The organism is Streptomyces filipinensis (assembly GCF_014649495.1).
GTDB lineage: Bacteria > Actinomycetota > Actinomycetes > Streptomycetales > Streptomycetaceae > Streptomyces > Streptomyces filipinensis.
This window is the reverse complement of the sequence record NZ_BMTD01000005.1, coordinates 342211-398101: the sequence shown is the minus strand read 5'-3', so window position 1 is coordinate 398101 and position 55891 is coordinate 342211. Positions and strand designations below refer to the sequence as shown.

Annotated in this window: 54 protein-coding genes and 7 pseudogenes; 33 read left to right on the top strand and 28 right to left on the bottom strand. The window is 70.8% G+C overall.

What is annotated here, in order from left to right; genetic code table 11:
* The first annotated feature begins 310 nt into the window (after positions 1-310).
* From IE244_RS15135 to IE244_RS15125, 3 genes are all read left to right on the top strand, one after another.
* On the top strand, positions 311-808 hold the full coding sequence (locus IE244_RS15135; RefSeq protein WP_308436265.1) for a transposase: 498 nt from the start codon (positions 311-313) through the stop codon (positions 806-808).
* A 117-nt stretch (positions 809-925) separates the two neighbouring features.
* Entirely contained in the window at positions 926-1438 is a 513-nt protein-coding gene (locus IE244_RS15130) for a hypothetical protein (RefSeq protein WP_191874093.1), read from the top strand.
* 90 nt (positions 1439-1528) lie between these two features.
* Complete coding sequence (locus tag IE244_RS15125) at positions 1529-2242, top strand: VOC family protein (protein WP_191874023.1); 714 nt, start codon at positions 1529-1531, stop codon at positions 2240-2242.
* A 179-nt stretch (positions 2243-2421) separates the two neighbouring features.
* Here IE244_RS15125 and IE244_RS15120 read toward each other — a convergent pair.
* Positions 2422-3218, bottom strand: a pseudogene (locus IE244_RS15120) (transposase family protein); the annotation flags it as partial.
* Between the two features lie 99 nt (positions 3219-3317).
* On the opposite strand from IE244_RS15120, the pseudogene IE244_RS15115 reads away from it, so the two are divergent.
* Positions 3318-4015: pseudogene (locus IE244_RS15115) on the top strand (transposase).
* 111 nt (positions 4016-4126) lie between these two features.
* Entirely contained in the window at positions 4127-5248 is a 1122-nt protein-coding gene (locus IE244_RS15110) for an IS630 family transposase (RefSeq protein WP_191874022.1), read from the top strand.
* A gap of 29 nt (positions 5249-5277) precedes the next feature.
* Here IE244_RS15110 and IE244_RS15105 read toward each other — a convergent pair whose 3' ends face one another.
* Positions 5278-6165: a TIGR03619 family F420-dependent LLM class oxidoreductase gene (locus tag IE244_RS15105; RefSeq protein WP_191874021.1), complete on the bottom strand. Its 888-nt coding sequence runs from the start codon at positions 6163-6165 to the stop codon at positions 5278-5280.
* Positions 6166-6675: 510 nt separating this feature from the next.
* Here IE244_RS15105 and IE244_RS15100 point away from each other — a divergent pair.
* The 3 genes and pseudogenes from IE244_RS15100 to IE244_RS15090 all read left to right on the top strand — a co-directional run.
* Positions 6676-7299, top strand: coding sequence for a LysE family translocator (locus IE244_RS15100; protein ID WP_229854121.1), 624 nt, complete (start codon positions 6676-6678; stop codon positions 7297-7299).
* A gap of 80 nt (positions 7300-7379) precedes the next feature.
* Positions 7380-8054 carry an HAD family hydrolase gene (locus tag IE244_RS15095; RefSeq protein ID WP_191874019.1) on the top strand — a complete coding sequence of 225 codons (675 nt, stop codon included), beginning with the start codon at positions 7380-7382 and terminating at the stop codon, positions 8052-8054.
* 128 nt (positions 8055-8182) lie between these two features.
* Positions 8183-8823: pseudogene (locus IE244_RS15090) on the top strand (IS5 family transposase); the annotation flags it as partial.
* Positions 8824-8986: 163 nt separating this feature from the next.
* Here the strand turns inward: IE244_RS15090 and IE244_RS15085 are convergent.
* Both IE244_RS15085 and IE244_RS15080 read right to left on the bottom strand, forming a co-directional pair.
* Positions 8987-9940 carry a hypothetical protein gene (locus tag IE244_RS15085; protein ID WP_191874018.1) on the bottom strand — a complete coding sequence of 318 codons (954 nt, stop codon included), beginning with the start codon at positions 9938-9940 and terminating at the stop codon, positions 8987-8989.
* A 1-nt stretch (position 9941) separates the two neighbouring features.
* Entirely contained in the window at positions 9942-10340 is a 399-nt protein-coding gene (locus IE244_RS15080; RefSeq protein WP_191874017.1) for a hypothetical protein, read from the bottom strand.
* 67 nt (positions 10341-10407) lie between these two features.
* Between IE244_RS15080 and IE244_RS42785 the strand changes: the two genes are divergently transcribed.
* A complete protein-coding gene (locus IE244_RS42785) occupies positions 10408-14424 on the top strand; it encodes a CHAT domain-containing protein (protein WP_191874016.1) in 4017 nt (1338 codons plus the stop codon).
* 148 nt (positions 14425-14572) lie between these two features.
* On the opposite strand, the pseudogene IE244_RS15070 reads toward IE244_RS42785, so the two are convergent.
* A pseudogene (locus IE244_RS15070) lies at positions 14573-15115 on the bottom strand (recombinase family protein); the annotation flags it as partial.
* A 366-nt stretch (positions 15116-15481) separates the two neighbouring features.
* Here IE244_RS15070 and IE244_RS15065 point away from each other — a divergent pair.
* From IE244_RS15065 to IE244_RS15055, 3 genes are all read left to right on the top strand, one after another.
* Positions 15482-15907, top strand: a complete 426-nt coding sequence (locus tag IE244_RS15065) for a pentapeptide repeat-containing protein (RefSeq protein ID WP_191874015.1) — start codon at positions 15482-15484, stop codon at positions 15905-15907.
* A gap of 64 nt (positions 15908-15971) precedes the next feature.
* Positions 15972-16208, top strand: a complete 237-nt coding sequence (locus IE244_RS15060; protein ID WP_191874014.1) for a hypothetical protein — start codon at positions 15972-15974, stop codon at positions 16206-16208.
* 35 nt (positions 16209-16243) lie between these two features.
* Positions 16244-16729 carry a hypothetical protein gene (locus IE244_RS15055; protein WP_191874013.1) on the top strand — a complete coding sequence of 162 codons (486 nt, stop codon included), beginning with the start codon at positions 16244-16246 and terminating at the stop codon, positions 16727-16729.
* A gap of 130 nt (positions 16730-16859) precedes the next feature.
* Here the strand turns inward: IE244_RS15055 and IE244_RS15050 are convergent, their stop codons facing one another.
* The gene (locus IE244_RS15050; RefSeq protein ID WP_191874012.1) at positions 16860-17096 is read right to left on the bottom strand and encodes a DUF8825 domain-containing protein; all 237 of its coding nucleotides are present in this window, start codon (positions 17094-17096) and stop codon (positions 16860-16862) included.
* Positions 17097-17275: 179 nt separating this feature from the next.
* Between IE244_RS15050 and IE244_RS15045 the strand changes: the two genes are divergently transcribed.
* Positions 17276-18568: a PP2C family protein-serine/threonine phosphatase gene (locus IE244_RS15045; protein ID WP_191874011.1), complete on the top strand. Its 1293-nt coding sequence runs from the start codon at positions 17276-17278 to the stop codon at positions 18566-18568.
* 205 nt (positions 18569-18773) lie between these two features.
* On the opposite strand, the pseudogene IE244_RS15040 reads toward IE244_RS15045, so the two are convergent.
* Positions 18774-19766 (bottom strand): annotated as a pseudogene (locus tag IE244_RS15040) (aminotransferase class I/II-fold pyridoxal phosphate-dependent enzyme); the annotation flags it as partial.
* Positions 19767-20297: 531 nt separating this feature from the next.
* On the opposite strand from IE244_RS15040, the gene IE244_RS15035 reads away from it, so the two are divergent.
* A complete protein-coding gene (locus IE244_RS15035) occupies positions 20298-20939 on the top strand; it encodes a hypothetical protein (protein ID WP_229854120.1) in 642 nt (213 codons plus the stop codon).
* A 154-nt stretch (positions 20940-21093) separates the two neighbouring features.
* A complete protein-coding gene (locus IE244_RS15030) occupies positions 21094-22077 on the top strand; it encodes a potassium channel family protein (protein ID WP_191874009.1) in 984 nt (327 codons plus the stop codon).
* Positions 22078-22504: 427 nt separating this feature from the next.
* Here the strand turns inward: IE244_RS15030 and ku are convergent, their stop codons facing one another.
* Complete coding sequence (ku, locus tag IE244_RS15025; protein ID WP_191874008.1) at positions 22505-23110, bottom strand: non-homologous end joining protein Ku; 606 nt, start codon at positions 23108-23110, stop codon at positions 22505-22507.
* Between the two features lie 78 nt (positions 23111-23188).
* On the bottom strand, positions 23189-23350 hold the full coding sequence (locus IE244_RS41975; protein ID WP_229854142.1) for a hypothetical protein: 162 nt from the start codon (positions 23348-23350) through the stop codon (positions 23189-23191).
* Between IE244_RS41975 and IE244_RS43155 the strand changes: the two genes are divergently transcribed.
* Both IE244_RS43155 and IE244_RS42780 read left to right on the top strand, forming a co-directional pair.
* Positions 23276-23638 (top strand): SpoIIE family protein phosphatase, encoded by a 363-nt coding sequence (locus IE244_RS43155; RefSeq protein ID WP_373305747.1) that lies wholly within the window; start codon positions 23276-23278, stop codon positions 23636-23638. The genes IE244_RS41975 and IE244_RS43155 overlap by 75 nt on opposite strands.
* Complete coding sequence (locus IE244_RS42780; RefSeq protein WP_191874006.1) at positions 23563-23760, top strand: SpoIIE family protein phosphatase; 198 nt, start codon at positions 23563-23565, stop codon at positions 23758-23760. The genes IE244_RS43155 and IE244_RS42780 overlap by 76 nt, the downstream gene beginning before the upstream one ends.
* A gap of 416 nt (positions 23761-24176) precedes the next feature.
* On the opposite strand, the gene IE244_RS15010 is transcribed toward IE244_RS42780, so the two are convergent.
* Together IE244_RS15010 and IE244_RS15005 are read right to left on the bottom strand one after the other, a co-directional pair.
* On the bottom strand, positions 24177-26522 hold the full coding sequence (locus tag IE244_RS15010) for an ABC transporter permease (RefSeq protein ID WP_191874005.1): 2346 nt from the start codon (positions 26520-26522) through the stop codon (positions 24177-24179).
* Positions 26519-27262 carry an ABC transporter ATP-binding protein gene (locus IE244_RS15005; RefSeq protein WP_191874004.1) on the bottom strand — a complete coding sequence of 248 codons (744 nt, stop codon included), beginning with the start codon at positions 27260-27262 and terminating at the stop codon, positions 26519-26521. The genes IE244_RS15010 and IE244_RS15005 overlap by 4 nt, the downstream gene beginning before the upstream one ends.
* A gap of 129 nt (positions 27263-27391) precedes the next feature.
* Here IE244_RS15005 and IE244_RS15000 point away from each other — a divergent pair, with 129 nt between their 5' ends.
* The 3 genes from IE244_RS15000 (at position 27392) to IE244_RS14990 (ending at position 30854) form a co-directional block, all read left to right on the top strand.
* Positions 27392-28270 (top strand): sensor histidine kinase, encoded by an 879-nt coding sequence (locus IE244_RS15000; RefSeq protein ID WP_191874003.1) that lies wholly within the window; start codon positions 27392-27394, stop codon positions 28268-28270.
* Positions 28271-28314: 44 nt separating this feature from the next.
* Positions 28315-29079 (top strand): response regulator transcription factor, encoded by a 765-nt coding sequence (locus tag IE244_RS14995; protein ID WP_191874086.1) that lies wholly within the window; start codon positions 28315-28317, stop codon positions 29077-29079.
* A 464-nt stretch (positions 29080-29543) separates the two neighbouring features.
* Positions 29544-30854: a hypothetical protein gene (locus tag IE244_RS14990; RefSeq protein WP_191874002.1), complete on the top strand. Its 1311-nt coding sequence runs from the start codon at positions 29544-29546 to the stop codon at positions 30852-30854.
* Positions 30855-32218: 1364 nt separating this feature from the next.
* On the opposite strand, the gene IE244_RS14985 is transcribed toward IE244_RS14990, so the two are convergent.
* Positions 32219-32383 carry a hypothetical protein gene (locus IE244_RS14985; RefSeq protein ID WP_191874092.1) on the bottom strand — a complete coding sequence of 55 codons (165 nt, stop codon included), beginning with the start codon at positions 32381-32383 and terminating at the stop codon, positions 32219-32221.
* Positions 32384-32437: 54 nt separating this feature from the next.
* Between IE244_RS14985 and IE244_RS41970 the strand changes: the two genes are divergently transcribed.
* From IE244_RS41970 to IE244_RS41960, 3 genes are all read left to right on the top strand, one after another.
* Entirely contained in the window at positions 32438-32899 is a 462-nt protein-coding gene (locus IE244_RS41970) for a hypothetical protein (protein ID WP_229854119.1), read from the top strand.
* 30 nt (positions 32900-32929) lie between these two features.
* Positions 32930-33238 carry a hypothetical protein gene (locus IE244_RS41965; RefSeq protein WP_229854118.1) on the top strand — a complete coding sequence of 103 codons (309 nt, stop codon included), beginning with the start codon at positions 32930-32932 and terminating at the stop codon, positions 33236-33238.
* 203 nt (positions 33239-33441) lie between these two features.
* On the top strand, positions 33442-34353 hold the full coding sequence (locus IE244_RS41960) for a TnsA-like heteromeric transposase endonuclease subunit (protein ID WP_229854117.1): 912 nt from the start codon (positions 33442-33444) through the stop codon (positions 34351-34353).
* A gap of 329 nt (positions 34354-34682) precedes the next feature.
* Here the strand turns inward: IE244_RS41960 and IE244_RS14970 are convergent.
* The 6 genes and pseudogenes from IE244_RS14970 to IE244_RS14945 all read right to left on the bottom strand — a co-directional run.
* A pseudogene (locus tag IE244_RS14970) lies at positions 34683-34853 on the bottom strand (IS3-like element ISRhosp1 family transposase); the annotation flags it as partial.
* Between the two features lie 490 nt (positions 34854-35343).
* The gene (locus tag IE244_RS14965; RefSeq protein WP_191874001.1) at positions 35344-36048 is read right to left on the bottom strand and encodes an adenylate kinase; all 705 of its coding nucleotides are present in this window, start codon (positions 36046-36048) and stop codon (positions 35344-35346) included.
* Between the two features lie 198 nt (positions 36049-36246).
* Positions 36247-37929: a sodium/solute symporter gene (locus IE244_RS42775; RefSeq protein ID WP_191874000.1), complete on the bottom strand. Its 1683-nt coding sequence runs from the start codon at positions 37927-37929 to the stop codon at positions 36247-36249.
* A complete protein-coding gene (locus IE244_RS14955) occupies positions 37926-38273 on the bottom strand; it encodes a hypothetical protein (protein ID WP_191873999.1) in 348 nt (115 codons plus the stop codon). The genes IE244_RS42775 and IE244_RS14955 overlap by 4 nt, the downstream gene beginning before the upstream one ends.
* Positions 38270-39082: a LytR/AlgR family response regulator transcription factor gene (locus IE244_RS14950; RefSeq protein WP_191873998.1), complete on the bottom strand. Its 813-nt coding sequence runs from the start codon at positions 39080-39082 to the stop codon at positions 38270-38272. Before IE244_RS14950 ends, IE244_RS14955 begins: the two co-directional genes overlap by 4 nt.
* Before the next feature lie 28 nt (positions 39083-39110).
* Positions 39111-40184 carry a sensor histidine kinase gene (locus tag IE244_RS14945; RefSeq protein WP_229854116.1) on the bottom strand — a complete coding sequence of 358 codons (1074 nt, stop codon included), beginning with the start codon at positions 40182-40184 and terminating at the stop codon, positions 39111-39113.
* Between the two features lie 232 nt (positions 40185-40416).
* Between IE244_RS14945 and acs the strand changes: the two genes are divergently transcribed.
* The 6 genes from acs to IE244_RS14915 all read left to right on the top strand — a co-directional run bounded on the left by acs (position 40417) and on the right by IE244_RS14915 (position 46193).
* Positions 40417-42387 (top strand): acetate--CoA ligase, encoded by a 1971-nt coding sequence (acs, locus tag IE244_RS14940; protein ID WP_191873997.1) that lies wholly within the window; start codon positions 40417-40419, stop codon positions 42385-42387.
* Positions 42388-42411: 24 nt separating this feature from the next.
* Positions 42412-43614, top strand: a complete 1203-nt coding sequence (bktB, locus tag IE244_RS14935) for a beta-ketothiolase BktB (RefSeq protein ID WP_191873996.1) — start codon at positions 42412-42414, stop codon at positions 43612-43614.
* Positions 43614-43961 (top strand): hypothetical protein, encoded by a 348-nt coding sequence (locus IE244_RS14930; RefSeq protein WP_191873995.1) that lies wholly within the window; start codon positions 43614-43616, stop codon positions 43959-43961. The genes bktB and IE244_RS14930 overlap by 1 nt, the downstream gene beginning before the upstream one ends.
* The gene (locus IE244_RS14925; RefSeq protein ID WP_191873994.1) at positions 43958-45022 is read left to right on the top strand and encodes an alpha/beta fold hydrolase; all 1065 of its coding nucleotides are present in this window, start codon (positions 43958-43960) and stop codon (positions 45020-45022) included. The genes IE244_RS14930 and IE244_RS14925 overlap by 4 nt, the downstream gene beginning before the upstream one ends.
* Positions 45019-45849 carry a 3-oxoacyl-ACP reductase FabG gene (gene fabG / locus IE244_RS14920; RefSeq protein ID WP_191873993.1) on the top strand — a complete coding sequence of 277 codons (831 nt, stop codon included), beginning with the start codon at positions 45019-45021 and terminating at the stop codon, positions 45847-45849. Before IE244_RS14925 ends, fabG begins: the two co-directional genes overlap by 4 nt.
* A gap of 68 nt (positions 45850-45917) precedes the next feature.
* On the top strand, positions 45918-46193 hold the full coding sequence (locus IE244_RS14915) for a hypothetical protein (protein ID WP_191873992.1): 276 nt from the start codon (positions 45918-45920) through the stop codon (positions 46191-46193).
* A 381-nt stretch (positions 46194-46574) separates the two neighbouring features.
* Here the strand turns inward: IE244_RS14915 and IE244_RS14910 are convergent, their stop codons facing one another.
* Both IE244_RS14910 and IE244_RS14905 read right to left on the bottom strand, forming a co-directional pair.
* A complete protein-coding gene (locus tag IE244_RS14910) occupies positions 46575-47102 on the bottom strand; it encodes a hypothetical protein (RefSeq protein ID WP_191873991.1) in 528 nt (175 codons plus the stop codon).
* Between the two features lie 19 nt (positions 47103-47121).
* The gene (locus IE244_RS14905) at positions 47122-47418 is read right to left on the bottom strand and encodes a NucA/NucB deoxyribonuclease domain-containing protein (protein ID WP_229854115.1); all 297 of its coding nucleotides are present in this window, start codon (positions 47416-47418) and stop codon (positions 47122-47124) included.
* Between IE244_RS14905 and IE244_RS14900 the strand changes: the two genes are divergently transcribed.
* Positions 47380-48249, top strand: a complete 870-nt coding sequence (locus IE244_RS14900; protein ID WP_191874083.1) for an IS5 family transposase — start codon at positions 47380-47382, stop codon at positions 48247-48249. The two genes, IE244_RS14905 and IE244_RS14900, sit on opposite strands and share 39 nt — an antisense overlap.
* A 15-nt stretch (positions 48250-48264) precedes the next feature.
* Here the strand turns inward: IE244_RS14900 and IE244_RS14895 are convergent, their stop codons facing one another.
* The 3 genes from IE244_RS14895 to IE244_RS14885 form a co-directional block, all read right to left on the bottom strand.
* Positions 48265-48801: an SMI1/KNR4 family protein gene (locus IE244_RS14895; protein WP_191873990.1), complete on the bottom strand. Its 537-nt coding sequence runs from the start codon at positions 48799-48801 to the stop codon at positions 48265-48267.
* 313 nt (positions 48802-49114) lie between these two features.
* Positions 49115-49558: a large conductance mechanosensitive channel protein MscL gene (gene mscL, locus IE244_RS14890; RefSeq protein ID WP_191873989.1), complete on the bottom strand. Its 444-nt coding sequence runs from the start codon at positions 49556-49558 to the stop codon at positions 49115-49117.
* A 612-nt stretch (positions 49559-50170) separates the two neighbouring features.
* Entirely contained in the window at positions 50171-50476 is a 306-nt protein-coding gene (locus IE244_RS14885) for a hypothetical protein (protein ID WP_191873988.1), read from the bottom strand.
* Positions 50477-50627: 151 nt separating this feature from the next.
* Here IE244_RS14885 and IE244_RS14880 point away from each other — a divergent pair, with 151 nt between their 5' ends.
* The gene (locus IE244_RS14880; protein ID WP_191873987.1) at positions 50628-50990 is read left to right on the top strand and encodes a DUF1304 domain-containing protein; all 363 of its coding nucleotides are present in this window, start codon (positions 50628-50630) and stop codon (positions 50988-50990) included.
* A complete protein-coding gene (locus IE244_RS14875; protein WP_191873986.1) occupies positions 50987-51550 on the top strand; it encodes a TetR/AcrR family transcriptional regulator in 564 nt (187 codons plus the stop codon). The genes IE244_RS14880 and IE244_RS14875 overlap by 4 nt, the downstream gene beginning before the upstream one ends.
* Before the next feature lie 4 nt (positions 51551-51554).
* On the opposite strand, the gene IE244_RS14870 is transcribed toward IE244_RS14875, so the two are convergent.
* The 3 genes from IE244_RS14870 to IE244_RS14860 form a co-directional block, all read right to left on the bottom strand.
* Complete coding sequence (locus tag IE244_RS14870; RefSeq protein ID WP_191873985.1) at positions 51555-51749, bottom strand: hypothetical protein; 195 nt, start codon at positions 51747-51749, stop codon at positions 51555-51557.
* Positions 51750-52634: 885 nt separating this feature from the next.
* Positions 52635-53255: a DUF5317 family protein gene (locus IE244_RS14865; protein ID WP_191873984.1), complete on the bottom strand. Its 621-nt coding sequence runs from the start codon at positions 53253-53255 to the stop codon at positions 52635-52637.
* A 59-nt stretch (positions 53256-53314) separates the two neighbouring features.
* Positions 53315-53962 carry an RICIN domain-containing protein gene (locus IE244_RS14860; RefSeq protein WP_191873983.1) on the bottom strand — a complete coding sequence of 216 codons (648 nt, stop codon included), beginning with the start codon at positions 53960-53962 and terminating at the stop codon, positions 53315-53317.
* 329 nt (positions 53963-54291) lie between these two features.
* Between IE244_RS14860 and IE244_RS14855 the strand changes: the two genes are divergently transcribed.
* Positions 54292-55020 (top strand): ArsR/SmtB family transcription factor, encoded by a 729-nt coding sequence (locus IE244_RS14855; protein WP_229854114.1) that lies wholly within the window; start codon positions 54292-54294, stop codon positions 55018-55020.
* A 49-nt stretch (positions 55021-55069) separates the two neighbouring features.
* On the opposite strand, the gene IE244_RS14850 is transcribed toward IE244_RS14855, so the two are convergent.
* A complete protein-coding gene (locus IE244_RS14850) occupies positions 55070-55618 on the bottom strand; it encodes a hypothetical protein (protein ID WP_191873981.1) in 549 nt (182 codons plus the stop codon).
* A 36-nt stretch (positions 55619-55654) separates the two neighbouring features.
* Positions 55655-55891: pseudogene (locus IE244_RS14845) on the bottom strand (hypothetical protein); the annotation flags it as partial.

The window sequence follows — 55891 nt, the reverse complement described above, 5'->3', positions numbered from 1 at the left end:
GCCGGGGCCCGCTGGAACGCTGCGCGGTAGCATCTGGCCCAGGCGGCTGCAGGTGCCAGCGGTGAGCGGAGCGGGCCGTCGGCCGGGGAGGCCCACGCCACCGTGGGAACGCTGGGGCCGGCCAGCGGTGCGCGCCAGGGCGCACGTTGACGGGTGCGTCTGCAGCCTGGTGCCGTCCGTGTCAGCCGGTCCGGGCGGTGAGCAGTTGGGCGCGGGTGTAGGTGGTCGTGGCGTCGGAGGGCGTGTCCCGCAGCAGTTCGAAGAGGCGGCGGGCGCATCGGGGTCGTCTGGCCGGACCGCTGGGGCGGAGATGTCCCCGAGGAGGACGTCGACTAGGGTCTGTTGCGAAAGTGGATCTTGTTCGTTGATGATCACGTCCTGTGGGACGTGGGGATCTGACGAACGGGCAGTGGGCCCGGGGCTGGAGCCGTTGTTGCCCCGGGGCATCAAGCCGGGTCGTCCGCAGGTGTGGACGCGGCGGCAGCTGATTGACGGCATACGGTGGCGGACCCGGACCGGTGCTCCCTGGCGGGACGTGCCCGAGCGTTATGGGCCGTGTGATCGGGTCTATGACCTGTTCCGGCGCTGGCAGCGGTACGGCACCTGGGCAAGGATCCTCACCCAGCTCCAGGCCGAGGCGGACGCGAAGGGCCTGATCACCTGGGACGTCAACGTCGACTCCACCGTCTGCCGGGCCCACCAGCACGCCGCCGGGGCAGCGAAAAAGGGGACCTCCAAAAGGAACCGCCCGGCGGGATCTTCGTCGAGCCGGCCGACCACGGCCTGGGACGCTCGCGCGGTGGACTGACCAGCAAAATCCACCTCGCAGTCGAGCAGGGGCAGAAGCCCTTGTCGGTCGTGATCACGGCCGGGCAACGGGGCGACTCCCCGCAGTTCGAAGCGGTCCTGGAGGCGTGTCGTCGAGTTGGCCGGATGCCCGGAGGCGGTCCAGGCACAGGAGGATCACCGGAGACTGCTGCGCCGCTCCCCCGTCGCTGGTTCGTCGTTCGAGGTCGCTGAGGCGGTCACAGCCTGGTGGTGGGCGCAGAAGTGGCCCGAGGAACGCCTGTCGCCGATGAGGCCGGAGGCGGCCGTGCCCGCAGGCGAGGATCCGCAGCGGTGGCGGATCCTGGCGCGGGATCTGGTCACCTACCCCGAGACCGTCACCCTCGCCAGACTTCTGGCCAGCCCGGCCTGGCAGCTCCGTGTCGCTGCTGACGGTGGTGGTCACCTCCCCTACCGGTTGGCTGATGTGCCCTGCGTGCCCAGCGAGCTGGGCCATCGCTTGCGGCGATCGTGGCTCACCGAGCGTCTGGCCGCCTGCACCCACGGACCGCTGTTTGCCTGGACGTACCAGTGCGTCCGTCGCAGGATGCTCGTGCAGACCTATTACTTGCAGCTCCGGCTCCGGGGCCGCGGAATACTCGGCTGCAACTGAGGCTGGCCCGCTCATAGGATCCTCGTTCGAGGCGCTGACACGGCGCCCTGCCGACCGTTGGCACTCAACGGACCGAGGATGCGTGGCGCAATGAGCAGCCGACTCTTCGCAATCTCCTTCGACGCGCACCAGCCTGAGCGCCTAGCGCACTTCTGGTCCGGCGTCCTGGGCTTGGAGAGAGCCGACGATCCTTACGATGGCGTCGCCCTGCTGTCCGGGAATGACGGCGGCTACCGCCTCGGCTTCCGTCCCTCCCAAACGCAGAAGGCCGCCCAGAACCGGCTGCACTTCGACCTGACCAGCTCCTCCCTGGAAGACCAGCAGGAGACCGTGGCCAGAGCGCTCGACTTCGGTGCGCAGCACGCTGACGTCGGCCAGGGACCGGACGCGTCCCATGTGGTACTCGCCGACCCCGAGGGCAACGAGTTCTGTGTCATCGAGCCGGGCAACAATTTCCTCGCCGGCTGCGGCTTCATCGGAGCGCTCGCCTGCGATGGTTCGCAGACCGTGGGCTACTTCTGGAGCGAGGCGCTGGGCTGGCCGCTGGTCTGGGACCAGGACGAGGAGACCGCCATCCAGTCACCGAACGGCGGTACGAAGATCACGTGGGGTGGTCCGCCGCTCATGCCGGACCCCGGCAAGGACCTGCACTTCGACCTCGCACCGGACGACGATCAGCAAGCGGAGGTCGAGCGCCTGCTCTCCCTCGGAGCGAAGCGTCTCGACTCCGCCCACGGCGGGGACAGCGCAGTGCTGCTGGCCGACCCCGACGGCAACGAGTTCCGCGTGCTCACGCGCCGGTGAAGCGGAGCCGCGGTAGGCGGTCGCTGCTGCGAGGAGCGCAGCCAAGAGTCGGGCAGGCCCCGTCACCCAACGAGCAGCTCAACGCGCCCCGCGAGTAGAGAGCCACACCGAACCCTGAATTGACGAGTTGGTGCGTGATAGCGGGTGAAGCGTGTTTGCCTTGCTCGCGGCTGATTTCCGGTCATGACTGTGCGGTCGGAGACGAGGCCGGCGATGGCTCGGTAGGTCTCGGGCAGGCGATCGCGGCGATGGGTCCGGCGCATGAGTTGCTTCCAGCGTTTGTGGCCGGCGAGGGCGCGCTCGACGGTGATGCGGTCGGAGGAGTGCCGGTGACGGTCACGTTCCCACTGCTCGACTCTCCCGGGCAGTGCGCCAGGTCGTGGCTTCCTCGGTGGTGTGATCGCCTGGCCGGGGTGATCACGTCTCAGGCCGAGGTAGCCGTCGTCCCGGAGCACTTCCACGTCGGGGAAGTGCTGGAAGCAGTCGGCGATGCCTTCGCTGCGGGCGGCCGTGGCGTCATACATGCGGCCAGGTCGCAGGGCATCGGTCCATAACGTGCAGCCACGCCAGCCGGCGATGACGGTGGCCTTCATGGTGTTCTGCTTCTTCTTGCCGGAGACGAACGCGCGCCGTCCGCCGCGGCTGGCGAGGGGACGGCGGACTTGGATCTCGGTGACGTCGAGGCCCTGGTGACGGTGGGGCGGTCGACGCCGAACAGCAACCCGAGGACGGCGGGCGGGAAGTCGTGCCGCAAGTGGATGAGTGTGGCCACGAGCCGGTCAGCGAAGACGAGCTGGTGGCGGACAGCAGCACCCGCGGCCCGCTTTCTCGTCCCGCCTCGCACTTCATGACGGCGGCCTTCGACGGCAGCCTGCCATGGCTGCGCCAACTCCTCGGCCAGGCAGCTCAGATGACGCCGAGAGATACCTGTGAACAGCTGATGCGACAGGACCGCCCGATTGACCGCGATCGCCACAGATGGATCATGCCATCCACCAGCACGGACGCTTCACCCGCTATCACGCACCAACTCGTAAGACCGTGTCCTATGTGGTGAGGCGGACGTTGACCCGGTATGGGGCGGGGAACGTGGAGTTGGATCGTGCCGGACGGGCTGTGGGACATTGCGAAGCCGCTGATTCCGGAGCAACGAACACGGGCGCAGGGCGGCGGAACAGCCAACACCCCTGATGACACGCTGTTTGCGGCCATCATCTATGTGTTGGTCAGCGGTTGCGCCTGGCGGGCGCTGCCGCCCTGTTTCGGCGTCTCGAAGTCCACGGCCCATCGCCGATTCCTCATCTGGTCCAGAGCTGGCGTCTGGGCCCGTCTGCACGAAGCGGTCCTGCACCAGCTCGACGACGCCGGCCTCATTGACGTCACCCGCGTCATCCTCGACACCGCCCACGTCCGGGCGAAAAAAGGGGCGAACACACACCCATGGTGGCGGGTCACCAAACGAGACACGACCCCCATCGCGGCCGCTACTTCAAGGCGGGGCGGCTACACGCGGACAAAGCGTATGACCGGCTCGACCTGCGGGGATGGTTACGCGGCAAGCGCATCGGAGTCCGGATCGCCCGCAAAGGCATCGAATCCAGCGAACGATTGGGTCGTCGTCGCAGGTGGGTGATCGAGAGGACGATGTCGTGGCTGTCCGGCTACCGCCGACTCCACCCCCGATATGAGCGCGGTCCCCGCAACTACCTGGCCTTTCTCGGCCTGGCCGCTGCCCTGTGCTGCTACAAGCGACTCGTCCGCCTCACCCCATAGGACACGGTCTATGGGGTCGCGCAGCTAGTGCCCTGGCCGGGAAGGTTCGCCGGGTTGGCCGTTGGAGCGGTTGGATGGGCGGTGCCGTTCGTTCCGACCGCCGGAGGTGTGATGGCCGAGCCTGTGCGAGTGCGCCGGCTGACCGGCCAGGAAGGGCAGAAGCTGCAGCAGATCGTGCGCCGGGGCAGTACCAGCTCGGTGCGCTACCGGCGGGCCATGATGCTGCTGGCGTCCGCCGGCGGGAACCGCGTTCCGGTGATCGCCCAACTGGTCCAGGCCGACGAGGACACGGTGCGGGAGGTGATCCACCGGTTCAACGAGATCGGCCTGGCCTGTCTGGACCCTCAATGGGCGGGAGGCCGTCCCCACCTGCTCACTCCTGACGACGAGGACTTCGTCGTCCAGACGGCCACCACCCGCCCCACCAAGTCCGGCCAGCCCTTCACCCGCTGGTCGATCCGCAAACTCGCCGCCTACCTGCGCCGCGTCCACGGACGCGTCATCCGCATCGGCCGGGAAGCCTTACGGTGCCTGCTCCGACGCCGCGGCATCACCTTCCAGCGCACCAAGACCTGGAAGGAATCACCCGACCCCGAACGCGACGCCAAGCTCGACCGCATCGAGCACGTCCTGGAGCACTTACCAGACCGGGTCTTCGCCTTCGACGAGTTCGGCCCTCTGGGGATCCGGCCCACCGCCGGCTCCTGCTGGGCCGAACAAGGCAGGCCCAACCGGCTTCCGGCGACCTACCGTCGCACCCACGGCGTCACCTACTTCCACGGCTGCTACTCCGTCGGTGACGACACGCTGTGGGGCGTCAACCGCCGCCGCAAAGGCACCGCCAACACCTTGGCCGCGCTGAAGTCGATCCGCGCCGCCCGGCCCGACGGCGCCCCGATCTACATCATTCTGGACAACCTCTCCGCCCACACCGGCGCGGACATCCGCCGCTGGGCGAAGAAGAACAAGGTCAAATTGTGCTTCACCCCGACCTACGCCTCCTGGGCCAACCCGATCGAGGCTCACTTCGGACCGCTACGGCAGTTCACCCTGGCCAACTCCCACCACCCCAACCACACCAGCCAAACCCGGGCTCTGCACGCCTACCTTCGATGGCGCAACCACAACACCCGCCACCCCGACGTACTCGCCGCCCAGCGCAAGGAACGCGCCCGCCTCCGCAGCGAGCGGGGCATCCGCTGGGGCGGACGCCCCCTCGACGCAGCAGCTTGATCGTCTCGGGGACCTTCCCAGCCACGCCATCAGGTGAGTCGCGGGGTGACCTCGGCTGCGACCCACTCCATCGCCTTCCCGACATGCTCAGCCGCGACTGGCAGCCACAGGGTGCAATCGGTGAGCCCTGCCTCGGCGAGCTGCTCGAGGTCGTCGGCGACGCTCGCTGCGGTGGGCACAGCGCCCCCGAGTGGTCGTCCCGGTGGGGCAACCGCCGCGGGGATACCGGGCGGAGTGAGGAACGCAGCTGAAGCCAGTGTCATGCGGTCAGCGATTCCCCCGCCGCCAGCGAGGGCATCCAGGCGGCGCCGGACGTCGCTGACTTCCACGGCGTCGGCGCCGGTGCCGTACCAGCCGTCGCCGAACCGCAGCAGCCGGCGCAGGGCTGCGTCACTGCGTCCGCCGACCCACACGGGCGGACCGCCAGCAGTGAGCGGAGGCACTCCCAAGTGCGCCTCACGCAGTGTCGTGAAAGGCCCGTCGAAGTCCGCGGGCCGTCGGGTCCACAGGGCCTTGGCGGCGGCGAGGTGGTCGTCGGTGCGTGCACCGCGTTCACGGGCGGATACGCCGACGGCCGCGAACTCGTCCGGGTTCCAGCCCGTGCCAACGCCCAAGATCAGGCGGCCGCCGGACACGACGTCCAGGGTGGCCGCCTGGTTGGCGAGCACCAGCGCCGGGTAGTACGGCGCGACGAGTACGGACGTCAGCAGCCGCAGGCGCGTCGTCGCCCCTGCGACGGCCGACAGCAGAACAAGCGGGTCCGTGTCGAGGCCGAAACCGCTGTCGAGGAGGCGGTTGCCGACCGCCACATGATCGAAGCCTAATTCTTCGGCGTGGCGTGCGGCGCGGAGCACGCTGGCTCCGTCGTCGAGCGGCCAGCGCGGTTGCAGGGAGACGCCGAGGCGCAGCAGGGGCATGAGGTTGCCTTTCGGTTGCAGTCCGGTGGCGACACGACGATCACCTGACCTGTCGCCACACCCAACTCCCACACCACCCGTATTCATCCCGGCCGGGAGGCGGCGGATCGCTCGTCACCCGGTGCGGTGATCGCTGACCAACGCCGCGAACTCCACAACACGGTGAACCTTCCCGGTCACAGCACTAGGCGCGGTGGTGGAGCTCGGCAGCAAAGCCGGCACAGGTCTCGGAGATCATGGAGTCGTGACGCTCCGTGATCACCGGAGGGCCTGTACCTGTACTGCCGGCGTGACCGTAGAGACCCTCATCCCAATCGAGTCCAGACTGACCGGCTTACCCCATCGCTTGAGGCGCATCCCGGACACGCCATCGTGAGGTGCGATGCACAAGTCCGGAGTCGAATACCACAATTCCTGCCCGATATCGGGCAGGAATATGGACGACCCGCGGCTCCCCACCTAGGGTGATTGCTCATGATCACCCCAGACGCAATAGGCACTTTCGCCCTGATGGTGGGACTTCTCACGCTTACTCCCGGACTGGACACCACCCTCATCCTGCGCACCGCGGCGCTCGGACACCGACGTCGCGCCTGGGGCGTGGTCCTCGGCATCCAGAGCGGCACGCTGGTCTGGGGCGTGCTCACCTCGCTCGGAGTGACTGCACTGCTGACCGCGTCTCGCCTCGGGTACGAGGCTCTTCGCTGGGCCGGGGCCGCATACCTGGTGTGGATGGGCGGCAGACTGCTGTGGGCCACCCGGCGCCACTCATCGAGCCAGAGCCGGCCGTCAGCGGGGGCCCGGCGCGAGGGCGAGACCAGGACAGGGGCCGACGACCTCCTGCTCGGCGGATGGCGGCAAGGGTTCGTGACCAATCTCCTCAACCCGAAGATGGGCGCCTTCTATGTTGCGGTGCTCCCACAGTTCATCCCCGCCGGCGCCTCGCACCTCGCTCCAGGCGTGCTCCTGGCTGGTGTGCACATCCTCCTGGCCGTCATCTGGGCCTGCGCGCTGATCGCCTTCGCGCACGCGCTCCGAGACCGCTTGCAACGGCCCTCGGCTCGCCGCTACCTCGACCGCATCACCGGCACGGTCATCGCCGCCTTCGGCATCCGGCTCGCGCTCGGACAGTAAGGCACCAGGCGACGCAACCGCAGGCGCTCCGACAGCCGCCGAACGGGCACCTGCGCCACCTGAAGCGAAAGGACATCTGCATGGGCACGCTCCTCACCAGCGCCGAGGCGGTGGTCTTCGACTGCGACGGCTTGCTGGTCGACACGGAAACGTGCTGGACCGTTGCGGAAACGGCCATCTTCGCAGCACACGGCCACCCCTTCGGCCCCGAACAGAAAGCCCTGGTCATCGGCCGCACCGTGGAGGACGCCGGCGAGGCCATAGCCGAATACCTCGGACGCCCCGGCGCCGGCGCCGAACTCGCCGCCGAACTCCTCGAAAGGGTTCGCAAGGAACTGGCCCGGGGCGCCGCAGCCCTCCCCGGGGCAGCGGAATTGCTGCGCGCCTGCCGGGCAGCCGTACCCGTCGCTGTCGCCAGCAACAGCCCCCGGGAACTGCTGGACATGGCACTGTGGTCGGCCGGCCTCGCCGACTACTTCACCCACACGTTCGCCGCCGACGAAGTGCGCTCCCCCAAGCCCGCACCAGATCTCTACCTCACGGCATGCGAGACGCTCGGTGTGCCCCCGAAGTGCTCCGTCGCGTTCGAAGACTCGGCCACGGGCATTGCCTCAGCGCGCGCTGCCGGGCTCTACGTCGCAGTCGTACCGTCCCTTTCAGGAGCCGACCTCGACCACGACTGGCTGGGCACCAGCCTGGCCGAACGCGAACTGCTGGAGTGGGCCGGGCAACTGGGAGATGGCACGGTCCGCTGACCCACTCATCCTGGTGCGCACGAGCGGGGCCTGCGGCGAGTCGACGAACGCTGCTCTCGGTCGCACAGATAGAGGGCGGCGGACGCCAGCAGATGGGGATTGCGACGCTCTGTTCATCAGGGAGACCTGTGCCCGCGCTGCCATCATGGCTGACCGAACCGCTGTGGGACCAATTCACCGCACTGCTGCCGCAACGGCACGAGTTCGATCCGGCCCACCCGTTGGGCTGCCACCGACGCAGCGACAGGATCGTGTTCGACAAGCTCCTGCAAGTCCTTCGCTTCGGCTGCTCCTACGAGGCGATTGCGGACTCCACTTGCTCGGCCACCACGATCCGCAACCGCCGCGACGAGTGGATACATCTGAAGCTGTTCGCCCGGCTGAAGCAGATCGCGCTCGACGCCTACGACCGCGTCGTCGGCCTCGTCGTCGACCAGATCGCCGTGGACGGCGCCATCACCAAGGCCCCCGGCGGCGGTGAAGCGGCCGGACGCTCACCGGTCGACCGGGGCAAGCAGGGCATGAAGCGTTCAGGCATGACCGACGGCTACGGCATCCCCGTCGGCCGTGTCCTGGCCGGCGCCAACTGTCACGACTCGCCGCTCCTGGCTCCAACTCTGGATCGTTTACCCGACTTGGACCACTGCCCGACGAGATCACCGTGCACCTCGACGCCGGCTACGACTCGGCCAACTCTCGCGCCCTGCTCGGCGAGCGAGGGCTGCACGGCCGGATCGCCCACAAGGGGACCAACGCACCAGTCCAGGCAACCCACCTCTTAATGGCGGCCAGACCTTTACCCCGCCGACGAACGGCCCAGTAATCCATCACCTGCTGCAAACGCTGCCGGTGGTCAGCAAACCAGTCGTCCGGAGGACACCTCGTACGGCCAGGGCGGTCGACCGTCTCCCCCGCCGCCCGGCCGGCGCTGACTACTGGGGTTCGTGGGCCGTCAGGTCGATGAGGTGACGCTTGCCCTGCAACAGGCAGGTGACCTCCCAGCCTGTGCGCCTGCCGACGACCCCCTGGGCGGGCACGTGCAGGCGCTCGGCCAGTTCGGCGACGTACACGTGGACCGACGCCTCGATGAGGGCCGCGTAGGCGTCCACACCGCTGCGGATACGAAGCCGGGCGGTGACGTACGTGGCGACGGCCAGAGGCAGCGCGGGCCACCACCAGACCGCGAGGACCGCGTACAGGACCGCCCAGGCCACCAGGGTGGTGGCCCGTTCGAGGGCTTCGCGGGCCGTTTCGATCTGCTGGCGCGGGGCGTCCGGGAGGAGCTGCCACAAGGCGGGCCACACCGTGGCCAGGTCCAGGTCCAGGTCGCGGGCGAGGCGCAGGGTGACCGCGTGCATCCGGTCACCGGACCAGGTGGGCCGATGGGGCTCCTCGGGCGAGACGCGGGCCACGGCGAGCCGGGCCGGCCCCAGGTCCGTCCCGCCGCCAGGCGTGCCGGAGGCCAGCAGCTCACCGGAACGCCGCCGCTCCCGCTCGTACGCAGCCACGGCACCGGCGCGCCGCTGCCGGCGCCTGGCCACCCGCCACCGCGCGAGGGCACGCAGCGGCCGGGGCCAGGAGCCCCAGTCGGCCGCGAACCACAGGCGCTCCACGAGTGAGCCGAGCGTCTGGGCCACGAGGCCCACGGCGGCGGCCAGCAGCGCCACGACCAGGAGGAGCACCGCGAGCCGTGCTCCGGCTCCCGCACCGGGCGCCGGGCGCCACGCCTGTGCCTCGCCGACCAGGAGGTCCAGGTCGACGGCGTGGGCGTGGCCGAGCGTCCAGGCGGCGAAGGCGGCGGCCAGGAACAGCGCGCCTGGGAGCACCAGCAGGGACATCCACCGCTCCGTCAGGCGTTTGCCCAGCTCCGTCAGCAGGCCGCCCATCTCAGCCCTTGACCCAGCGCAGCGGAACCCCGCCCATCCGGCAGCGCGGGGCCTCCCGCATCGTGGGCTCCGCCCACTCCACGCGTGCGCAGGCGCCCAGGGGGCAGAGGAAGGCGACATCGGCTTCGGCGGCGGCCCCCACGCCGACGGGCCCGGGCTCGGGGACCGTGCGGGCGCTCGCCCCGTAGGCGCCGCGCGCGTCGCCGTCCGCGCGAACGATCCGGTCGATGGCGTCGAGCGGCGTCGCGGGGTCCTCGTTCCCCTCGACGACGGCTCGCTTCAACCGGTCGAGTTCCTCGGTCCGGCCCAGTTCGGCCAGGTGTTCGCGCAGCGCGTCGAGGTGTTCGCAGACGTACGACAGGCCTCGCCTGACCCTTGCGGTCGATTCTTCCTCCGTCATCCCGACTCCCTCCGCGCACTGGTGCTTTCAGGGCATCATGCATGAATGGGGCGGCGGTAGAAGTTAGTTGGGGGCGACTGTGGTGGGCGAGCCGGGCCGGGAATCACGTGACGAGCTGCTGGCGCGGGCCGTGCGGGCCCTGCAGACGCTGGGGGCGGGGCCCTCCCCCGACCCGGACCCCGCCTTGATGGCCGACCTGGCACGGCTGGTCGCCGACGATCCCACGAACGAGCAAGTCACGGCTGTCCTCGGCCATCTGTATTGGCACCGGTACGAACGGCACGGCGCGCAGTCCGATCTCGACGACGCGGTGCGTATGCTGGCTCCGCACTTCTTCCCCGAGCGGATGTTCCTCATCCCCGACGGTCTCAGGACGGAGATCGCGGACGCGTACAGCACGCACGTGGACACCCAGCTCGCCCAGGCCCTCACCGGCGAGGGCGACGTCGGAGAGAACCTGTCCGAGCTCGCCGCATGGTGCTGGTTCCTGCTGGAGCACGCCGACCGGGACAACGACCAGTACGGCGTCCATCTGGGCGGCTTGGGAACGGTGCTGTACGCGCGGTACGACGTCCTGGGCGACGTCACTGCTTTGTTACAGGCCATCGGCCTCCTGAGCCGGGCCGCGCGGGTCACGCCGGCCGGCCACCCGAGCGGGCCGGGCATCCGGGGCAACCTCGCCATCGCCCTGGCCCGTCGCCACGGGCTCACCGGATCCGCTAACGATCTGCGTAGCGCGTTCGAGGCGTGCGTCCTCGCACTGCGGGAGCCCCTCACCACCGCTGGCCGGGACGGTCTCATGGGGATGCTCACCTCGTTGCTGCGGGACCGGGTCCTTCGTGCGCGGGCGGAACACCGGTGGGACGACGTGCTGGCGGCGGGCCGCGCGGTCCTGGACTTCCCCGAGTTGCGCTCCTACGCGCGGGAGGCGGTGGCGGAAGGCCTGGAGGAGCGCTTCACGACGGGCGCCGACAGGGCGGACCTGGACGAGGCGATCCGGCAGTGGACGGCGCTTCAGCGCGAGGGGCCAGACACATACACGGTGCACGAACGTGCGTACGTGACGATGAGGCAGGCCCACGCCTACTGGCTGCGGTACCAGCGCGATCAACGGCCGGACGATCTGGACGTCGTGGTCGACGCCTACGAGCAGGCGCTGGCCCTCATGCCCGACGACGACATCACCCTCCGCTGGGACCTTCTCCGTAAACTGGCCATCGCCCGCCTGGAGCGCATCGAGCGGCAGCCTGCCGCCGATGACGTGGAACGGGCCGTCACGGTGGAGCGGGCCGTCACGGTGATCCGTGCCGGACTGGCCGACCGGGACGGCCACCAGGCGCCGCCCCACCTCCGGGCCGTCCTGACCCGGGCGCTCCCCCGGGCCCTGTGGTTCCGGTACGTCCTCTCGCGCCGGCCCGAGGACCTCGACGAGGCCGCTGAGCTTCTGGGTTCGGCCGCCGTCCGCGAGGTGTCCTCGGCCGACGGCGTGCTGTTGTTCGGCTGGCTGGCCGCCCAGGTGCACCGCGCCCGGTACCGCGCAGGCCAGGGGCTCGACGCACTCCGGGAGGCGGTCGCCGCCTGCCGCATGGCGCTCGGGGCGGCCCCGGACGTCCATCCCGCACGCCCCGATGTGCTGGTGCAGCTCGGCATGTCGCTGGTCTACCTCTACCAGCACACCGGGGACCTCGCCGCGTTGGACGAGGCGGTCGACCGCGACCGCGAGGCCGTGCGCGCCGTGGGTGAGGACCAGCTCCACGGCCCCGTCGGGGTGGACGCCCTGTACCACCTCGGCACGGCCCTGGCCGAACGGGGCGCCCGCACCGGCAGCCTCGACGACCTGAACGACGCCGTGCGGACGCTGCGGCGGCTGCACGCCACTGCCGCTGCCATCAGGACCCGGGAGCTGCACGGGCTCGGTTTCGCACTCCATCAGCTCTTCGACCGCACCCGTGACTCCACACAACTGGACGAGGCCGTGGACCTGCTGCGGCGCGCGGTGGAGTCGTGCGAACCGGACGAATCCGAGACGCCGATCGTGCTGTCGGGGCTCAGCAGCGCGCTCCTGCGCCGTTATGACCACAGCGGCGGACCGGCCGATCTGGACGAGGCCCTCGTGCACGCACGGCGCGCCGCCGACGCGGTACCGGCGAACGATCCGGTCGCGCTGCCGACGCTCACCTCTTTGGTGGGCGCGCTCCTGGAGGAGCGGCGGCGAAATCCCGAACGGGTCGATGTGGACGACCTCGTCGCCCTGTGCCGACGCGTCGTCGACCTCGCACCGCCCGACCACGCCGCCCTCGGGATGTTCCACCACAACCTGGGGATCGCCCACAAGGAACAGGCCGAGGCGACCGAACCGGACGCGATGTTCCGGGCGTTCAGCGAGCTCACTGACAGGACGGTGATCCCCTTCAGCATCGTGGAGGCCGTCACCGATCTCGAAAAGGCGGCCGGCAGCGAGACCCTCGCGGCATCCCATCGCATCCGCTCGGCACAGGCGGCCGCGGTCACGCTCTATCCCGTGGACGTGCTGGCCGCTCTCGAGCTCCTGGAGTACGCAGTCGAACTGATCCCCCTCGCCGCCCCGCGCCGGATCGCGCGGGCCGATCAGCAACACGCGGTGAAGGACCACTCAGCCCTGGTCACCTTCACCGCGGCCGCGGCCCTCGACGCGGGTGAGCAGCGGCACCCGGACGTGCCGTACCTGCCCCTCCTGCCGTACGCCGCGCGCAGCGCCCTCCAGAGCCTGGAACAGGGGCGCACGGTCCTCCTCAGCCAGATGCTGGACACCCGCGGTGACATCTCGGACCTGCGGCAAAGCCATCCCGGGCTCGCCGACCGCTTCGTACACCTGCGCAACCTCCTCGACAGCGAGGACGACGGGACCCTGGACCGCCCCCGGGCCGCCACCGAACTCACGGCCACGATCGAGGAGATCCGCGGCCTGGAGGGCTTCGCCTCGTTCGCCCGGCCGCCGGAGCCCGAAGCGCTCCTCGCCACGGCGGAAGCGGGACCGATCGTGGTGTTCAACTGCGCCGAGGCACGCTGCGACGCCCTCCTGGTCACCAGCGGCGGTGTGCGGCACCTGCCGCTGCCCCGCCTCACGCACACGGAGCTGACCTCACAGGCCGACCTCTTCCACCACACGCTCGCCGTCGTCGCGGACCCGGAGACCGACTGGCCTGCCCAACGGGAGGCGCAGCGGACCCTGAGCGGCATCCTGGGGTGGCTCTGGGACGTGGCCGCGGAGCCGGTCCTGCTGGCGTTGGGCATCGGCCCGGGTTCCGGGCGCGGCGGCGAGCCGCCCCGTGTGTGGTGGTCCCCCGGCGGCCTGCTGGGCTCGCTGCCGCTGCACGCCGCCGGGCACCACGCCGAATCCGCCGGGGGCGGTGACCGTACGGTCCTGGACCGGGTCGTGTCCTCCTACACGCCCACGATCCGTGCCCTGCGGCACGCCCGACGCCCGCGGCCGGCCGGTGGCGGACCCGGGTGCTCGCTGATCGTCGCCATGCCGGCCACCCCGGGTGCCCCTCCACTGTTCGGGGCCTCAGAGGAGGCGGACGCGGTGGCGGCGGTGCTGCCGGACCCGACGGTCGTCACCGGTACGGCCACGCGGGCGGCGGTCCTGGCCGGGCTCATCGACGCCCGGGTGATCCACCTGGCGTGTCATGCGGTCACCGATGCCGTCGATCCCTCGCGCAGCCGACTGCTGCTGTGGGACCACGAGACGAGCGCGCTGACCGTCGCCGGAGTCGCCTCTGTGGCGCTGGAGCGGGCCGAGCTGGCCTATCTGTCGGCCTGCCGGACGACGTACACCGCCGCGTCGGATCTCCTGGACGAGGCCATCCACCTGACCAGCGCGTTCCAACTGGCCGGTTTCCGGCATGTGGTGGGCACGCTGTGGGAAGTGGACGACGTGATCTCGGCGACGGTGGCGAAGGGCTTCTACGCGTCCTTGTCGGACGCCGAGGGCCTGCACTGCGCCCGCTCCGCGGCCGCGCTCCGGACGTCGGTCCTGGCGCTGCGCGACGAGTTCCCCGGCACCCCGTCGCTCTGGGCCGGGTACCTGCACGCGGGCGCCTGACCCACCCCCGGCCCCACCCGCCACAGCCACCGCTCCAGCGAGTGCTCGACGAGGTGATCGTGTTCTTCGGCTGCGCAAGCAGGGCGCGAGCGGGGCGCACAGGGTCCTCCGTCATGGCGGGCGGGCGGCCGAGGCGCTCGCCCCGTGCCCGTGCTGCCGCTAGGCCCTCGTGGGTGTCCTGCACGATGCGCTCTCGGATGAACTCCGCCAGCGCGGCGAACACGTGAAACACCAGGCGGCCGCCTGGGGTCGTGGTGTCCAGCGCTTCGTGCAGCGACTGGAAGCCGATCCCGCGCTTCCGCAGGCCGGAGACGAACGCGATCAGGCCTTGGATCGAGCGGCCCAACCGGTCGAGGGAGGGCACCACCAGGGTGTCCCCGGGCCGGAGGTAGTCCAGGCACTTCCACAACTCCTCGCGCTCCGCGTTCTTCCCTGACTTCTTGTCGGCGAAGACCCGCACGCAGTGCGCCGTTTCCAGCACCGCGATCCGCCGATCGAGCAACTGCCCCTCGGTGGACACGCGCGCGTACCCGAACCGGGCTCCGGACGGCGGAGGCGCGGGCGCGTTCGAGTCTCGTGGTGTTCGGCTTTGGGCGCCTCCTCCGGGGTGTACCGCCACCGGCGGCCCGGAGTGGCGCCACAATCTCGCGGCCGCTTCCCCTAGGCAGAAGGTGTGAAGACTGCGCTCCATCTGCGGCGGACGAGTGCGCTCTGTCGGCGGCGGGCTCGCCGCACCTGCTTGGTTCCTGGGTCCTCGTCCTGAAGGGCGCCCTGGCCCTGGTGATCGGTCTGCCCTGGCTGGTGTGGCGAGGGCCGTACCTGCTCGACAAGGGGTACATTCGATACGGCCACGGTGGGTGAAGCCGGAGGTTCGGCCGCGCTGGTCACTGGCCTGCGCACCGCCCTCGTCGCGTGTGCGGCCGCGACCGGGGCCGGAGTGGCCCTGGTATAGACGATCCGCAACTACCGGCTGACCCGGCGCGGGCAGGTCACCGACCGGTTCACCAAAGCCCTGGAACGCCTCGGGTCCGACCAGAGATATGTGCGGATCGGCGGAGTGTTGGCGCTGGAGCAGGTCGTCCAGGATGCCCCCGAGCAGGCCACCCACGCCGCCCAGGTGCTGGGCCACTTCGTGCGCGACCGCGCTCCGCCCCGCCCAGGCTATGCCCCGGACGGCGAGCCGACCCCGACGGACACCTCGCTACCCACGATTCCGGAAGCAGATGTCCAGGTGGCCTTGACCTCTCTAACGCGTCCAAAATCGCGCGCGCACGTCGACCAAAGCGAAATGCTCTCCTTCGCAACCCTTTACCTTGCTGGCGCCCGCCTGTTCGGGGCGGACCTCACCCGCGCCGACCTGAGCTGGGCGAACCTTACCGATGTCCCGGGATTGACGCCGGAGCAAGTCAGGTCGGCGCGTATCAATGCCGAGACGGTGCTGCCGCCCAACATCAGGACGGCCGTGGGGCTCTCCACCACCTGAAGGAGCGCGGGGCTTCACCGACCGCAGCCGTACGGTCCGTGGTGGTACCGCGATGATGCGGGCCATGGAACGGGTGGAGGAGATCTCCGCCTTCGGCCTGGGGCGCGTGAACCTCTCCCGGGTGCCGATAGACCGGCTGTCCACGCTGGCCCGGTACGGGCAACTGAGCAAGGCGCAGACGATCGAGCTGGCACCGGAGCCGCGCCGGACCGCGCTGCTGACAACGGTGGTGCGCCAGATGGCGGCGCAGGCGGTCGACGACGCCCTCGACCTGTTCGCGCTGCTGATGGCGACCGGCTGATCAGCCCCGCCCGCCGGGCGTCGGACCGTGACCGGTTGGCCATGCTGCCGCAGTGGGAGAAGGCGGCCCGCGTCTTGGCGAAGGCGTCGAAGATCCTCACGGAGGAGCTGGACCCGGTCGCCGCAGCGGGCACGGACCTGGACGTCGCCACGCTGTGGGCGGCGGTGGAGGAGGCCGTCCCGCGTACTGCGGTGGCCGGGGCGGTCGCAACCGTGGAGGCCTTGGTGCCGGAGGACGACGGGTCGGCCGAGGCGGCGATGCGGGAGAAGCTCGCGCTGCGCTACAACACCGTGCGCCCGTTCCTGTCGCTGCTGGGCGAGTCGGATGCGCTGGACGCCGCCCCGGCAGGTCGGCGCATCCTCAAGGCGGTGGGCCGAAAGCGGCTAAGCGCCCCGATCCCCGGCCGCAGCCGCACCGCCCATCCCGCCCGTCCCTTCCTCCTTCACACCAGCCAAGGGAGATGGGCAAAGCAGCCGCAACGGGGATGTCAGCAGGCCGACCACGGCAAAACAGCGTGGTGACCTGCGCGGACACGGGGACCGTCCTGCGGGCCGCGCAACACCTAGCGCAACCCTGGGCGCAACCCCCAGCGCAACAGATAGGCGCAACCCTTGCCGCAACCTCGTGCTCCTGGTCGACCGGGGCGACCGTTCACGCGGCCCGGACGGCTCCGTGGGCGCGGGCGAGGTGGCGCAGCTCGGACCGTGCCGCCGGCGCCGAGGGGACGGTCTCCCAGTAGGGGTGCCACCACAGCCGGACGGACAGGAGCAGCAGGCGGCGGCGCAGGGCGGTGGTGTCGCGCGGGCGGGGTGCGGCGAGTGCCTGGTAGGTGGCGTTCCAGGCGGCTTGCGTCTGCACCAGGTCGTCGGGGAAGTCGGTCACGTCCATAGCCGCATTAGATCGCTTGTTCGAATTACGTGTCACTTCGGACACGCCCGGTCCGGCGCCGTGGTCGAGGGTCGCGCACGGCATGGTCGGGCCTGTGGTCGGCCCCACCGTGCTGGTCCGGCGCGCAGGAAGGCGGGTGGTGCTGTCGTCGCGGGCCAACGGGGAGGAAGGTGGAGGGCATGGGCGATGATCGAGGCGACAAGGCGCTGCTGGACCGGCTGACGTTGCTGGCGGATGCCCAGGCGGCGCTGGCCAGCACGCTGGACCTGCTGGAGGGGCTGCGGCGGGCGTGCCGGGTGCTGACCGGGCGGCTAGGGGATTGGTGCACGGTTGACCTGCTGGACGAGGGCGGCCGGCTGGAGCGGGCCGTCGTGGTCCACCGCACCCCCGAGGCGCTGGCTCCGAGAGGCTACGAGGGGCCGCTGCCGCCGGTACCGGAGGAGGACGGCGGGCCGCTGCCGCGGGTACTGCGCGGGGCAGGGCCGCTACTGCTCGCCGACATGCTCCCGCCCAGCCAGGCGGAAAACGCGCTGCACGCCCGGCAGCTGGAGTTGTTCGAGCAGTTGGGTGCCCGCAGCGCTGTCATCGCCCCACTGCGGTCCCGCCGCGAGGTCCTCGGCGCCCTGACCGTGGCCCGCACCGATGCCGACCATCCTTTCACCGAAGACGATCTCCCGCCGATGGAGGACCTGGTCCGCGGCCTGGCGCTGCAGGTGGACAACACGCGGCTGTACGAGCAGACCCGGCACATCGCCGAACGCTTCCAACGCGCCCTGCTACCCGAGCTGCCGCAAGTCCGCGACCTTCAGATCACCGCCCGCTACACCCCCGCGCAGGCCATCGCCCAGGTCGGCGGTGACTGGTACGACGCCTTCGTCCTCCCCCAGGGCGACACGGTCCTGGCCATCGGCGACGTGACCGGACACGACCTGCAGGCGGCGGTCGCCATGAGCGCGCTGCGCAACATGCTGCGCGGTATCGCCGTGGACCGCCAAGAGCCCCCGGGCGAGGTCCTGCGCCGGCTGGATATCGCCAGTCACACGCTGATCCAGGGGGCGACCGCGACGTGCATCTACTGCCTGGTCAAACACCGCGCGGAACAAGGCCCATGGGTCCTGCACCATTCCTCCGCGGGGCACCTGCCGCCGTTGCTGACCACCACCGCGGGCGACACCCGCTACCTGGAGACGGGCGCGGGACTGCTGATCGGCATGGATCCCGAGCACCGCCGCCCGACCGCCGTCGACGAGTTGCCCGGCAACTCCACCGTGCTGCTGTACACCGACGGACTGATCGAGCGCCGCGGCGAATCCCTCGACCACGGGCTGACTCGGCTGCGTCAGCACACCGCCGCCCTCGCCCGCGAACCCCTGGACGTCTTCTGCGACGAACTGCTGAGGGGGCTCGGCGCCGACAGCACCGACGACATCGCCCTGCTCGCCTTGCGCCCCACCCCACCGGCCGGCACCTGATCCGTCATGACAGCGCCCGGGATTTCGTGTTCCGTGGCGCCGTGCGATGAGTAGATCTTCACTGGCGTGCTTCCACGCGCCCGAGCACGCATAGGCCCCTCTGTTCCCTCATCGGCAGGTTCTGAACGACCGCCCACACCCGCATTCCCCCGGAATCGCCTGATCGCGAGTGCACTGTCCGGCCTCGCGTTCCTGGTTCAGCCGGTTCCATCCTCAGCTCGGCGGGCTTCGGAACATCCACGCGCGGGCCGGCCGGCAGATCCGGGGCCACGTGCGTCAGATCCTTGAGTGCCGTCAGCAGTTCCTTCGCGGTCTCCTGATCGTCGCCGTGGGTGATCTGAGCGCCGATCCGCCGATGGTCCGTGAGATGGGCGTCGATGCCGCGGTGTGCGCGCAGCCAGTCGGCCGCCTGGTAGCCGGTGGTGCCGAGCTGCGAGATGTCGATGATGACGGGCAGCGGGTCGAAGTCGTCCGAGGTCGGGCCCGCAGAAGTCGGCGCGGTCGTTGACGTGCAACCCGTCCATGTCCTCGATCGCGGACCGCACCTCGGCGGCCAGCTGCAGCGCCCCGTCCATGAGTGTGCGGCCGTGCAGGGCCATCTGGCGGCGCCATCCGTCCAGGCCGGCGTAGATGAGGACCGAGGGGCTTGTCGTGCCGAGCAGGTCCGCGCGCATCTTCAGCACCTGCGGTGGCACGAGTCGCCCTGGAGGTGGAAGACGGACCCCTGCTCCAGCCTGCTGCCCATCTTGTGGATGCTGGTCACGCAGATGCCGGCACCGGCGTCCATCGCCCACGTCGGCAGGTCGGGGTGGAAGGGCAGGTGCGCGCCCCAGGCCCTCGTCCACGATCAGCGGCACCCCGCGGCCGTGGCAGACCTCGGCCACCGCGCGCAGGTCCGCGCACGCACCGTAAGGGGTGGGGCTGGTGGTCAGCGCGCCCTTCGCGTCCGGATGCGCCCGGAAGGCCGCCTCGAACTCGTCCGCCGACGGCGGATGAGCGAGCGCCCGCTCCGCGTCCCAGCGCGGCTCCACCCGGACGGGTGTGATCCCCGACAAGACCAGGCCCGAGACGACCGACTTGTGGGCGTCCCGGCCGATCAGGAGCTTCTCGTGCCGGCCACCGCCAGCATGGCCGCCTTGACCGACAGCGAACTGCCGCAGGTGGTGTAGAAGGTGTGCTCGGCGTGGACCGCGTCCGCCGCGCTGACATGCGGCACGGGCGGGGCGGGCCGCCACGTAACCGGATCGAACGCGTCCCGGTCCCCGGCGGCGGCCGGGTCGCCCATTCCGCCCGTCCCCTACTCCGTCACCCAGCCAGGAGACAGAAGCGTTGACGTAGCGGCGCGCAGCGTCGGGGCTCCGAGGTCCGACGGCGGAGGCGAAGACGCCGGTGCGGGGGCTGCGACCCTGCGGGCGTACCGGTGGTAGGCGCGCCGAAGAGCGAGCCGAGGTGCGTATGTGCGCTCGAAGTACGGGATATGTACGGTCCAGCTCAGCCCGGTCAACGGTGGGGCGGCCGGCTATGGACCGCAAAGCTGCAGGTACTGGCAGCGGGCATCGGGGTAGATGCTGGAAGGTGCGCGGCGGCCGGCACCGGAAGGCAGTGCCAGGGCGACGTGCATTGTCCGTGGCAACGACCGGAAGGCCAGGCGGATATGGGGCGTACGCGCGCGGATGCGAGTACCAGGCATCCTCGTCATGAGCGCAGGGGAGAGGCGCGGCTGCCGGCGGTGGTCGCGACGCTCGCCGCGATCTTCCTGTACCTGCTGCTGCCGCAGCGGCTGCTGATCGCCCCTCGGTACGTGCTGCCCGCCCTGGAATGCCTGCTCCTCATCCCGCTCATCGCGATCAACCCCAAACGGCTGACCCGGCAGACCAAGGCTTTCCGCGTGCTGTCACTGACGCTCGTCGGGGTCATCGCGGTCAGCAACCTGGTCGCGCTGGCCATCCTGATCCATGAGCTGCTCTACGCCGGGGTGAAGGACGGCCGGTCCCTGCTGGTGGCCGCGCTGCAGGTGTGGCTCACCAACATCATCGTCTTCGGGCTGGCCTACTGGGAGCTGGACCGGGGCGGCCCGGTCAGCCGCACCCAGGTGCCCCGCTCCGCCCTGCCCCTGGCGGACTTCCGTTTCTCCCAGGACGAGAACGACGACGCCGTCCAGGAAGTCGCCGAGGGTGCCAGCGCCACCTCGGACTGGGTCCCCACGCTGATGGACTACCTGTACGTGTCCACCACCAACTCCACGGCCTTCAGCCCGACCGACACCATGCCGCTGTCGACCCGGGCCAAGGCCATGATGAGCATTCAGAGCGTCTCCGCCCTGCTGACCTCGCTCCTGGTGATCGCGCGGGCCGTCAGCATCCTGCACTGACAGCCCCCACGGGTACCGAAATCCTCCGCCCGCACGGCGTACGTGCCCCGCACATCCGACGTACCCCGCCCGGCCTCAAGGCGCCGCTTCCGTGTTGCTCCCCGATGCCCGGTGAGGACACTGAAGACAGGGCGAGGCGAGGGCAGGAGGTCTTGTGTGGCCGCCACGCGGTACGGGGCGGCGGGTGCTCCTGGCCGCGTCCGCCCTGCTGGCGCTGCTCGCCTGCGGTGTCGGCGGGTACGCGCGGCTAGGGTTCTCCCTGCCGGACGCCGTCTATCTGACGGTGATGACGCTGACCACGGAGGGGTTCTCCGGTGCCGACCGGCTCAGCGAGGCCGGCAAGCTCTTCACCGCCGCGCTGGCGGTGGTGGGGGTCGCGGTCTTCGTCGCGGTCCTGGGGCTGATCGGGACGGCACTGGTGGAGGGACGGTTCGGGCCTGCGGGAAGGAAGCGGCGGATGCAGCACCGCATCGACGCGCTGCGCGACCATTTCATCGTCTGCGCCTACGGGCGGGTGGGCCAGGCCGTGACCCGCGAGTTCGCGGCCGAGGGCGTCCCCTTCGTCGTGATCGAGAGCGACTCCGCCCTGGAAGAGCGGCTGCAGCGTGAACGCGCGCCCTACCTGATCGGCAACGCCGCCTCCGAGCAGGTGCTGCGCCGCGCGGGTATCGACCACGCCCGCGGTCTGGTGTGCGCGGTCGACTCGGACGCCGAGAACGTCTACATCACCCTGATCGCCCACTCCCTCAATCCCTCGCTCGCCATCGTCTCGCGGGCCTCGGAGGCGGCGTCGGCCGAACGCCTCACCCACGCCGGCGCGAGCAGCGTGGTCTCTCCCTACATCACCAGCGGCCGGCGTATGGCGTTGCTGGCGGTCCGCCCGCACGTGGTGGACTTCCTGGAGTTCACCCGGGCCGGCAGCTCCGACTTCCGGATCGAGGAGATCCGCTTCGACGCCGGCTCCCGCCTCGTGGGACAGCCCCTGCGCCAGGCGTGCCGGGGCGCGCTGCCCCTGCTGATCCGCCGCGCCGACGGCACCCTGGAGCCCAACCCCGATCCGGAGACCGCCGTACGGGCCGGTGACACCATGATCGTTTTCGGTGACCCCGGCGCTCTGCGCCCCATCGAGGATGAATAGCCGAAGCCGGTGGAGGGGGGACTTCCCGTCGGCCAAGGACGCTCGCGCAACGGCCGCGTGCACCGGTGTGTATCGGAACCCGCCCCCTTGGAGCCCAGCAGCGGAGCCACTCGCGAGGGTGCACGCCCTGCTGCCGTCCCCCACCTCAGGTTGCACCGGTTGTGCGCCTCGAGCGTCAAGTACCAGAACCAGCGGCCGGCCCCGTACCTGGCTGATACGGGGCCGTAGGCGGACGCGCCCACTACAGTGGACGCGTCTCCTCTGCGTCGAGTCAGATCCTGGCCGGGATCAGACTCGCTGCACGACGGTGTACGCAATCATCGCGAGGGCCGACAGGACTGCCAGGATGAAAGCGCACGTCAGCAGGGTGGTGAAATCAAGCGAACAACCGTGTCCGGGCGGCTGATGCGCATGTCGTCCACGCCGATCATTTCATGCACCAACACCTCCGCCAGTCGGCGCTCACGGTCGCTGAGCGGACGGCTGGGACCAGGTGGGCGAGCTCCCTGGGGTCGCGGATCTCATCGCGCCAACGCAGGGTCTGCAACAGCAGCATTCCGGTGTACGGCCGGAGCACTGCCCTGCGTTCGCGGCTACGGATCGGGGCCTTGGCCATGGCCACGAGCCCGGTCCGGGAGAGGACCTCTGCCCGCAGCGCGTACGGGCGCTCCGCCTCCGGCGCTGCGGGAGCGACGTAGTACGGCCGGTCGTAGCTGATCGGGACCACGCCCGCCGGCTCGATGAAGCCTGCCACCGTGATCGTGTGTTCGGTCGGCAAGAGCAGGCGGGCGAGGTCGTCCTCGGAGAGCGGCAGCATGCGGCCGTCGGGGAGGGCGACGCCGCGCCCGACCTCGGAATAGGGGATCTTTCGGCCCTCCGCGGCGCAGAAGCGGCGATGCCGCACGCGGCTGCCGTCAGCGGTGTGGATCTCGGGGAGCCGCATGGTGTGCTCTTCGGTGGCGGCGTACAGCTGGATGGGAATCGCGACCATTCCGAAGGCGATCGTGCCCGACCAGGTGGCTGTACCCCTCATGCCTTCAGCGTCGGCCGCCGCAGCTCCCACCGCATCCGGGAACGAGCCGCGGCAACAAGCTCCGGACGGGCGTTGCCGTCAGCGCCGGCGCAGTTCCTCCGCCCAGTCCCGGAGCCGGTCCGCCACGGCTTCCAGGCCGCTGTCGCGATGAGCCAGTACCGCTCGCTGCCGCGCACCATTGCCGCTTCCGGAGCGGGCATCGACAAGATCCTCGGCGAGTTCGACCGCCAGGTCACGCACCTCGGCCTTGACCGCCTCGCCACCTGCCTTCTCGCACTCATGGATCCCGGTACGGGCACCTGTACAACGGCCAGCGCAGGGCACCTGCCGCCCGCCGCCGTGCGACCGGACGGCAGCATCAAGGTCTGGTGGCTCCCGGCCGGACCGCCCATCGGCACCGGACTCGGTGGCTACGAATCGCTCACCGTACGAATGGACCGCGGCACCAGGGGATGCTCTACACCGACGGCCTGGTGGAACGACGCGGCACAGACATCGAACACTCGGTGCAGGCGCTTGAGACGCTGAGCCTTCCAGCGGACGGCCCTCTCGACGACATGCTCGACACGTTCCTGACCCGCCTGGCGAACGGTGCCTACGAGGACGACGTCGCCATCCTCGCCGCTCGCCAGCGCGACGGAGATGAATGACCCTCCCCGCTCAACCTTCGATGAGAAACGCTCAACCTTCGCTGCGTCAGAACAGCTCCAAAAGATGCCACCTGACAACCGCTGGCTCGCATTCGTCGGGTGCAGTTCCGGAGCGCGGTGGAAGGGATCCGGTGTGACGTGGAGGCTACCGGAACCGATGTTGAGCACTCCCGTGCCCGCGCCGGACTTGCGGCCGGGCTGGGCGGGCGAGCCCAAGTTATGGACAGGGTTTGAGATTGTCCGTTGTCCACGACGAAAACGGGGTCGGGCCCCTCATATGAGGGACCCGACCCCATACATGCGTTCAGTTCTGGCACGCGCACGCCGACGCGGTCGTGGCTTCCGACACGTGAGGCTGGGGCCGACGGAGGTCTCGTCTGACGCGTCGACGCCGTAGCAGGGACGACCGCCGGCCGTCACTCGGTGTGCAGGACGCGGGCGACGGTCTGCCGGGCCGCCGCACGCGCCGGCAGCACCGCACCCAGTGCGGCGATCGCCACCCCGGCCAGCACCAGCAACGTCATCAACCCTGGGTGCCACACGTCCAGCATCCGTGCAGGGAAGGTGAGTTGGGCCGCGTGCTCGGTGATCGGGATCACCACGTGGTACGCGGCGACTCCAAGCGGCAGTCCCAGGATCCCGCCGATGAGTCCGAGTCCGGCCATGGACACCACGAGCATCCCCGTGACCTGGCGTGGCGTCATGCCGATGGACTTGAGCATCCCGAGGTCGCGCTGGCGTTCCCGTGCGTTGAGTACGACGGTGTTGAACACGCCCATCGCGGCGACCAGCGTCAGCATCAGAGTCAGCGCGGACGCGGAGCTGATCACGGTCACGGCGTCCGCGTTCACCGTGGTGTTCTTCGTCGGGTACAGCCCCGGATCGGCGGCTTGTACGGCCTTCGCGTAGGCGCTGTAGTCGGCGCCGCGAGCGAGCCGCACCCAGTACTGGTTGGCCTGCGCGTCCGGTGTCAAAGCGGTCATCGTCGACCAGTCCGCGCGCATCCGGTCTTCCGGCCCGGCCAGGATCTCCCCGACCAGGGTCACGCGCTCCTGCCGGCCGTTCGCCGCGCTCAGGGTGAAGGAGTCGCCGAGGCGCAGCGCCTGCTTGGCGAGGAATCTGCCGGAGGCCACCACCTCGCCGGGCCTCCGCATCCAGCGGCCTCGCGCCAGGTCGTCCGGGAGCGTCGACCGCCCCCCGCGTACGCCCTCGACCGCCACGCCCTCACTTCGCCCGAGGATCCGTGCGTCGGTGAAGCCCACCGCGGCCACGTCCGCGACATGCGGCAGACCGCGCAGGAGCGTCTGTGTCGCGGTGTCGTCATGGTGCGGGGCGGTCTGATCGAACCTGGGCTGTCCTCGCCAGACGGTCGACTGCACCTTACCGACGCCCTGCATCGTGTGGCCGAAGGAGACCATGGTGGCCGACAGACCGGTGGTGAAGGTCACCGTCGCCACACCGAGCAGCACCGATGCGACGGTGAGCAGCGCTCGTCCGGGCCGAGCGAAGGGCAGGCCCAGGCCGAGGGTGACCGAGCGCGGCAGCCGGATCCCGCTCAGCCACCGCTGCACCGCCGGTCCCCGTCCGGCGTGCGGTGCACTGCCCGCGCTGACGGCGCGTGCCGCGGAGAGCCGGTGTGCGCGCAGGGCCGGGATCAGCGCGGCCAGCAGTACCGTCAGGGGCATGCCGAGCGCGGTGGTCACGTACGCCCAGGAGCCGATCGTCGGCTGCACGGTCGCGGTGCCGAGTTCCGCGCCCTGGAAGACCTGATGCAGCAGCAACGGGGCGACCATCCCGCCCAGGGTTGTGCCGGCCAGCGCGCCCGCCGTGGCGGGAACGCAGACCATCACCAGGTAGACCGTGACGACCTGTCGGGGCGTGAAGCCCAGGGACTTGAGTACACCGATGTGCCGGAAGCCGGAGACGACGGCGCCGCTGACCACGTTGCCCACGATCAGGACGGCCACCAGCAGGCCGAGGACCCCGAAGGCCAGGAGGAACGGCACGTAGACGTTGGGGTTGGCCGCGACCTGCGCCTTCAAAGTCAGGTACGACTGATGCGCGATCAGCGATCCGGGCGGCAGGCCGTCGCTGATGGCCGAAGTTTCCTCACTGATCTGCCGGGCTGTCGTGGCCCGGTCGAGCCGGTAGAGCATTTGGTACGTCGTGGGGTGCAGGGCCGTGATCTGCTGCGGGGAGACCCATGCCTGCGCGGTGCCGCTCACGCTGGAGGCGAGGCCCACCACGGTCAGGGGCCGCTGCCCGGGCAGCTGGATCCGCTTGCCGAGTGGCGAGTGCGGCCCGTTGCCCATCCCGGGCGCGTCCGGCAACGCCAGCACGATCTGGCCCGGTCCGGTGGCCCAGTGCCCGGCGAACAGGTCCAGTCGGTCGACGTCGCCACCGGGGTCCGGCCGCCCGACGACTGTCAGGGGGCCGGGCGCCGTTCCGGGCATCTGGGATGCCGCGCTTTCCGGCATGTCGATCACGGCTTGCGAAAACGGCCCGGCTGAAGCCCGTACACCCGGACACTTCGCGGTCCGCTCCAGCTCCGTGCCGGAGACCTTCGCCGCGTCGAAGGTGGCGACGACGTGCGCGCCGTGCACCTGGCCGAAGATCCGGTCGAAGGGACCGGACGTGACGTCGAGCAGCCCGAGGGCGACCACCAGGGCCGTGCTGGAAACGAGGACCACCACAGCGATCACGGAGGTCTGGAGCCGTCGGCGGCGCACGGCCGCGCGTGAGGCCCGCCACACCGCGCTCATGCCGACCGCTCCAGGGTCCGCTCGCCGGTGATCCGGCCGTCCGCCATCATCACCAGGCGGCCGGCACAGCGGGTGGCCAGTGTCTGGTCGTGCGTCACCAGCAACAGGGTCTGGCCCAGTTCGTTGAGGTCGATGAGCAGGTCCATCACCTGTTCGCCCGCGTGGCTGTCCAGCGCGCCGGTGGGTTCGTCCGCGAGCAGCAGCGCGGGTCGGTTCATCAGCGCGCGGGCCACCGCCGCTCGCTGGCGCTCGCCGCCGCTGAGCGCGGCGGGGTAGACGTTCCTGCGGTCGGCGATGCCGAGTTCGTCCAGGAGTTCCAGCGCCCGGCGCCGGGCCTGACGGGTGGGCGTTCCGGTGAGCTGGGCAGCCAGGGCGACGTTGTCGATCGTGGGCAGGTCGTCGATGAGGTTGAAGAACTGGAAGATCATGCCGATCCGGCGGCGCCGGAAGAGCGCCAGCCCGGTCTCGTTCATCGCGCCCAGGTCCTCGCCGTGCACACGCACCCGGCCGGTGCTCGGCCGGTCAAGGCCGGCGATCATGTTGAGCAGTGTGGACTTGCCGCAGCCGGACGGTCCCATCACCGCGACCGCCTCCCCGGCGCCGATCTCCAGCGACACCCCGTTCAGGGCGACGGTGTCGCCGTACTCCTTGCGCAGGTCGCTCACCCGGACGACGCCCTGCTCGTGCACGGCGGCCGGACCATGCTCCGCAGTCGTGCCGCTGATGTCTTCGGTGGTCATGACAGGGACGGTAGGCGGCGTGGGCAGCCACAAGCGTCAGCCCCCGGAGGTATCCCGCGGCGGCGGTCATCCTGGCGATGTACGGGGTGGGCCCGGAGAGGGACGCCCGTTCCTCGGCCGGCTGGCACGATGGACGACGTGTGGAGATCGGAGACGAGCCTGCTGCTCATCGCCCTGGTGACCGTGAGCCTGGCGGCGACCGGGGGCGCCACCCTGCTGCTGGCGCGCGCTCGCCGCCGCTACCGCAAGCTTCTGGAGGACCGGCGCTGGCTGCTGGAGCGCGAGCGGGAGGCTGCGGCCCGCACGGCGGTGGCGGCCGAGCGTGCCCGTATCGCACGGGAGTTGCACGACATCGTCAGCCACAAGGTCAGCCTGATGGTCGTGCAGGCGACTGCGGCCCGCGAGGTGCTCGCCGCCCTGCCGGACGCGGCGGAGACCGCGCTGCAGGCCGTGGAGGGTGCCGGACGCGATGCGATGACCGAGCTGCGGCACCTGCTGGGCCTGTTGGCGCCGTCGCCGGACGGCGAGGACGACCGGACCGAGCGCGACGACGAGGGCGCCCCCTCCGCACTCGCACCCCAGCCGAGCCTGAGCCAACTGGGCACCCTCGTCGACCGGATCGCCTTCGCCGGCCTCCCGGTCGAGGTGCGCATCTCCGGGGAACCGCGCCCGTTGCCGCCCGGCATCGACGTCACCGCCTACCGGGTCGTGCAGGAGGCGCTGACCAACGCGCTCAAGTACGGCGACGGCGGCACGGCGACCGTGATGGTGCGCTATGCGGACCACGGTCTGCGGGTCGAGGTGCTCAACAGCGGGCCAAGCGTTCTGTCCGCCGGCCCCGCGGGCACGGGAGCCCGATCCGGCCACCAGCGCCGGGACGACGGAGCTGGACACGGCCTGATCGGTCTGCGCGAGCGCGTCGCCGTCTACGGAGGCCACTTCGACGCCCGACGCCGCGTCGGAGGCGGGTACCGTGTCCGCGCACGCATCCCCCTGGAGCGCCCGTGACCCAGCCCGCCGCCGACCGCCGCGTCCCCCACGCCCCGGACCGGATGCCGAACACCCAGGAGCCAGGACCGGACCCGAGGAAGGAAGCCGTCGCCCCGCGGGTCCTCATCGCCGACGACGAGGAACTCATCCGAACCGGCTTCCGCCTCATCCTCACCTCGCGCGGCATTGAGGTCATCGGCGAGGCCGCAGACGGCGTACAGGCCGTCGCAGAAGCCGAACGGCTACGCCCGGACGTCCTCCTGATGGACATCCGCATGCCCAACCTGGACGGCCTGGAAGCCGCCAAGCGCGTCCTGCGGCTACTCCCGCACTGCCGGGTCCTCATGCTCACCACGTTCGACCTCGACCACTACGTCTACGCGGCGCTCGCCGCCGGGGCGAGCGGATTCCTGCTCAAGGACGTCACCGCCGCCCATCTCGCCGCAGCGGTGCGGCTGGTGAACACGGGCGACGCGCTGCTCGCCCCCTCGATCACCCGCCGTCTGGTCGAACGCTACGCGACCACCCGCGAGGCCGACCAAGCCGAGGCGGCTCACCGCCCCGCCACTGCGGCGACCGTGGACCGCACACCCCCGCTTCACCGCGACCTCGCTCCGCTAACACCCCGCGAACGCGAGGTGCTGGTGCTCATGGGCCGAGGCCTGTCGAACACCGAACTCGCCGACACCCTCACCCTCAGCGAGGCCACCGTGAAGACCCACGTCGCCCGGATCTTCGCCAAGCTCACCCTCCGCGACCGCGCCCAAGCCGTCATCCTCGCCTACGAGACAGGCCTGGTCACCCCCGGCAGCTCCACCGCCGAATGACACCCCTTCCCCTGCGAACGCCCGTGGATCAACTCGGCAACGAGCCGGTATGCCGGGCTCGTCACTGACAGATGATCAAGCACGGCGGCACGCTGGAGGAGTTCCTCGCCGATCCGTCCGTCAAGGGCCTGCCCGGCCTGGGGGGCTCGCCGGTCCGCGGCCGCATCGGCCGTCCCCGCCGCCCGACTCCCTCTTCGCCGACCGCGGCTACGACCACCATGCACGTGGAAGAGGAACTGATACCCCTCGCTCCCCGGGGTACGGGTGAGGTTCTCCCGGAACACCGACAGCTCATGCCGTCGCCCAACGAACCCTGCGCTGCGTCGCCGACGGATGAATTCCTGCCGCGGCACCATCCCCTGAGCCATGTCGGCCTCCCCCGAGGGTCGCACGGCGCCCAGCTCTGCGGGGAGAAGCACAACTCCATGCCGGAAGATGCTCCCCGGCACAGGGGAGGGATCTGGATGACGAACGGCTTCGATGCACGGCTGGCCGAGGTACTCAACGCGGCTACGGAGAACATCCGGCGGACGGTGGCTGCGAACTTGGTACCGGCGCCCAAGGTGGCACTTCCAACGCCGCGGCTGGAGGGCCTGTCCAAGGCTGTCGCGCCTTTGCGGTCAGCGCTGGAACGTCTGGACGCGATGATGCCGGAGAACTGGCAGGGCCAGCGCTTGGCCTACAAGGACATGGTCCGGCTGATGCTGGAAGGGGTGCCCCTGGCCTGGGTTCCCCCGGCCGACGTGATACGGCAGCTGCTCGCAGCGGATGACGTTCGTTCCCGCGCGAAGGTCCTCGACGACTCCCGGACGGAGATCCTCGCCTCATGCAGCAAGGCCCTGGCCTCCGTCACCGACGCGCGATTTACCGCGCAGCGGGCCTTGCTCGAGGAATGCGTGCGGATGATCGGGGGCGGCATGTTCAGCGGTGCGCAGGCCCTCGCCGCGAATGTCTGGGACACCTTCGTTCGCGGTCTGGCCTTCGCCAACCCGGCGTGGCTCACCGACAGGGGCTGGTGGCCCGGCTACACCAAGATCAAGCAGAGCGTCCCCACGGTCGACGTAGATGACGACGCCACGATTGGTCAGTTCCGCAGAGCAGCTGTCTTCCTGCCCTTCGCCCAGACACTGGAGGAGTTTCGGCGACAGCACCCCGTGCCGGAAGGCTTCAACCGGCACGCCACCGCCCACGCTGCCGGTGCCGTCCAGTACACCGCTGCCAACGCCGTGATCGCCCTCATGCTCGAGCCCGAGCTGATCACCCTTCCCTCCGGCACTCAGTACGTGCCGGACTTCTGGCTTCCCGAGGTAGGAACATGGCTGGAAGTCAAAGGCCCGCACACACCGCGGCGGGAGAAGGCAACCGAGCTCGGCACCGCGCGTGCCTGCCCATGCACCGGCGCCTGCGGCTGCCGGTGGCCCGGCGGCCAGCTGGTTCTGCTGGGCTGCCCCTCCCACCGCAGCCCGAACCAGATCGGCTATCGCGGCCGTCACGGCCACGCATGCTGGGCCGCGGCGTACGGGCCGAGCGCCTACCTCACCGAATGCCCGTCGTGCGCCCGCGCCCAGTGGGTCACCCTGCGCCGGCCATGGCGGTGCCGCGGTTGCCGCGCCAGCCTCGGCGCCACCCCCCGCTTCTACAGCCCGGCGGAACAACTGATCCGGTTCGGCGAAGGTGCCTCACTCACCTCAGCTCGCGTTGACGAGGACATACGACGGCTCGCGGAGGAAGAGCGGCTCGCTAACGCCGGAGACGACGAGCCAGGCGACTGGTGACCTCCCCTGCCGTTTCAGCGCGACCACCGCGTGTGCACTGGCGGCGCGCCGACCCAACGACTCACGGTCGCCAGCGGTGGTACAACGCAAGATCTTCACCAGGACGCTACTCCTCAGATGCGCCAGCGGGACAGCGGACGCGGCTCTGTCTCCGCGTCGATCGTCTGCTTTCAGTGGCCCGACGACTTTCAGTGGCCCGACGACGTCGTCCCGCGACGGATACCCCCGCCCTCGGCTCGTCCAAGCGGGGCCGCATACGAACGGTCGCACACGGCAAATCCCCCACCCACCCACGCACCACAAACTGATCGATGCAGGCCAGAGCACCAACTACTGATCAGAACGACAGCGAGGCGAGCAGACCCGGCCGCCCACGCCTGACTGGCTGCTGGAACTCGGCCTCAACCGGGACGCGGCCGCCGTATACGTGCACGTCGGGGGCTGCTGGAACGCCGGCGGACCGCAGCAAGGGCGTCGACCGATCCACCGCACCGCGGGCGCTGACCGAGGGCGTGGCGGCCTGACCGCACTGCCGACCGGACACCGAACTGGGCGTCCTCGACTAGGCCCTGCGCGCCCGGCGACCCGCCGTTCTCTTTGGTTCGTTGCCTGAAGCAGCATTCCCGCTGGTCAGTGGGCCATCACAGTCAAGTGGTCCAGTCCAGAAGAGGTCTAGTCCAGACGCGATACCTGTGCTTCCATGGAGACACGTGCTCTTTGGAGGTGATGTGGGGACAGGTGAGCAATATGCCCTATCCATCCCTAGCTACGAAAGGAGGGAACTCCAATGTGCACCAAGAAGCACCACAAAGGGACAAAGCGGGCACGGAAGCGGCCTTGGCGCCCCGCTGACCGCTGGATGGTCGGATTGACGGCCCTTGGGCTGATCATTGCGATCATCGGCGCAAGCGCCGCCTGGAAGTAAGCAACTGGTCGTACCAGCCGGTACATGGTGGGCGTGGAGGAGCGACGTGACCGCGCGAGTCGGGAAAGCCGATCAGGCGAACCCGACCGAGTCCTAGGCGGTCGGGTTCGCCTGAAGCGCCCACATCTTTGCAGGGTGGGCCTGTTGAAAACGGTGCCCATCTGACACCGGGCTCTCCCCACATGTCTAGCGCTGTGGCCAATTTGTTGCAAATCGGGCCACGTGGCCCCAGTGCCGCTGGCGGCCACCGATACGACGTGCGCGATGTCGAGCCCGTCCACACCGGCTTATGGTCCGCCGGTCGGGCGGGTGACCGCGTACAGGCAGCTTCGCAGGCCACGGGCGGCCGGGGCAGTGACGCGCGCCCGCCCGCGCCCCGTTCCCGGCCCCAACTGACCGGGCCCCGCACGCCGTACGTGCGGGGCCCGTGTGCTGGCGGCTACTTGTCGTTCTTCGGCTTGGGGTTGCGGCTGCCGTGCGCGCCGATACCGCCCGAGGCGGGATTCGCCGGCTGCGGGCGGGAGGTGCCGTTGACGCTGCCGGTGCGGGGGGCGTGGGTGGTGATGCCCTGCTGGCCGCGGACGCCGACCAGCCGCTGGAGCACCTTGATGTGCGTGGCCTGCCGGAGGTAGTGGCGGCGCAGCGGCGGTGGGCCTCGGTGGCGCGGTGGGCAGTGCGGGCCGGGGCCAGGCCGGAGCGGGTGTTCGCGCTGGCGCAGGCGGTGGTGGCCCGGTGGTGGGAGCAGGCCCTGCGGTGGGAGCGGGAGACGATCTGGCCGCGGCGCCTGCACCAGGTCGCGGGCGGTGATGCAGGTGGTGATCTGGATCAGTGGCGGATCGCGGGGCGGAACGCGGTCGTCTTCCCAGAGGTGGTGGCGGTGGCCGACGCTTTGCTGGACCCGGCTATGGCCGAGCTGGTGTGGGCCGACAGCGGTGCTGGACGGCCGCGGGCGCTGCCCGCCGAGGGGATGTTCTGCCGCAGGCTCGGTGAGCGGCTGGGGCGGGGATGGCTGGGGCCGCTGGCCGCGACAGACCACGGCGGGCCGCTCATCGCGTGGATGGGCAGCGTCCGCCTTCGCCGCGGCGCCGACGGCCCGCCCGGCTACGACAACGACCCGTGATGGCTGCGGCAGGAACACCAGAGCTCGACCATGGCCGGCCAGCTGCGAGTGCTGGGCAAGGAGAAGAGGGCGCCCGGTTCGGGGACAATGTGGCGGGCTGCGGTGCCCGCCGAGCAGCGCAGGCTGATCACCAGCGCTATCGACAGCGCCGAGGAGCAGCTGCTGCAGCTGCGGGGGGTGCAGACCGGGCCGACCGCCGAGGTGGCCCGGCGGCTGCTGCGCGGGCTCGGTCACAGTGCCGGTCTGATCGAGAACGCCTGGAAACGGAGCGCGGTGACGGCGGTGAACGGCGGTGTGCCGCTTCAGGAGGTGGCCCAGTGGCTGGGAGATGCCCGTTGAGGTGCTCAGCCAGATGCTGACGGCGGGCAGGCAGGACGGCTGAGAGCGATGCGTCGACGGGCAGGTCGGCTGTTAGCTGATACGGCACTCGTTCGTGGCAGAAATACTGAAAGCGGCGGCGTCTGTCGGCGGGAGCGGCTTGGCTGGCGCGGGCGACCAGCACAGGAGCGGCCCGGCCCCGGAGCCGGGCAGGGCGAGCGGCCGTGGACCAGGGCAGCGGGTTCGAGGCGGTGTTCCTTGACCCGGTGGGACAGGCGGTCCAGCAGCGGTGGGCGGATGCCGCCATGACCGTAGCGTTCGAGGAACAGCCGCCAGTGTCGGCGTTCCCGGTGGTCCCGGGACGCCGCTGGGGGCCGGGACTTTGGTGGTCGGCGACCACCAGGCGGCACGTAGCCGCCGGGTCCAACGCGATGCGTGTCCAGCTGATGGTCCTGGACCGCGACCCGAACGTGACGGGGCTGGCAGGGCGGCCGGTGCGGCTGCTGTGGCATAACCCCCGCGGCCAGGTGCGCTCCTGGGTGCCGCAGCTCTTCGCCCGCCGTGCCGACGGCACCGCGATGCTCGCCGACTGCCCCAGCCACCCGGACTCGGGCGGGGAACGCGCGAGGAAGGCCGCCGAGGCGGTAGCGCAGGCGTGCGCGCACCCCGGCTGGACCTACCGGCGCCTCCCACCGCTCGACGCCCGGCCAACCTGGCCGGACATCCTGCGCATGGACCACACTCCCGCACTCCCCCACCAGCAACTGGCCGCGCTCGACGAGCGGCTGGCCGGCGCGGCGGCCCGGCCAGTGGTCCTGCCCGAGACGATCGTCGTCGACCGCGGCAAAGTCTTCGTCTCCGCCGCTTTCACCGCCGCCTGCGAACGCCCGGCATCAGCGTCCAGCCCGCCCCGCCCCGCGCCCCCACCGCCAAAGGCATCGTCGAGCGGACCTTCGGCACCATCAACGCCCTGTTCTGCCAGCACCTGCCCGGCTACACCGGCTCCGACGTCACCCGCCGCGGCCCCGACACCGAGAAAGACGCCTGCTACAGCGTCGCCCAACTGCAGCACCTGCTCGATGAGTGGCTGGTGCACTACCACCACCGGCCCCACGAAGGCCTGCGCCACCCGCTGATGCCGAAGAAGGCCCTCACCCCGACCCAGATGTGGGCCGCGCTGGTCGCCGTCGCCGGCTACATGCCCGTCCCGCTCACCGGCCGCGACTACCTCGAACTGCTGCCCGTGCGCTGGCAGGCGATCACCCCCGCCGGCATGACAATCCACCACCGCACCTACGACCACGATCTTCGAGACTGGTCAGGACACGGTGCTCCCCGTGCCCGCGGGGATGGTCTCTACGTCAACCGCGCCTGCGGGGATGGTCCCCATCCCCGGCGGATCGTCAGATGGGAGCGCTTCGCCAGCCATCAGGCGGCCTCCTCCATCTCGGGACCATCCCCGTGGGCGAGTCTGTGCCTTCGAGGTCCAGCGGCGGCCATGGAGCAACTCGCGCTTGAGGCCCCGCAAGAACGACTCGGCGAGCGCATTGTCATAGCTTGAGCCGACCAGGCCCATGCTGCGGCGGATGCCGTGCCTGCGGCAGACCTCGGCGAAGGCGGCCGCGCTGTACTGGGCGAGTTCAATTGGTAGTTGCAACACCGGGCTGTTTCAACGAGCGTAGCTGCTCTGCGAAGACCTCGGCCGAAGCGACTCCACGGATGCCGAGATCCGCGGTCACCGCCGCGTACGTCCGCTTCCCGGCAGCGGCGCGGTAGAGCGCGACAGCGTCCTTCCTGAACTCCTCCGGATACGGAGACTTGCGTCCCACCTGGACATCCCTCCCTGGACCATCAAGATCCATTGTCAGGGGGTCCACTCCAAAGGATCAGCCTCAGACACCGCCCTGCGCCAACCTGCGGACATGTGCAAACGGAGTGCAGCCTCTCTCCGCGCTGCTCGTCTCCGGAACACCGCTCACCGGCCTGGCGCACGCCGTCGGCGACTCGCCCACCGGCGGCACGGCCGGGCCTCGGCGACGGCGGCTGACTCTGCCCGGTCGGGCGGGAGCGCGGGGGCCCGCGTACGGACCCACGCTCGGAGAGGGGTTCGGCGGGTCGACGCCGCCTCAGTGACGGGACCAGCTCCACGTGACGAGGCCCTTGCCGGTCCGTACGCGGCACTGAGCACCCTGTCCAAGGAGGGCCAGGAGGCGCCGGGTCACGTCGTCGACGTCTCCGCAGCCGTCGATCTCGTGGAGAACACCGGCCCGCCGGTAGCGCTCGAGCAGCGGTTGCGTCTGCCGGGTGTGGACCACCAGGCGCGCCCGGGCGATCTCCGCCGTGTCGTCGGCCCGCTGGACGAGGCGGTCCCCACAGATGTCGCACCGTCCCGCAGCCCGCGGCCTGTTGGCGTCCAGGTGATAGCTGGCCCCGCAGCCACGGCAGGTGCGACGTCCGGTCAGGCGGCGGAGCAGCGTTTCCTCGGGAGCGGTGAGATGGAGTACTGCGGCGAGCTCCCGCCTCTGGCCGGCCAGTGCGCTGTCGAGGGCTTCGGCCTGCGCGGGGGTGCGCGGAAAGCCGTCCAGCGCCACGCCCGCCGCGCAGGACGGGCCGAGGATCTGGTCCAGGGCCATCTCGGTCACCAAGGCGTCCGGGACGAGGTCCCCGCGCCGCATGTGTGCGGCGGCTGCGGCGCCGAGCCGGGTGCCTTCCGCGACATGTCGGCGCAGCAGGTCTCCGGTGGAGAGGTGGGGGACGCCCAGGGCCTGCCGCAGCCGGGCGGCCTGGGTGCCCTTTCCCACGCCGGGCGGGCCGATGAGGAGGAGGTCCATGAGGTGCCTTTCGTGGTGCGTGCCGGTGTGCCCACCGTGTGCCGCGGCCCCCCGGGCGGGCAAGAACGGTCCGACCGGGGGTGAGCCGGGTACGACGAACGGTCGCCGGACCGCGACGAATGGTCGGCGTCGGCAGGCGGCAGGCGGCAGGCGGCAGGCGACGCGGATCGTCCCGGCGCGGCGGATGTCCGGCGGGCGTCAGCGCCCGCGCCGCACCGGCTCCGCGGACTCGGGCACGTGCATGGCCAGCATGAGGTCCTCGGCACCGGCGGGAGGCCGCCCCAGCCGGGAGACGGCGACCATGACCGTGCAGGCCAGCGGCACCGACCAGGCCGCGGGCTGCAGGCAGAGGGTCCTGGGCCAGCCGGCGGGGGCCGCGCCCAGCGCCGAGATCGCCGCGGCTCCGGCGGCCGACACCCCGCCGACCACGAGTCCGGCACCGGCACCCGCCGCCGTCAGCCCGCGCCACCAGATCCCGAGGAGCAGCAGGGGGCAGAGCGTGGACGCGGAGATCGCGAAGGCCCAGCCGACCACGACGCCGATCTCCAGCGAGCGCGCCGGCAGCGCCAGCAGCACCCCCACCGCCGCTCCCAGGACGACCGTCATCCGCAGATCGCGCAGCGAGCCGGTGCGCAGGTCGTGGCCGATGCCGCCGGCCACCACCAGGAGCAGCCCCGAAGAGGTGGCCAGGAAGGCGGCGTAGGTGCCGGCCGCGACGACCGCCGACAGCGCGGCGCCCCACGGCGGCCCCAGCACCGCGCCGGGCAGGACCAGGGCCACCGTGTCGGTGGGGCCGGTGAGGTACAGCTGCGGGACCACCGTCCGGCCGAGCAGCCCGTACACGGCCGGGGCGAGGTAGAAGAGGCCGAGCAGGGCCAGGGTGACCACCACGGCGCGGCGCGCGGCTCTGCCGTCCGAGCTGGTGTGCAGTCGTACGAGGATGTGCGGCAGACCCACGGTGCCCAGGACCGTGGCCAGCAGCAGCGACCAGGTCTGGAACAGGGGATGTGTGCTGCCGGGCAGGTGCAGGAGGGGGGTGCGCCAGGCCGGACCGCCCAGCTCCTCGGTGCCGCGCACCTGGGGAACCGGCGCTCCTCGGGGGAAGCGCACCCGCGTGCCGTCCGAGACCGGGTGGCGTCCCGGCGCCCAGGCGGCCGTCCGGTCGTCGACGGTGACGGTGACCGGGCTGCGCACCTGGAGGACCGCGGGCACGTGGAACTCGACGGTCGTCGCCTGCGGGAAGCGGGTGCCGCGCTCCGGGTGCACGGCCGCGGACCGCCCGGCCGGTCCGACCGCGACGATCAGCACCAGCGCGGGCACGGCCAGGAAGAACAGCTTCACGGCGTAGTGGAAGGCCTGGACGTAGGTCGCCGAGCGCATGCCGCCCAGCGCCACGGTCACGGCCACGAGGGTGCCCGCGAGCAGCACGGCCAAAGGGTACGGCACACCACCGAAACGCTCCAGGATGCGGCCTGCGCCCTGGAACTGCGGCACCAGATAGGTCCAGCCGATCAGCAGGACGGCCATGCCCGCCAGACGCCGGGCGGGCGGCGAGCCGAGCCGGTTCTCCACGAAGTCGGGCACGGTGTAGGCGCCGGAGCGCCGCAGCGGCGCCGCGACCGCGACCAGCAGCACCAGGTATCCGGCGGTGAAGCCCACCGGGAACCAGAGCACACCGACACCGCTGCCCAGTACCAGGCCCGCGACACCGAGGAAGGAGGCCAGCGAAAGGTACTCCCCCGCGATGGAGGCTCCGTTCAGCGCCGGGGACACACTCCGGGCGGCGACCAGGAAGTCGCCCGTGCTGCGCACCACCCGCACGCTGAACATTCCGATGCCCAGCGCGGCCAGCGCCACCAAGGAGATCAGGGCGATGGTCATCGCGTCCGCTCCGCCCGCTCGGTACGGCGCAGAAGGGCCACGGCGGCGAGCAGCAGCAAGGGGTGGGCGAAGACGCCGACCAGCAGCCAGGACAAGGGGACGCCGACGAGCCGGACCGTGCCCAGCTGCGGCACGGTGGCGATCAGGAGCGGCAGGGCCAGCAGCAGCGTGGCCAGTGTCAGCACCGTGGCGCCGGCGAGGCGGCGCTGGCGCAGATAGGCGCGCCGGGCGGCGCGTGCGTCGAAGTCCGGGGGCAGGACGAGGTGCCGACCGGCCGCCGAACGCCGGGCCAGGGCCAGCCGGGTCTGGGGGCTCACCACCGCCACGCGGCGCGGTCGGCTCATCGCCGTGCCCCGCCGACCCGGCCCTCCCGGGCCGCGGCGAACAGCTGTTCCTTCAGGTGGCGGGCGTGGCGGCGGCTGACCGGGACGTCGCCGCCGGCGGTGTGCGCGACCAGCTGGCCCACGACGTCGGTCCGCAGGTCCTCGACCGCCCGCAGGGCGAGCAGGAAACTCCGGTGCACCCGCAGGAACCCGGCCTGGGACCAGCTGTGTTCCAGAGCGGACAGCGGCATGCGGACCAGGAACCGGCCGTCCCGGGTGTCCAGCCGCACATGATCGCCGTGCGCCTCCACGAACCGCACCTGCTCCCGCCGCACGAACCGGGTGCGGCCCGCGGACTCCACCTTGAGCACGGCCAGGTCACCGGCTGGCTCGGGCGGCGCGCCGGCAGGGATTCCCGGGGTGGCGGAAGCGGCAGGGGTTCCTGGGGCGGCGGAAGCGGCGCGGGCCCGGCCGACCCGCTCCAGCGCCTGCCGCACCCGTCCGGCGGAGGCGGGCTTGAGGAGGTAGTCCACCGCTCCGATCCCGAAGGCGTCGATCGCGTGCGCCTGGGAGGCGGTGACGAAGACGACCGCGGGCGGCCGCGCAAGCCGGGAGAGCACCGCGGCCAGCTCCATGCCGTCCAGTCCGGGCATGCCGATGTCGAGGAAGGCGGCGTCGAACTCCCGGTCGCGCAGCAGCTTGAGCGCGGACATCGCGTCGGGGGCGGAGGCCACCTGCCCCACGCCGGGGACGCCGCGCAGCAGGTGCACCAGTTCGTCGAGGCTGAGCGGCTCGTCCTCGACCACCAGCACCGACAGTTCCCCGGTCATCTCCCCAGTTCCCTGGTCATCATCCCGGTCACCTCGTCGCCATTCCCGGTGAGGACAACGGCACCCGGAGGGTGATCCGGGTACCCGCGCCGGGCGCGGTCTCTACCAGCAGCCCGTATTCCGGGCCGTACAGGGTACGGAGCCGCTGATCGACGTTGGCCAGGCCGATCCCGGAACGCTCGCCGCGCCCGCTCAGCACCGCTTCCGCCAGCTCCGGCGCCATGCCCGCGCCGTCGTCCTCGACGGTGATGGTGCAGTCGGGGCCCAGGGCGGCACCGGTGACGGTCACCGTCCCGCCGCCCGGCCGCGGCTCGATGCCGTGCCGGACGGCGTTCTCCACCAGGGGCTGGAGGGTGAGGAACGGCAACGTGACCGGCAGTACCTCGGGGGCGACCCGCACCCAGGTCGACAGCCGGGGTCCGAAGCGGGCCCGTTCGAGCTGCAGGTACACCTCGATGGCACGGAACTCCTCGGCGACGGTGGTGAACTGTCCGCGCCCGGAGAAGGCGTAACGGGCCAGTTCCGAGAACTGCACCAGCAGGTCCCGGGCCCGCTCCGGGTCGGAGCGCACGAGGGACGCGATCGCGGACAGCGCGTTGTAGAGGAAGTGCGGCGAGATCTGGGCGCGCAGGCGGCTCAGCTCGGCCAGCGCGAGTTCCTCTCTCGCGAGGCCGAGCACGGCTCGCTCCAGGGCCTCGCCCAGCCAGTCCGCGAGCGCCTCCGCCTGATCGGCGGCGCTCTCGTCGCCGGCCACCACCAGCGCCCCCAGCGGTTCCGCACCGGTGAGCAGCGGGGCGGCGACGGCGCCACCACCGCGCACCGGGCGGCCGTCGGTGAGGGCCCGTTCCGCCAGCTCGCGCGCGTCCCCGCGCACCTTCCCGGCGGCACCGAGCGGTCCCGACAGGTCGCACAAGACCACGCCGTCGGCGCCCAGCAGTCTGCGGGCCTGGCGTGCGACCCGGTCGGCGGCCCGGGGCGTGAGACCGTCGGCGAGTTCGTCGGCCATCTCCCGGGCGGACCGCAGCACGGCGGCCACGTCGGCGCCGCCGGCTCCGAGCGGACCACGCCGATGTCTGAGCCCCGACGGGTGGACACCGATCACCTACTCACCGTACGACCACGCGGCCCGCCGCGCCGTCGACCGGCCCGCCGCGCCGTCGACCGGCCGGCCGACCGTTCGTCGCGCCGCGGGGACCGCTCGTCGCGGACGGCGCGCGCCCCGTCGCAGCGGCCTTCCGGCCACGCGCCGGCCGGGCGCAAGGTCGGTACCAGGCATTCCGCCGAGGAGACGAACCGGCGGAGCCGCGACCATCACACGGCAGAGGAGCAACACCGTGACGGACCGCACTCCGCACCTGAAGCACCCGAAGCACGACCCGACGACCACCACCGGCCCGTTCCCGACGCAGCACGCCACCGGCCGACGGCCGTGGGCGGACGCCGAGGCCCTATACGCGCAGGCCGCCGCCGACCGGCTCGGCTTCTGGGCGGAGCAGGCCCGCCGACTGTCCTGGGACCAGCCGTTCACCACGGTGCTGGACGACACCGAGGCGCCGTTCCACCGCTGGTTCACCGACGGCACGCTGAACGCGTCGGCCAACTGCCTCGACCGCCATGTGGCCGCCGGACTCGGCGACCGCGTGGCCTACCACTGGCACGGCGAGGAGGGCGAGACCCGGACCATCACGTACGCCGGGCTGCTCGCCGAGGTGCAGCGGTTCGCGAACGCGCTCAAGGCACTCGGCGTCACTGCCGGCGACGTGGTCGGCATCCACCTGCCGATGGTCCCCGAGGCCATCGTGGCGATGCTCGCCTGCGCCCGGATCGGCGCCGTCCACAACGTCGCCTTCGGCGGCTTCGCGCCGCAGGCGGTCGGCGAACGGATGGCGGCCTGCGGGGCCAAGGTCCTGGTCACCGTGGACGGCGCACGCCGCAAGGGGCGCGTCAGCGCCGTCAAGCAGGCGCTGGAGGACACCCTGGAGACGCTGCCCGGTCTGGAGCACGTCGTGGTCGTGGGCGCCACCGGGGCGCCGTGCCCCATGCGGCCCGGCCGCGACAGCTGGTACGCCGACCTGTGCGCCGCCGCCGACCCGGTCTGCCCCGCCCTGCCGCTGCCCGCCGAGCACCCGCTGTTCATCCTCTACTCGTCGGGCTCCACCGCCGCGCCCAAGGGCATCGTCCACACCACCGGCGGCTACCTGACCGGCGTCTCCTACACCCACCGCATCGTCTTCGACCTGGACCCCTCCCAGGACGTCTGGTTCTGCACCGCCGACATCGGCTGGATCACCGGGCACAGCTACCTCGTGTACGGCCCGTTGGCCAACGGTGTCACCTCGGTGCTTTTCGAGGGCGCGCCCGACTACCCGCACAGGGGCATCTGGTGGGAGCTGGTGGAGCGCTACGGCGTCAGCCAGCTGTACACCGCGCCCACCGCGATCCGCGCGGCCATGAACTGGGGCGAGGAGCTGCCTGGCCGCCACGACCTGTCCTCGCTGCGCCTGCTGGGCAGCGTGGGCGAGCCGATCAACCCCACCGCCTGGCAGTGGTACCACCGGGTGATCGGCGACGGCCGCTGCCCGATCGTGGACACCTGGTGGCAGACCGAGACGGGCAGCATCATGATCGCGCCGCTGCCGGGGACCACCGGGACCAAGCCGGGGTCGGCCACCCGTCCGCTGCCGGGCGTCTCCGCCGCGCTCGTCGACGCCGACGGCGCCCCGGTCACCGAAGGGACCGGACTGCTGACCCTCACCGAGCCGTGGCCCAGCATGCTCCGCACCCTGTACGGCGACGACGAGCGCTATGTGAAGACCTACTTCTCCCACTTCGGCGAGGACACCTACGTGGTGGGCGACGCCGCCCGGCTGGACGAGGACGGGGACTTCTGGATCCTCGGCCGCACCGACGACGTGATCAACGTCTCCGGCCACCGGCTGTCCACCGCCGAGATGGAGTCGGCCGTCGCGGCGCACCCGGCCGTCGCCGACGTGGCCGTGGTCGCGGTCCCGGACGAGCTCACCGGCCAGGCCGTGGTGGCCTTCGTGACCCCGGCCGACGGCCGTCCCGGCGACCCGGCGCTGGAGGCCGAGCTGCGCGAGCACGTCTCGGTCCGCATCGGCAAGCTGGCCCGGCCCAAGAAGATCGTCTTCACCGCGGGCCTGCCCAAGACCCGCTCCGGGAAGATCATGCGCCGCCTGCTGCGCGACCTGCTCACCGGCCAGGAGGCCGGCGACGTCACCACGCTCGGCGAACCCGGCGTGATGGCCGCCCTCACCTCCGCCATCACCCAGCCCACCCACTGACCTCACGAGGCGAGGACCGGTCCCATGCAGAACCACAACAACCACGGCATCGTCGTGCTGAGCGGTGTCCGCACCCCCATCGGCAAGTTCGGCGGCGCACTCGCCGACGTCCCCCCGGCCGACCTGGCCACCCTGGTCACCCGCGAGGCGCTGCACCGCAGCGGCCTGGCTCCCGAGGACGCCGGGCAGGTGGTCTTCGGCCACGTCATCCCCACGGAACCCCGCGACCTGTATCTGGCCCGCGTCGCGACCGTACAGGCCGGCCTGCCGGTGTCGGTCCCGGCCATGAACGTCAACCGGCTGTGCGGCAGCGGCCTGCAGGCCGTCGTCTCCGCCGCCCAGAGCATCGCACTGGGTGACTGCCGGGTGGCCGTCGGCGGCGGCGCGGAGGCGATGAGCCGCGGCCCCTACTGGCTCCCGCAGGCCCGCTGGGGCGCCCGGATGGGCGACGGGCAGATCCTCGACGCCATGGTGGCGGCGCTCACCGACCCCTTCGACGGCGTCCACATGGGCATCACCGCCGAGAACGTCGCCGAGCGCTGGGAGGTCTCCCGCGAGGACCAGGACCAGCTGGCGCTCACCAGCCACCACCGGGCCGCCGCGGCGACCGCCGAAGGGCGCTTCACCGAGCAGATCGTCCCGGTGGAGATCACCACCCGCAAGGGCACGCTCCACGTCAGCGCCGACGAACACACCCGCCCCGGCATCACCGAGGCCGACCTCGCCAAGCTGCGCCCGGCGTTCAAGCCCGGTGGCACGGTCACCGCGGGCAACGCCTCCGGCGTCAACGACGCGGCCGCGGCCGTCGTCCTGGCCGACGCGGCCGTCGCCGAGGAGCGCGGTCTGAAGCCGCTCGCGCGCCTGGTGGCGTACCGCCACGTCGGAGTGGAGCCGGCCTACATGGGCATCGGCCCCTCCCCCGCGATCAGCCGCCTGCTGGAGGACACCGGCCTGAAGGTCGACGACATCGACGTCTACGAGGTCAACGAGGCGTTCGCCGCCCAGGCGCTGGCCGTCACGCGCGAGCTCGGCCTGCCGCCCGAGCGCACCAACCCCAACGGCAGCGGCATCGGCCTCGGTCACCCGGTCGGCGCCACCGGAGCCGTCCTCACCGTCAAGGCGCTGCACGAACTGCGCCGCGTCGGCGGCCGCTACGCCGTGGTGTCGATGTGCATCGGGGGCGGCCAGGGCATCGCCGCACTGTTCGAGCGTGAGGGAGGCGTGTGATGGCGACCGGGAACCCCTTGGGCGACTGGGCCCAGAAGCCCTTCCGCGACTGGTACGAGGCCATGGAGCAGCAGGCCGCCGAAGCCACCGAGCAGCTCGTCTCGGGAAGCGCCTTCGCCGAGCTGCTGGGCCTGACCGCGGGCAACTTCGCCGCACTGACCCGCATCAGCGGGGAGACCTGCGACCTGATGCTGCGCAACATGCGGCTGGCCGGGCGTTCCGACGTGACCCGCCTCGGCCGCCAGCTGGCCCGGACCGAGGACAAGTTGGAGCGTGTCCTGCAGGAGGTCGAGGACCTGCGCGACCAGCTGGCGGACGGGGCGGCCGGTGAGGGGGCGGGAACATGACCGTCCGGCATCCGCTGCGCCCGGCCCGGGTGATGGCCGAGGCCGCCAATCTGGTCCTCACCGCGGACCAGGCGAACGTCGCGGCCACCCCCCGCGACGTCGTCTGGACCCACCGCACGACCACCCTGTACCGCTATCGCAGCGACCGGCGCCGCCACCCCGTTCCGGTGCTGCTGGTGTTCGCGCTGATCAACCGGCCGGACGTGTTCGACCTCCGGCCGGGGAACTCCTTCGTGGAGTTCCTGCTGGCCGAGGGATTCGACGTCTACCTGCTCGACTGGGGCGTACCCGACGAGGAGGACGCCGACCGCGGACTGGAGCACTACGTCTGCGACCAGTTGCACTGGGCGGTGCGGCGGGTGCTGCGCGGCTCCGGCGGCGACCGGGTGTCCCTGGTCGGCTGGTGCATGGGCGCGGCGTTCGCCGCGATGTACGCGGCGCTGTACCCCGCTGGTCCGGTGGCCAACACCGTCCTGCTGACCATGCCCTTCGACACCGAGGGCTCGGTGTACCGGCAGTGGGTCACGGCGGGCACCTACGACGTGGCCACCCTGGCGGACCTGCGGGTCATCCCGGGGCATGCCATCGACTGGGCGAACAAGATGCTCAAGCCGGTGGGCAACTACGTCACCACCTACCGCAGGCTGTGGGACCAGGTGGAGCAGGGCACCGTCGACCGGGAGGCCTTCCAGTCGATGGCGCGCTGGGTCGCCGACAACCCGCCGTTCCCGGCGCGCGCCTACCGGGAGTGGATCACCTGGCTGTACCAGGAGAACCGCTTCGCCGCGGGCACCCTCCGGCTGCGCGGGCGGCGCGTGGACCCGGCCGGGATCGACGCCGCCGTGCTCGTGGTGACCGCCGCCCAGGACCACATCGCCCCGCGCGCGGGCACCCTGCCGTTCCTCGACCGCGTCGGCTCCGCCGACGTCACCCACTTCGACCGCCCGGGCGGGCACATCGGCCTCATGGCCGGCTCCAAGGCCCGGGACCGGATCTGGCCCGACATCGCCGGCTGGCTCGCCGCCCGCTCGGCTTCCACCCCCGCAAGGAGCACCTCGTGACCATCACCGCCCCCTTCGTCACCGCCACCGCCGACCAGAGCCTGAAGGGCCGGGTGGCCCTCGTCACCGGCGGCACCCGCGGCATCGGCGCCGCCATCAGCCGCGGCCTGGCCGGCGCGGGAGCCACGGTCGCCGCCGCCTACGCCGGCAACACCGGGCGTGCCCGCGACTTCGTCGACCGGTGCCGCACCGAATTCGGCGCGGACGCGGAGCGGGTCGGCGCCCACCAGGCCGACGTCAGCTCCCCCGCGGACTGCCGCCGCCTGGTCTCGGACGTCGTCGAACGCCACGGCCGGATCGACATCCTGGTCAACAACGCCGGCATCACCATCGACCGCACGGTGGCCCGGATGGCCGAAGCCGACTGGCAGCAGGTGCTGGACGTCAACCTCTCCGGCCCCTTCTACCTCGCACAGGCGGCGCTGGGCGCCATGGTCGAGCAGGGCTCGGGCCGGATCGTCATGATCTCCTCCGTCATCGGGGAGACCGGCAACATCGGCCAGGCCAACTACGCGGCCGCCAAGTCCGGCCTGTTCGGCCTCACCAAGACCCTCGCCCGGGAAGCCGCCTTCCAGCTGGCCAAGACCGGCCGGCAGGACCCGTACGGGCCCGGCATCACGGTCAACGCCGTCACCCCCGGCTTCATCGCCACCGAGATGCTGGAGCACATCCCGGCCAAGGTGCTCGACCGCATCGTCGGCCAGGTCCCTCTGGGCCGGCTCGGCCGTCCCGAGGAGGTGGCCCGGCTGGTGCGCTTCCTAGCCGACGACGCCTCCGCGTACATCACCGGACAGGTCTGGGGCGTCAACGGAGGCCTCGACATGTGAACCGCCGACTCCCCTCCCGGGCGGCCCGCCCGGGAGGGGCCATCCAGGAAAACCAACAGGAGGTGCTCATGCAGGGCATGAGAGCAGAGGAGTACGGCACCGGCTTCGACCGGGCGGTACGCGACCTGGCGGACGTCCAGGACAAGTACCGTCATGCCGTCAGGCAGACCGGCCTGGCCGTCGTCGACGCCTGTGAGAAGTCGGTGGTCGCCGCGGTACGCGTGCAGGAGCAGGCCGCGCAGGCCGGTGCCGACTGGGTCGCGGAGACCGCGCGCACGCAGACCGGCCTCGGCAAGGAGCTCAACGCCATATCGGCCGGTGTGCTCCGTCAGCTCCTGGGCTGACCCGAGGCGCTCGCCAGCCGGTGGCCGCCGTCCAGGCCACCGGCTTCGGCCTGCTGCGTCCGCCGGTTCTGGCTCGGCCGGACCGGCCACCCCTCCTCGGCGTTCCGCTTCTCCGGGGAGGAACGGGGAAGAACGGTCGCCGTGATCCTCGTAGCCTGAAGGCCTGGCGGGCGCCGCTCCTTCGACGCCGGGTAGCACCGCCGCGGCGAGGGCTCACCATTCGCCGGCGGCGTTCGGGCCGCGCAGGGGGAGCGGCCGAGAGCCTGGACGAGAGGCTCGTAGGGCGTGGTCGCGACCTGGGCGGCCGGCTGCAGCCGGTAGCCCTTGGCGATGCAGATCGCACCGATCGACTCGGGGCCACTCAACCCTCAGTCGCCAAGCTCAGAGTTCCTCATCATCGATGAGTTCCGGTTCGCGCGTGTATGCGAGGTCGAGGACGTAGCGTTCAATGACCGGGTTGTTGTCCCAGGCGTCGAGGAGTATGTCCTCGGAGGAATCGTCGCTGAGCTGGTCAAGGGTGGTGCCGTAGTAGTCGGCGGCTGCGGTGCGTCCCTCCCACCATGCGTGACCTTCGTAGACGCCGGGTCGGGGCAGCGTGATCTCGTCGGCGGGTCCACGGTCGAGTTGTCCGATCACGAGTGTGCCGGTCTCGGATTCCAGAGTAATCGCTGTGTGTCCCTCGGCGTTCGCGGGCGGGGTTGGCGGAGAGTCCCAGATACGGATGGTCACTTGAACGGTCATGTCGGGTTGCAGGCTGAGCAGGTACAGGTGGTAGCCGTTGCCGGCGACCACCTGTGTCTCTGCTGCGTCCAGGGCCGCTTCGTCGCCAAGGTAGGCGTCCGCGTCGTACACCTCCACAACACAGCGGCCGGGGGTGGCGGTGATGTCGTGTTCGGCGAGAAGCACCATGGCCTGCCGAGCCCTCCTGCTAGTCCGTGATCCTCATGCAGAACGCGTCGTCGTCCAGGAGACGGTTGAGGGTATACATCTGATCGAGGCGTTCGCCGCCCTTACGGTTGTCCGTCCCGTCGATCAGCCGGACGGAGAACCGATTGTCGCCCTTCGTCGAGCCCTCACGGGTGCTCGCGAAGGGGTACTCGTCGCACTGCAGGCCGCTGCCTGAGTAGTCGCCCCACACCTTCCTGCACTCGCTGATGGACTTCCTTCGGTTCTTGTCGATCTTGGCCTGATCGACTTTGACCGCCGGGTCTTTCTGAGCCCGCACCTGCCACAGAATGTTGGGCGAGGTGGACGGTGGAAGAGCCACCGTAGGGTGATCAACGGCATTCTCTTCCGCCAGCGGACCGGTATCCCGTGGCGAGATGTGCCACCACGGTTCGGGAAGTGGAAAACGGTCTACGAAAGGCATCGACGCTGGTCAGCGGATGGCACCTGGGAAAGACTCCTTCGTGCGGTCCAAGCCGACGCCGACGCGGAGGGCCGCATCGACTGGACGATGGTCAGCGTCGACTCGACTTCGTGCCGGGCTCACCAGCACGCCGCCGGTGCCCGCAGACGACCAGCACGGCTCCCCGGTCGACGAGGCCGTCCTGCCCAGCACCGCGACGATGAAGCTCTGGGCCGGTCACGCGGTGGGCTCGTCTGCAAAATCCATCTGGCAAGCGACGGCGGCCGACGCCCCCTCGCCATCGTCATCACACCAGGGCAGTGGGGCGATGCCCCGCAGCTGATCCCCGTCCTCGAACGCATCCGTGTCCCCCGCCCAAGCGGTGGTCACCCTCGCACACGGCCCGATCGAGTGAGCGGCGACAAAGCGTACAGCTCCCACCACAACCGGCGTTACCTACGACGTCGGCAGATCAAGCACACCACTCCGGAACGAAAAGATCAGCGGGCCGATCGCCAGCGTCGAGGCAGTGCGGGCGGCCGGCCCACCGGCTTCGACAGCACGACGTACAGGCGCCGCAACGAAGTCGAGCGCACCATCAATGCCCTCAAGGGCTTGCGGGCCGTGGCCAGCCGCTTCGACAAGCGCGCCTACGTTTTCCACGGCACCGTCACCGTTTCCGCTGTACGCCTCTGGATCCGCTCATGACTCGCCGGATGGACCCTAGGGCTGCTCGTCGGCCCACGGTCCGACCCAGGATTCGTCCCGCAGCTGCCGTGCCTCCATGTAATCGTGGGTGAGGTGCCCCTCAATCCATGCCTGGATCCACTGGGGGAAGGTGAGGTCAAGTTTGTGGCGGTCGCCTTCTTCCCACCACCACATCTGACCCTCGGGATGGCGGCAGTCGAGCAACGCCCACATCGCACAGCCGAAGTCACAGAGGAACAGCACGCCTGGCGGTAGGGCGGGCGGATCGTCCGGGGCCGGCTCGGCATTCAGGCGACTGAGACAGCCGTTGACCATGCCCAGCTCCTCATCGTGCAGGGGTGAGAAGCCGAGGAACGGGCCGATACCGCCGTCAGCGATCTCCAGGTAGAGGCGACGGACCAGCGGCGGAAGCCGAAAGCCGATTGCGCGCTCGGCATCCTCGACCCTGTCCAGCGAAGCAAGTTCAGGTGTCGTCAGAGTCGATGCGAAATCAGTGGGCCGTCCCGCCTTCACACGGGCGAGGACGGCCTCGAACAGTTCGTCGTCAGTCACTGAGCGATCTTCGTACGTCCCTGGGGTCGCCGGCTAGAGCACGGCCTATCCCGAGGTCCTGAGGCGACCGGCCCCGCTTCGGTGCCGATGGGAGCGTCAAGGCCCACGACCACGACAAGATCCGCCGGACAGGCCCCAGCCGCCGGGGCCGGGCAGGGCATGCTCAATGTCAGCGACGTCAGGTCTCGCCGGGGAGCGCGGCCCCCTAGCGCCGGCCGTGAAGCCACGCAGCCGGTTCGGCATCGGACGCCGTCGGTGACTACGGTCACCACGGACGTGCCCGCGACGGGCCCGGCAACCCAGGCCGGGCTGGTCACCCGGCGCGCTGGGTCGTCTCCCCGGCCTGAGGGGGTACGGCGGGCAGGGAGACGGTGCAGGAGGCGCAGCGTCGGGCCTGGGCGGGTACGGGGCTGAGGCATTCGGGGCAGTCCCGTTTGGGGGCCTGGACGTCCTGGTGTGGGGCGAGGCGTTCGTGGAGCTTGTTGATCGGGAGCACGACCAGGAAGTACAGGGCGCTGGCGAGGAGGAGGAAGCTGATCGCCGCGTTGACGAAGGCGCCGTAGGGGAACTTGGTGGCGCCTACGGTGAAGGTCTTGCGGCTCATGTCGCCGGTGGCGCCGGTGGCCAGCCCGACGAGTGGGGTCAGGAAGGCGCTGACGAAGCCGTTCACCACGGCGGTGAACGCTGCCCCGATGACGATGCCGACGGCCAGGTCGACCACGTTGCCGCGCAGGATGAAGCTGCGAAAGCCCTTCACCTTCTCACCCCTAAGAGGCTCTTGACGTCGACGGGCGGCACCGAAAGCGAGGTCAGCCCACCCCCTTCACCTCGGATGCCCTGCCACCCCTCACACATGCCGGCTCCGCCGCGCGGCGCGGTGACGTAGTTCACCAAGGGGCGCGACGACGGCAGACCATCCATGACCTGCTGCGCTGGCAGGTGCGGGAGGAGGCGGACCCGAGCCTGGTGGTGCTCGACCCCCAGAGCGCGGAACGCACGGTCGGTGTTCCTCGACATCGGTGCGGGGGCCTGCCCGGGCCCGGGCAGGCGTTCAAGCTGCTGGCGGGCGGCTAGTGGTGCATGTGGTAGAGGGATTTACTTCCCAGGAGTGCGGCCGGACTGCCGCGGGTGATCGCACGCTTTCGTGATCGCTGCCGGACGTCGGCCCGGGCGGTCCGCGCCGGGCCACTGCCGTCTTAAGTGACGGACAGCGCGCGGGCGGGGAGAAGTCCAGCACTCGTGGGACTCCTGCACCGCCAGCCCCGCCTCCGATCCGTGCACGGCCCGCCGCGCCGGGGACGGCGGGCAGGCCGCGGCTCGCGCGCACCTGCCGGCCCGACGCGGGGGCGCCCCCGGAAGGGGTAACCGGTCAGTGCTGCCAGTAGTCCCGCTCGGGGAGTTCCACCCACAGGTCGGGGGCCCCTGTGAAGGGCCGCGGGTCGGCGGGGAAGAGGCCCGCGTGGGCACAGCACTCGGCGATCGCGTGGGAGCCGTAGATGTACGCCGTGAGGACCTCCTCGGGAGGCATACCGGTGCACGGGCCCCCGCCGGGATGCAGGTCCCAGCCCTCGACGACACCGTCGCGCACGAGGCTGCCCTGGTTGCCGCTCTTGGGGTTGGCGTACATGCCGGAGCAGACGGTGCCGGCGGAGAGCAGGGCCTGTACGCCCGGCATCTGCGGCCCGTACCCACGCCCCGGCGCGCTTCGAGATCCAGCTGGGCTTACGGGCACGGGGCTGCGCCGGGGATGGCGGGACCCGCTGATTTCATGGACAGGTGTGCAGCTATCCTGGACACCTGTCCAAGAAGGGGAGGGCTCGCTGCTCATGGAAATCGTGGCGAACGTGCTGGTCGGCCTGGTGGCCGTGTTGCACATGTACATCCTGGTGCTGGAGATGTTCCTGTGGCAGCGGAAGCCGGGGCGGGGGCTGCACGGGTTCGACCCGGAGACGGCTCGGGCGACCGCTCCGCTGGCCGCCAACCAGGGCCTCTACAACGGCTTCCTCGCGGCCGGACTGGTGTGGGGGCTTCTCGCCGCCGAACCGACCGGCTTTCGGGTGCAGGTGTTCTTCCTGTCCTGCGTGGTGGTGGCGGGCGTGTTCGGCGCCACCACGGCCAACCGTCGCATCCTGTTCGCCCAGGCGCTGCCCGGCGCGCTCGCGCTGGCCGCCGTCCTCGCCGCACGATGAGCCGGGCGCCGCACGAGGACCCGAGGGCGGCGCGCACCCGCGCCAGGCTGCGCGCCGCCCTGCTCGCCGAGTGCGCCGAGCGACCGCCGGCGGAGGTCGCCGTGGCCGCGCTGGTGCGCCGGGCCGGGGTGGGCCGGGCCACGTTCTATGTGCACTACGACGGCATCGAGGCGCTGGCGGTCGACGCGTGCGCGGACGTCGTACGGCAGGCGGTGGACGCGCTGCACGCCTGGCGGGGGCGGCCCGATCCCGTCCACGCCCCGCCCGCGCTGCGGGAGTTCTTCACCGGTCTTGCCCCGCACGCGGCCCTGTACCGGTCGCTGCTCGCGCCGGGCGGCGGCGGGCCGCTCGGCCGGGTGCTGCACCGGGACCTGCGGGCCCGCAGCCTCGAGGAGCGCGAACTGGCCGGCGCGGCTGACGCCCCGCTGGTCGCGTCGGCGGTGGCGGCGACCTTCGCGGGTGTCCTCGCGGACTGGCTGCACGGGCTGCTGCGGGCAGCGCCGGAGGAAGTCGCGGACCAGGTCTGGCAGTTGCTGGTCGCACTGCACCGGAGCCGGTGACCGGTCACTTGCAGGCGACCTCCCGCGCCGCCCGGGGCCAGGCCACCACTCCGAAGGACGTGCGGACGTAGACGGTGTCCCGGTCCTCCGTCAGCCACAGGTGCCGGTCACGGTAGTGGTACCCGGTGTCGCGGGCGCCCGCGGGCATGCGGACCTGCTTGCGGTACGGCGCGCTGAGCAGCCCGTCACGGGCGAGCACACCCTCGGGATCACGGACGTACGTGCGGCCGCCAGGGTGCGGAAGCGGACCGACTGCCAGCCGCAGTGCTCGGCTCCGGTGGAGCTTTCCAGCCGGCTCACCGGCACCCGTGCGCCGTCGCGGTCCGTCCACACCTCCCAGCACTGCGAGCCTTGCTGGTGCTGGGGATCCCCAGGCGGGTGTGTCGTCTCTGCAGGGTGTTGGGCGGCGCGCGCGGGCATGCGGTGGCTCCAGAGTGTTGGTGCGCGGGTGACGGAGAAGCGGCGGCGGCGCCGGGCCCATACGGCGGGCCCGGCACCGAGCGGTGCGCCGCGTGCGGTCAGTCGCGCTCCAACTCCAGGGCCACGAACTCCTTCTCTGTGCGGGCGGTGAAGCGCACCGGGATGGGTACGGAGGGGGCGAGCTCCGGCTCAGGCGGTCCATGGACTGCACGAGCACGGCGCCGTCGCCGTCGTCGTCGCCGCCGCCGCCGGTGGTGATGTCGTGGATCTCGAAGCACGGCGAGTAGACGTCCTTATCCACCCTGGAGTCCATCGTGGAAGGCCCTTCGGGGGCTCTGGTTCTGAACGGCGACTGGACGAGGTCATCCGTGCGCAACGGCAGCCTCGTAGCATTCTTAGCGATCTTTATGGACCCCGTCATCGGGCCGTGACCCGCGACTTCGCTAGATCAACCGCGCTTTGACACAGCTGTGGCCCCACCCCTCGTTCATTGTGGGGTGGGGCTCGATCTGTTCAGAGACGCCCGAGGTCGGCAGCGTCGGGGTGCGATGTTCGGCCGAGGGCGGAGCCTGGAGGTGCAGCAAGCCGACTGGTCAGCCGCCGGTCCAATCGGGGGCGCCGAGCGTGTAGAGCAGGACGGCGACCGAAGCCAGGGTGAACACAATCAGCGCCAGGCGCTGCCAGGTGAGGGTGTGGGAGGACATGGCTGGTTCCCTTCTCGAGCCGCGTGGGCTGGGTGCTGCATGGCGGTTGCGACGAGCAGGCCCGCGGCGATCGCCAGGAGCACGTCGCCGATACTGACGACGGCGTGCAGCGGTGGAACGGGGATGGTGTCGCCGAGGGCGAGCAGACGGGTGCCGCGTCCGGCCGGCACGTTCTTGGCAGTCTGAGATCCGGCGCGCAGCCCGGCGACGGCCGCCGAGGAGAGGCTGTAGGGCATCCGGCCGTTGACGGCGATCGGCAGAGCATCGAGAACGGCACCCGTGAGCGCCAGTCCCACGCCCGTCTGGAACGGCCTGTTCCTGCCTTGGGCGTTGACGCCCAGCCAGAGGAGGCCAAGGGCGAAGACCAATGCAAGCAGCGGTGCCCTGAGAAGGCGTCCGGCAGTGCCGGGAAGACTGACGGTAGCCAGTTGTGCGACCTGCACGGCGGCCGCGAGCCACAGCAACCACAGCCATCGCAGCCGCACGTCCGTCAGTCTGCTCAGCCGGCCACCGCTGAGATACCCCGCTGCCGTTCCGGCGGCAACCGGTCCGCCGAACAGAATCAGCGCGCTGGCGCCCATAGCTCCACCTCGCAGGTCGGCACGCTCATCCCCCACCTCAAAGGCCGAAAGACGTCCGCTTATGGGATGGTCCAGTGGTGGTCGTCGTTGTCGCTGCAGTAATACAGCGTGAGACGGGCGTTGTCGCCGCCGGTGCGTACGCCGTCGACGTCGAGGCACAGTCCGCTGGCAAGGTTGACGAGCCAGAAGCCGTCGGAGCGAGCGACTTGCGCATAGAGCTGGTTGTCGCCGGTCGTCTGGTTGCAGTAGAACTCGCTGACCTTGGTGCCGGCGTTCACACTGCCGTAGTCCGGTACGTCGAGGCACAGCTTGTCCTTGACGTTGCGGAGGTTGTAGAGCGCGTAGCCGTTGGAACTGTCACCGACATAGTCCCAGTAAAACAACTGGTTGTCGCCGGACGTCCCGTTGCACGTGTACTCGTTGACCGGCCCGTTGACCGTCCCGGCGCCGTAGCCGGGAATGTCGATGCATTTGCCGGTGACGACGTTCTTGACGAGGTAGGGCCCGTAGGTGGTAGCCGTGGGCGTTACGCGTCGCGTCCCCCGGGGCAACGTGCTCGTCCCCCCGGGGGACGCGATCCGTACCGAGGTGGCGCCGAGGGCCGCCGGACTTACGGGGTCCGCCTGAGCGGGGACGGCGGTGAACGCGAGCGCGAACAGGGTGACGCCGGCGCTGAGCGTGCCGACGAACCGTCTGATGGGTCTCATGGTTCGTCCTTGTCTGTGTCTGAGGATCTGGCTCCGGGCACCGCGGCAGTGAGAAGTCGCGAGCGGGGCGAGGTCGCGTTGGCCTGCGTCGCGCCGTGGTGTGTACGCATCGTTTCGGTTGCGCTCGGACACGGGTAGCTTTCGTCTGCACGCGCAAAAGCCCTGATGGTGGCGTCAAGTGCACAGGAAGGCCAACGTTGATACGGATTCATCTCGGGTCCGCAGGCTTAGGCAGCGTCAGTGTCGGCGCCAGCCCGGACTACGACGCCGAACTGACAGCAGCCGGCAGGGCCTACGCCCGCAGCAGTGGGCAGCCTCGGGACCCACTGGTGCAGCTCTACACGCGCAGCATTTCGCCGGATCTCGCTGGCGGTGTCAGCCGCCTGTACCTCTCCCACTTATTCGCCCGCCGCAGTCCCACGCCCTTCACCAAGGCCCTCGCTGAGGGCGAGGAGCGGGCCCGCAGCGTCCTCGCCAACGCCGTCGCCCACCTTCGCAGCACCGCCATCGAGCCATATCGCTCGGGCATCCGATCCGCGGTCGCGGCCCGGGCCGTCGGCCTCTCCCAGATCTACGTCGGCAGTGGCACCTCGGCAATGCTCCAGCAGCTCGGACAGGGAATCAGCTTCCGTCACGGCGTCCTGGAACTAGCGACGGCCTTCGACGCGGACCTTGAGCTCGGCCGGCGGACCCTGCAGATCCAGGCGGTAGCCCTCAGCCGACGGGTCACCTTGGCCGAACCCGCCAGCGATCAGCTGACCGTCCGGATTCCCGCAGGACCAGCGCCGCGCATCGGACCTGGCCAGCGGGCAGCCCTGCGACCGCTCCTGGGCACCAGCAGGGCGCAGGCACTTGAGAGCATCGTCATGTCCGGTGGAATCACCGGGCGGCAACTGGCCTCCCTGCTCGGTGTATCAAACGCCACGGCCAGTCGGCACGCCGCGGTCCTGCGGCGTGCCGGCCTGATTCAGACCCTGCGGATGGGGCAGAGCGTTGAGCACGTCGCAACTGCCCTGGGTTACCACCTGGCGCAGACAGAAACACCGACCAGACCGTGATCAGAACGCTCCGTGGCGAGCTCGGACAGGACGGTGACGCACCGGCTGTTCAAAATCGACCCAGGGAGCCTCGAAGCCGGAAGGCCTCTTTCACGGCCGGTGGCAGTACACCAGGACCTCCGTCCTCGACGAGTACAAGACCCACGTGGACGAGCGTTGGGACGAGGGCTGCACCAACGCCTGAAAGCCCTGGGAGGAGATCGTTCCCTTGGGCTATCGAGGCAGCCACGGCTGGGTCAGCGTCTGCCTGCTGGAGAAGCACACCTCGCCGCAGCCGGTCACCGTGCAAGCGCCGGCACCTCGCGTGGTGACGAGATAGATCCTCAGTGGACCCGAGACGCTGACCGAGATCGAACAGCTCCGGCTCAAAGCCGTCCTTGCCATCTGCCCTGAACTCGGCGCCCTGACCGGTCACGTCCGGTCCTTCGCCCAAATGCTCACCGAGCGCCAGGGCAAACGACTCCCACAGTGGCTCGACGCCGTCCGCCAGGACGACCTTCCCAGCCTCCACACCCTCGCCGCCGGCATCGACCGAGACCGCGACGCCGTCCTCGCCGGCCTGACCCTGCCCTGGATTTCCTGCGCCGTCGAAGGACACCAGGGCCGCGTCGTTCAGGTGATGTGTCCTGGTTGATCACATGATGCCGAGGGTGATCAGTGACCGGTTGGCGTCGCGGGTGTGGTGGCGGAGTCCAGCGGCGATGTTCGTCTGGTTGGCGAGTCGGAGAGCGCCGATGGCCAGGTTGCGCAGGGACGCCATGGCACCTGGAGCGGTGCCGGTGCGTACACGGGAGGCGTCCTCGGCGTACGTGGTGTCCCTGACGTGGTGGATCTTGTTCTCGATGGCCAGGAGGGGCACTTCCCGCCATGG

Bases quoted from the DNA above. Each gene is read 5' to 3' on its own strand.
- IE244_RS15000 (WP_191874003.1), top strand. From the start codon at position 27,392: ATGGACGACGTGTGGAGATCGGAGACGAGCCTGCTGCTCATCGCCCTG.
- IE244_RS15105 (WP_191874021.1), bottom strand. From the start codon at position 6,165: ATGCCCCTGCTGCGCCTCGGCGTCTCCCTGCAACCGCGCTGGCCGCTC.
- IE244_RS14965 (WP_191874001.1), bottom strand. From the start codon at position 36,048: ATGGACCTCCTCCTCATCGGCCCGCCCGGCGTGGGAAAGGGCACCCAG.
- IE244_RS42780 (WP_191874006.1), top strand. From the start codon at position 23,563: ATGCTCTACACCGACGGCCTGGTGGAACGACGCGGCACAGACATCGAA.
- IE244_RS15110 (WP_191874022.1), top strand. From the start codon at position 4,127: ATGGCCGAGCCTGTGCGAGTGCGCCGGCTGACCGGCCAGGAAGGGCAG.
- IE244_RS15095 (WP_191874019.1), top strand. From the start codon at position 7,380: ATGGGCACGCTCCTCACCAGCGCCGAGGCGGTGGTCTTCGACTGCGAC.
- IE244_RS14910 (WP_191873991.1), bottom strand. From the start codon at position 47,102: ATGGTGCTTCTCGCCGAACACGACATCACCGCCACCCCCGGCCGCTGT.
- IE244_RS15125 (WP_191874023.1), top strand. From the start codon at position 1,529: ATGAGCAGCCGACTCTTCGCAATCTCCTTCGACGCGCACCAGCCTGAG.
- IE244_RS15100 (WP_229854121.1), top strand. From the start codon at position 6,676: ATGGTGGGACTTCTCACGCTTACTCCCGGACTGGACACCACCCTCATC.
- IE244_RS15005 (WP_191874004.1), bottom strand. From the start codon at position 27,262: ATGACCACCGAAGACATCAGCGGCACGACTGCGGAGCATGGTCCGGCC.
- IE244_RS14995 (WP_191874086.1), top strand. From the start codon at position 28,315: ATGCCGAACACCCAGGAGCCAGGACCGGACCCGAGGAAGGAAGCCGTC.
- bktB (WP_191873996.1), top strand. From the start codon at position 42,412: ATGCAGAACCACAACAACCACGGCATCGTCGTGCTGAGCGGTGTCCGC.
- IE244_RS15050 (WP_191874012.1), bottom strand. From the start codon at position 17,096: ATGGACGTGACCGACTTCCCCGACGACCTGGTGCAGACGCAAGCCGCC.
- IE244_RS42775 (WP_191874000.1), bottom strand. From the start codon at position 37,929: ATGACCATCGCCCTGATCTCCTTGGTGGCGCTGGCCGCGCTGGGCATC.
- IE244_RS14915 (WP_191873992.1), top strand. From the start codon at position 45,918: ATGCAGGGCATGAGAGCAGAGGAGTACGGCACCGGCTTCGACCGGGCG.
- IE244_RS15135 (WP_308436265.1), top strand. From the start codon at position 311: ATGTCCCCGAGGAGGACGTCGACTAGGGTCTGTTGCGAAAGTGGATCT.
- IE244_RS15045 (WP_191874011.1), top strand. From the start codon at position 17,276: ATGGGCGATGATCGAGGCGACAAGGCGCTGCTGGACCGGCTGACGTTG.
- IE244_RS15010 (WP_191874005.1), bottom strand. From the start codon at position 26,522: ATGAGCGCGGTGTGGCGGGCCTCACGCGCGGCCGTGCGCCGCCGACGG.
- IE244_RS14880 (WP_191873987.1), top strand. From the start codon at position 50,628: ATGGAAATCGTGGCGAACGTGCTGGTCGGCCTGGTGGCCGTGTTGCAC.
- ku (WP_191874008.1), bottom strand. From the start codon at position 23,110: ATGAGGGGTACAGCCACCTGGTCGGGCACGATCGCCTTCGGAATGGTC.
- IE244_RS14930 (WP_191873995.1), top strand. From the start codon at position 43,614: ATGGCGACCGGGAACCCCTTGGGCGACTGGGCCCAGAAGCCCTTCCGC.
- IE244_RS14885 (WP_191873988.1), bottom strand. From the start codon at position 50,476: ATGCCGGGCGTACAGGCCCTGCTCTCCGCCGGCACCGTCTGCTCCGGC.
- IE244_RS15080 (WP_191874017.1), bottom strand. From the start codon at position 10,340: ATGACGGAGGAAGAATCGACCGCAAGGGTCAGGCGAGGCCTGTCGTAC.
- IE244_RS14925 (WP_191873994.1), top strand. From the start codon at position 43,958: ATGACCGTCCGGCATCCGCTGCGCCCGGCCCGGGTGATGGCCGAGGCC.
- IE244_RS14875 (WP_191873986.1), top strand. From the start codon at position 50,987: ATGAGCCGGGCGCCGCACGAGGACCCGAGGGCGGCGCGCACCCGCGCC.
- IE244_RS14865 (WP_191873984.1), bottom strand. From the start codon at position 53,255: ATGGGCGCCAGCGCGCTGATTCTGTTCGGCGGACCGGTTGCCGCCGGA.
- IE244_RS41965 (WP_229854118.1), top strand. From the start codon at position 32,930: ATGGCCGGCCAGCTGCGAGTGCTGGGCAAGGAGAAGAGGGCGCCCGGT.
- IE244_RS14950 (WP_191873998.1), bottom strand. From the start codon at position 39,082: ATGACCGGGGAACTGTCGGTGCTGGTGGTCGAGGACGAGCCGCTCAGC.
- IE244_RS14955 (WP_191873999.1), bottom strand. From the start codon at position 38,273: ATGAGCCGACCGCGCCGCGTGGCGGTGGTGAGCCCCCAGACCCGGCTG.
- IE244_RS15085 (WP_191874018.1), bottom strand. From the start codon at position 9,940: ATGGGCGGCCTGCTGACGGAGCTGGGCAAACGCCTGACGGAGCGGTGG.
- IE244_RS15060 (WP_191874014.1), top strand. From the start codon at position 15,972: ATGGAACGGGTGGAGGAGATCTCCGCCTTCGGCCTGGGGCGCGTGAAC.
- IE244_RS14990 (WP_191874002.1), top strand. From the start codon at position 29,544: ATGACGAACGGCTTCGATGCACGGCTGGCCGAGGTACTCAACGCGGCT.
- IE244_RS14860 (WP_191873983.1), bottom strand. From the start codon at position 53,962: ATGAGACCCATCAGACGGTTCGTCGGCACGCTCAGCGCCGGCGTCACC.